This is a genomic window from Enterococcus sp. MSG3299, assembly GCF_050555765.1.
Classification (GTDB): domain Bacteria; phylum Bacillota; class Bacilli; order Lactobacillales; family Enterococcaceae; genus Enterococcus; species Enterococcus faecalis.
This window is the reverse complement of the sequence record NZ_CP187869.1, coordinates 2732501-2786605: the sequence shown is the minus strand read 5'-3', so window position 1 is coordinate 2786605 and position 54105 is coordinate 2732501. Positions and strand designations below refer to the sequence as shown.

The following is a 54105-nucleotide window of genomic DNA, read 5'->3' as shown; positions in this document are numbered from 1 at the left end:
ACAGTGACCTCCTATATGTTTAAATTTTGGTTATCTAAAAAATGTGGATAACTTAAAAGAATGAGCATAGTCGATTTTAGCATTTTTTTAAAACTTTTTCCACAAGCAATTGTTCAATGTGGAAAAAAAGTACACAAGGGTGAAAAAAGTTTTCCACAGGGTGTCGACACTTGCGGAAGAAAGTGGTTGTTGAATGAGTTATCCACAAAAAGTTGAGAATAATTAAGCTTGACACAATCATGTTTCAAGAACTTATCAACAGCTGAAAAAACACCTGTGCAAAACTTTTTAACAGGCTGTTTTTTTGTGTAAAACTAGTGGAAAAATGGCTGTGAACAGAAAAAAATGTGGAAAACTATCCACAAGCTACTCACAGGAAAATTTAATTTGTGGATAATTGAAACGAATCTTTCTCAGGAAATATTTCTTAAATTTTATTGACAAAAGACCCTATTACTCGTTATACTATCAAAGTATGTCTATATATTGATGGATAGTTACAATTTCAGGAGGTGTAATTGCATGAAAAGAACGTATCAACCAAACAAACGTAAACGCCAAAAAGTTCACGGATTCCGTAAACGTATGAGCACTAAAAATGGCCGTCGCGTATTAGCAAGCCGTCGTCGTAAAGGTAGAAAAGTTATTTCTGCTTAATGATGGTCTGGTCTTTTAAACAGTCAATTTCTAAGAACCCTTAGTTATCTCCATAATTTTTTGGAAGATGTGAAGATAACTAAGGGTTCTTTTTCTGTTTTCAATAAAAGAAAGCAGGATTCTATAGAAAAGGCTACTAAAAAAGAGCGGAAATATGCTATTATTATTAAGAAGTAAAAAAATATAGAAACAAAGGGATGCCGATGAAAAAGTCCTACCGTGTCAAGAAAGAAAAAGAATTTCAACAGGTGTTTAATAAAAAACAATCTTGTGCAAATCGTCGTTTCGTGGTGTACGTTTTAGAGAAACCACAACAAGCCCATTTTCGAGTGGGGATTTCTGTTGGGAAGAAAATTGGAAACGCGGTCACAAGAAATGCTGTGAAGCGGAAAATCCGCGCGAGTTTATTTCAATTAAAAGACCGTATCTCTCCAGAAATTGATTTTATCGTGATTGCACGTCCAGGATTGGAAAAATTATCGTCTGAAGAAGTGAAAGCTAATTTAACACATGTGTTAAATTTAGCTAAAATATTAGATGTAAGAGAGGGAATTGAGTAGTGAAGAAGTATAAGCGCTTATTATTAATGGCTGGGTTAGTGACCTTAGTCTTTGTTTTATCCGCCTGCGGAACCGCGCCCGTAAGTGAAAGTAGTACAGGAATTTGGGATCGATACATTGTTTATTATTTTGCCCAAGCGATTAAGTTCCTATCATTAGGCGGCAGTGTCGGAATTGGGATTATCCTATTTACGTTAGTCATCCGGATTATTTTATTGCCGTTGATGCATTTCCAAACGAAGAGTATGCGTAAAACACAAGAGTTGCAACCGCAATTAAAGGCCTTGCAACAAAAATATTCTTCAAAAGATCCTGAAACACAACGCTTATTCCGAGAAGAACAGCAACGTTTGTATGCAGAGAATAATGTGAATCCTTACATTGGCTGTTTACCACTGTTGGTTCAACTACCAATCATGATGGCTTTGTATCAAGCCATTTCACGCGTGCCTGAGTTAAAAGAAGGAACGTTCTTGTGGTTAAGCCTCGATAAGCCGGATCCGTATTTAATTTTACCGATTTTAGCGGCTGTCTTTACGTTTGCTAGTACGTATCTTTCAAGTATGAGCCAACTAGAAACAAATGCCTCACTGAAAATTATGAATTACGTTATGCCAGCGATGATCTTCTTTATGGGGATTTCATTAGCCAGCAGTTTATCTCTTTACTGGGTGGTCTCAAATGCCTTCCAAACAGGGCAAACATTGTTATTAAACAATCCATTCAAAATCCGTAAAGAGCGGGAGGAAGCAGCACGTCAAGCCAAAGCACGGGAGCGAGCGCTTGAACGAGCAAAAAGTCCTAAGAAAAAAGGGAAGAAAAAATAAAGGAGGTCGTTCAGATGCCGATTTATGAAGGAAATACAATCGAAGAAGCAACGCAGAAAGGCTTAGAAGCACTTGGTTTAACCAAAGAGGATGTTACAATTGATGTGTTAGACGAAGGAAAAAAAGGATTTTTAGGTCTAGGAAAAAAACTTGCCCAAATTTCAATGGAACCAACGATTAGTGAGCAAGTCACAGAAGCGGTCGAAGAAACAGTGGAAGATATTGTTGTTGCCGATGAAGCAACAGCAGTGGAAGAAGCAGTTGAGGAATTAACCGAAGCAATTCCTAGTCTCTCAGAGGAATCAACACATTCTTTAGAAAATCTGGAAGACGAAGCTGCTATTACTGAATTAGCGATGTATTTAACGAATATTTCAAATGAACTGAACGCCCCTGCCATGGTTCGCATAGCGCGCGAGAATGGCAATATTATCTTCCATTTAGAAACAGAAAAACAAGGTATCTTAATTGGAAAACACGGAAAAGTGTTAAATGCGTTACAGTATTTAGCGCAAGTCTTTATTCACCGCATTGCAAGCAATAAGCTATCGATTGTTGTGAATGTCGGAAATTATCGTGAAAAACGTCATGAAATTTTGGAACGTTTAGCGAAACGCACCGCGGAAAAAGCCAAACGCACTGGGCGGCCAGTCTTCTTGGAACCAATGCCGGCTTTTGAAAGAAAACAAATCCATCACACGCTAAGTAAAGATGAGCAAATCAAAACCCATTCTGAAGGGGATGAACCTTATCGGTATTTAGTGGTTGAACCAGTTAAGAAGTATTTTTAAACAAACAAAGAAACGTTGGCAACTCTCAGCAGGGACTGAATAGTTGCCAACGTTTCTTTGTTAAATGATTTTTTAGCCGTCTCCGTTTCTTTTTTTATGTTATGATAATCAGTAATTACTCCAGTAGTAAATTCAAATGAAAAAGTTTTGTAAAGAGACGTAGGGGGAGCAACAGGTATGCGTACGGAGAAAATACTGGTTGTAGATGATGATGCAGCAGTTCGTCGCTTGATTTGGAAAGCATTACAATCAACAGGTATTCTTATTTACCAAAGTGAATCAATTGAAAAAACAAAAGATATCGTGTCCAGAGTTACCTTTGATTTGTTCATTTTAGATGATAACTTGGAACATGACAGCGATGGTTACTACTTAGTCCAAATGATTAGAGAGAAATATCCACTAGTGCCAATTATCTTTTTTAGTAGCAAAAAAGAAGAAGAGGATATCATTGCAGCCTTGGAAATGGGCGTGGATAGTTATATAACGAAACCTTTTTCCTTGAATGTTTTTAAGGCTCAGGTGATTGCTTCGTTGAATCGAGCTCGAATGATTCGAAAACAATTGAATGTTTATAAAAAAGAAGAGCTACAGGTAGGCGATTTCCGTTTTGATTATGGTCGTTATCAACTATTTAAAAAGGATTTACCTATTTCATTGTCTTCGAAAGAAGTTCAATTAATTCAATTTTTTCTGGAGAATCCCGAGCAAGTATTCTCTAAAGAACAAATTTACAGCAGTGTTTGGGGTACTGGGGATGTCGATGCGAATACGATTATGGTTTTTATTAATCGTTTACGAAGTAAATTAGAAGAAAACCCGAAAGAACCTTGTTACCTTCGGACCGTTTGGGGCATTGGTTATACCTTTACGCCAGATGGTTGCGTACAAAAAAAATGAAAAAAGGCCCGCAGTTGCACGAGCGACTGCGGGTCTTTTTTGCTTATTCAATTTGCCGACGTTCCATTTCTTTCAAAATAAATTGAAGCGAACGATTTAGATGTTCATGGGTTAAAAGTGTGATCTGGTCAATATTCTTTGTTTTCATTCCGCGGAAAATTAACCAATGTTCTTCTAGGGCAATACTACGACGTTCTGAGGCACGAATCGCAATATCTCTGAAATAGATTAAGTAAGCATGGAGATCAGTCACAATTTTTTTTAAACGTAGCATCTGACTCTTAGTATAAATAAAGGAATTAAAATCTGAAAAGTTCTGTAGTAAGTCATCTACTTGGTTATTTTTATTGTATTGTTCTCCTTCGAGAAGTAAGGCTTCCAATTCATCAAAATCTTCTGGTGTCATGAGTTCCATGGCTTTAATGGTTGCTAAAGTATCCAAAGATTTACGAATATCATAAATTTCATAAGCATCTTTCATACTAATCCCTTTAACCACGATACCCACCATAGGTATATGTTCCACCAATTGTTCTTTGACCAATTCTTGTAAAGCAAAGCGAATGGGCGTCCGACTAATGTTTAATTGCTCGGAAAATTCTTTTTCGTTAATCCGTTCACCCGCAGGAATATCCCCTAAAATAATGGTTTTTTTAAAGGCTTCATAGGTACAAATTTTTAGAGGTTTACTGCTGGTTAAATCTAAGTTCCGTTTTACTGCTTCAACCGTTGGATTCATATGAGGCACCTCCCTATAGGTTATTTTTATAGATAATAAATATAATATTAAAAATGAAAATATAACGCAAGAAAAGACAAAATGAAAAGAAAACCGAGGAGAAAAGGCACTCCTACGGTTTCAGCGACGACGTTTAATTTTGTGGAATAAATAAAGGCATGTGACCTAAAGCAACAATTGTAACAACGAAAATAACGAAAATTCCTAAGGCATATTTTGCCGATTCTTTTTGCCATTGGCCCATATCTAAACCAGTTAAACGTAATAGCAAGTAAATAAATGCCACTAATGGACTTAATAAGTGGAACGCTTGCCCCATTAAGGAAGCTAAAGCCATAGACATATTGTCAAATCCATAAGAACGTCCAGCTTCTGCTAGGACTGGTAAGACACCGAAATAGAAACCATCGTTTGAAATAAAGAATGTTCCTGGTGCTGAAATGAACGCAATCACTAAGCCCCAAGCGCCGGCTAATTGTTTTGGAATAATATTAACAAAGCTATTTGCTAAGGCATTGGCCATACCAGAACCTTGGAATAAGCCCATGAAGACGCCAGCAGCAAAAACTAAGATAACTACTTGCACAGCATCACCAGCATTTGCACTGATACGGCTGCTTTGATCTTTTAATTTTGGATAGTTAATCATTAAAGCGATACAAGTACCAACTAGGAATAATAATAACGGTGGCATTTCAATCCACGAAGGCAAACCTAATTGACCAACGAATGAACTTAGGACTAACCAACCGATTAAGACAATCGTTAAAATACCATTGAACGCAAAATTCTTTGGACGACGAATTTCTAATAACTCAGGATCGTTAACAATAGTCATTTCTTCCAATTCTTTATCAGTAAGCGTTGTCACGCCTAAGCGAGCACGTTCTTTTTTCCCCATGCGATAAGCAACAAAGAAGATAACATACAATACAGATAAAATCATACCAGGTGCTAAATAAGAAAGAATGTCGGCATCAACTTCTAGTACGGCCATGGCACGAGCTGTTGGACCGCCCCAAGGTAATAAGTTCATAATGGTGTTTTGTAAGATAACAAGCACACCTAAATTCATCAATTTCATATTAAGTTTTTTGTAGATGGGAATAAACGCAGAACAGCAAATCAAGGTCGTGGTTGTTCCATCTCCGTTTAAGGAAACAGCAGCAGCAACTACCGCAGTAGCCATCAAGACTTTCATTGGATCGCCTTTAGCAAAGTAAATCATTTTTTTAGTGATTGGGTCAAACAAACCAGCATCCAACATAATAGAGAAGTAAAGAATGGCAAATAATAACATAATACCAGTTTTTGAAGTAGTTGAAATCCCATCTAAGACGAAATTCCCAATGTTGACTTCAGGGACAACACCGTCAGCACCAGGTGGCGGACTCGCTACTCCAGTTGCAATTGCAATCAAAGTAAAAATAAGAGGAATAATTACTAAAGATGTAAACGGTGACAATTTCTTTTTCATGATTACATACATAAAGATGATAATCATACCATAAGCTAAAATAGTGAGTAACATGTTTTTCTTCCTTTCTTTTTTAGAACTTTTTTGTAAGCGTTAACAACCGGTGTTAATAAAAAAGAATAGCCATGAGAAATGTTTCACAGTATTCTGGTTTACAACAAAAAATATTTTTTGTGTTTGTCTATAGTGTGAGAATATACAAACTTTCGCAGAGAATAAATAGCCTAAAACAAAAAGAACATCAAAAAAACAATTCAACAATCAATTTCTTATTAATAACTTAATATAATATTAATAGAATCTTAACGGCTGATAAATGCTTATATATCAATGTTTACAGAGTTTTTTTCACAAAATAAACAATAAAAGAACAATCTGAGCTAGTGTTTTCACTAGGTTTTTTAACGGTTTTTTCTATAATGAACGTATACCAAGAATTAGTGAAAGGAGAGACAATATGGGCCTATTTAAGTCCTTATTCAAGAAAGAGCAACACACACAGGATACCGAGATTAATGAAAGCGTTATCCAACGTGAAGCGGATAACTTGGAAAAGCGATGGATAGATATACCAGCATATATTCCTGCTGAGCCAAAAGAATATCAATTGGTAAGTATTGTGGCCACTGCCATCGCAGCAGGAGAGTTTCCAGAAAGTCGTTTTGTTATCAAAAAAATCGCAAAACGCAATCCAGAAGCAAAAGAAGTTGCCATTATTGCAGCCAGTATAGCTGCAGAGCTTTCAGAAGAGTCTCAGCTAGTTGTCAAAAGAATTTCAAAACAAAACCTTGAGGAGGATCATTATGTTACGCAAATTTAAAATTTCAATTGATGGGAAAGAATATTTAGTCGAGATGGAAGAAATCGGTGGCGTCCCACAACCAGCCCCTGTTGCGCCACAACCAACAGCGCCAGTTGCTACGACAGAAACACCAGCCCCTGCTGTTGAAGAAACCCCAGCGCCAGCAGCACAGCCAGCCGCCCCAGCAGGAGCAGATGCAATGCCTGCGCCAATGCCAGGAACTGTGTTAAAAGTATTAGTCAATGTTGGTGATACGGTGTCTGAGAACCAACCATTGTTAATTTTAGAAGCAATGAAGATGGAAAATGAAATCGTTGCAGGAAAAGCAGGTACGGTAACAGGAATTCATGTTACCCAAGGCCAAATTGTGAATCCAGGGGAACCATTGATAACAATTAACTAGAATTAATTTAAGAAGAGGAAGTGATTTGTGTGGAGACACTGATTCAAGGTGTTATAGGAATGGGGCAAGAACCAGGACGCATTGTGATGATGCTGATTGGTGGACTATTAATGTATTTAGGAATAAAAAAAGAGTATGAACCAACACTTTTAGTGCCGATGGGTTTAGGAACGATTTTAGTGAACTTTCCCAATTCCGGCGTATTGAGCGCTGGCGGCGAGCCAGGTCCGTTTAATGTTCTTTTTGATTTTGGAATAAAAACAGAATTATTCCCGTTATTATTATTTATTGGGATTGGGGCAATGATTGATTTCGGGCCATTGTTACAAAATCCGTTTATGTTGATGTTTGGTGCCGCTGCACAGTTTGGGATTTTCTTTACAGTTATTATGGCTGTTTTATTAGGTTTTGATTTAAACGATGCTGCTTCGATTGGGATTATTGGTGCCGCTGATGGTCCAACGTCTATTTTCGTAGCAAATACCTTACATTCAAAATACATGGGGGCCATAATGGTTGCCGCTTACTCCTACATGGCGTTAGTTCCGATTATTCAACCAGTAGCGATTAAAGCAGTGACGACGAAAGCCGAACGTCGGATCCGTATGACTTATCGGGCCGGTGAAGTTTCTCAAACAGCGAAAATTCTTTTCCCGGTTGTTATTACGATTGTCGCAGGGTTAATTGCGCCGGTGTCATTACCATTAGTTGGTTTCTTAATGTTTGGGAACTTATTAAGAGAATGTGGCGTTTTGGATCGTTTATCCATTACAGCTCAAAATGAATTGGTGAATATTATTAGTATCTTGCTAGGACTATCTATTTCCGTTAGCATGAACTATGCAGAGTTCTTAAAAGTCGATACGTTGATGGTTATTGGCTTAGGGTTAGTCGCCTTTATTATGGACTCAGTCGGCGGCGTGCTTTTTGCTAAATTCTTGAATTTATTTAGAAAAGAAAAAATCAATCCCATGATTGGTGCTGCGGGTATTTCCGCTTTCCCAATGTCTAGTCGGGTCATTCAAAAAATGGCTACAGATGAAGACCCACAAAACTTTATTTTAATGCATGCTGCTGGTGCCAACGTTTCAGGACAAATCGCTTCTGTAATTGCTGGTGGCTTACTATTAGCCTTTTTAACATAGGACGGAAAGGAGAACGAATACATGTCTGTTAACATGGAAGATTTAAAAATTGCTTTTGAACTGTTAGGTTTTGGTTGGGGCGGCGTTTTCGTTGTTTTATTTATCATTTATCTAGCATCTAAATTACTAACAAAATTATTTCCAATTAAAAAATAAAGGAGGTTATTGCTGTGAGCAGCGTATATACAATGAAAAGAATCTGGTTGCAAAAAGATAAAAAAGCTTATCAAGCTTGGCGCGAATTAATGGAAAAAGCCGAATTGCAAACGACAGAAGCACTTGATTACACCGTTGGCATATATGATGACACAGCATTAATCGCCTCGGGCTCGCTTTCAGGCAAAACGATTAAGTGCGTGGCCGTTTGTAAAAAATATCAATCTGAAAATTTGTTAACCCAATTGGTGGTTCATCTACTTGAAAAACTGAGAGAAGAAAACCAATTACACAGTTTTTTGTATACAAAACCAAAAAATGAACAAATTTTTCAGTCGCTAGGCTTTCAAAAAGTGGTTGCGAATCAAGAGGTGCTATTTATGGAGCAAGGCAAACCAGATTTTGCCGATTATCTTGGTTACCTGACACAGCATAAAAAAGCAGGGCCAGCCAGTAGCATTGTCATGAATGCAAATCCTTTTACGAAAGGCCATCAGTACTTAGTCGAAAAAGCAGCCAAAGAAAGTCCGCACGTTTATGTGTTTGTTTTATCTGAAGATAAATCGCTGTTTTCAAAAGAAGCACGTTTCGCAATGGTGCAAAAAGGGGTAGCCCATTTACCCAATGTGACAGTCCTATCTACAGAAGATTACTTAGTTTCGTCTGCGACTTTTCCTACCTATTTTTTGAAAGAAAAAGCGCCATTAGAGGTAGCTGCAATTCAAGCAACCCTTGATGCAACGTTATTTAAAGAAAGAATTGCGCCAATACTTGAAATTCAGCAACGTTATGTGGGAGAAGAGCCTTATTCAGAAGTGACCGATGTCTACAATCAAGCAATGCAACAAGTTTTCGGACAAACGATAACGCTAACCATTGTCTCGCGATTAGCGATTGGTGGAGAGCTGATTAGTGCGACGAAAGTTCGCAAAGCGATGGCTGAAGGCGACAAAGAGACACTCAAGAAGTTTTTACCAGCAACAAGTTATCAATACTTAGTAGAACACAAGAAACTAATGAGGTGAAGAAAGTGAAGATTATCAAAAATGCTACTGCAGGGACAGTAGAATCAAGTGATATTATGATTACCGTCCAACCCATTGAATCAACAGAAAATACCATTGAATTAGAAAGTAGTGTCGAAAAACAATTTGGCAATCAAATTCGTCAGGTGATTACGACAACTTTGGAACATTTAGATGTCCAAGGCGTTGCGGTCAAGGCGATTGATAAAGGGGCATTAGATTGTACAATCAAAGCTCGGATGATTACAGTTTTACATCGAGGCGCTGAAAAAGAAACGTATGATTGGAAGGAGTTGGACTCATGGAACGTTTAAGAAGAACAATGATGTTTGTCCCTGGAGCGAACGCAGCAATGCTAAGAGATGCACCTTTGTATGGGGCAGATTCAATCATGTTTGATTTAGAAGATGCAGTTTCATTAAAAGAAAAAGACTCTGCCCGTGTTTTAGTCCATTCTGCTTTGAAAACTTTCGATTATGGCAATATTGAAATTGTTGTTCGGATCAATGCTTTAGATGCCGGTGGCGCAGAAGATATTGAAGCAATGGTCTTAGCTGGTGTCGATGTGATTCGTTTACCAAAAACAGAAACAGCCCAAGATATCATTGATGTCGAGGCAGTCATTACAGAAGTAGAACAGCAAAATGACATTCCCGTAGGAACAACGAAAATGATGGCTGCTATCGAATCGGCTGAAGGTGTTCTAAATGCGCCCGCGATTGCCAAAAGTTCAACTCGCTTGATTGGCATCGCGTTAGGCGCCGAAGACTATGTTACCAATATGAAAACACGGCGCCATCCAGATGGCCAAGAACTATTCTTTGCTCGTAGCATGATTTTACATGCCGCTCGAGCAGCTGGGATTGCAGCTATTGATACGGTCTATTCAGATGTAGACAATACGGAAGGCTTTGAAGCCGAAGTTCGTTTGATTAAACAGCTAGGTTTCGATGGAAAATCGGTGATTAACCCTCGTCAAATCCCATTAGTTAATACTATTTATGCGCCAACAGAAAAAGAAATCCAGAATGCTAAGGAAGTAATCTGGGGCATTCGGGAAGCCGAAGCAAAAGGTTCCGGTGTTATCTCCGTAAATGGAAAAATGGTTGATAAACCAATTGTTGAACGAGCTGAACGGGTCATTGCGTTAGCATTGGCGGCTAAATTAATTACCGAGGAGGAAATATAGACATGGTAGTAAATAAAGTAGGCAAAGACATTCCTCAATCTTATGCAGAGCAATACGGCATTTATGAAGGAGAATTAGCACACATTGATGCGTATCAAGAAGCGAGCCGAGCAATTAAACCAGTGAAACCTCGGGAGACAAAACTTTTAGGAAGTATTCGTGAAGCAATTGAAAAAACAGGTTTAAAAGATGGCATGACCATCTCTTTCCATCACCATTTCCGTGAAGGAGACTATGTGATGAATTTAGTTTTAGCCGAGATTGCCGCCATGGGGCTGAAAAACATTTCGATTGCACCTAGTTCAATTGCAAATGTTCATGAACCTTTGATCGAACACATTAAAAATGGAGTAGTCACCAACATTACTTCTTCAGGTTTGAGAGATAAAGTAGGCGCCGCTATTTCAGCAGGTATCATGGAAAATCCTGTGGTGATTCGTTCACATGGTGGCCGGGCACGGGCAGTAGCAGCAGGTGATATCCATATTGATGTAGCTTTCTTAGGTGCACCAAGTTCAGACGCTTATGGAAATGCGAATGGAACCAAAGGAAAAGCCACCTGTGGTTCTCTTGGATATGCGATGGTCGATGCAAAATATGCGGATCAAGTGGTCATCATTACTGACACATTAGTACCATATCCTAATACCCCTATTAGTATTCCACAAACAGATGTTGATTATGTGGTAGAAATTGATGCAATTGGTGATCCAGATGGAATTGCCAAAGGCGCGACACGTTTTACAAAGAATCCTAAAGAATTATTGATTGCTGAATATGCCGCAAAAATAATTACACATTCTCCTTACTACAAAGAAGGCTTCTCATTCCAAACAGGAACAGGTGGCTCTTCACTAGCAGTTACGCGGTTCATGAGAGAACAAATGCTTAAAGATGGCATTAAAGCAAGTTTCGCTTTAGGCGGAATTACGAATGCAATGGTGGAACTTTTGGAAGAAGGCTTAGTAGAAAAAATTATTGACGTCCAAGACTTTGATCATCCATCAGCTATTTCTTTAGGGGAAAATGCCAATCATTATGAAATTGATGCCAATATGTATGCTTCACCGCTTAGCAAAGGGGCGGTTATTAATCAATTAGACACAGCTATTTTATCTGCTTTAGAAGTGGACACAGATTTTAATGTAAATGTCATTACTGGTTCAGATGGTGTCATCCGTGGTGCTTCTGGCGGACATTCCGATACAAGTATGGCTTGTAAAATGAGTCTAGTGATTGCACCACTTGTTCGTGGACGGATTCCAACAATCGTTGAGCAAGTAAATACAGTCGTTACACCAGGTACGAGTGTCGATGTCGTAGTAACGGAAGTCGGCATTGCAATCAATCCAAAAAGAACAGACTTAATTGATTGTTTTAAAACCTTAGATGTTCCTCAGTTTACGTTAGAAGAGTTGAAAGACAAAGCCTACAACATTGTTGGCACCCCGGAACCAATTAAATATGGAGACAAAGTTGTTGCGTTAATTGAATACCGAGATGGTAGTCTAATTGATGTGGTACGCAATGTTTAATGGGGAAAAAGTAACACTTTTAGAGATGTTGGATGCTCGCGAACAAAGAGCTGCCACACAGAAGGAGTTGTTAGAAACAGCACCAGAAGCTAGTCTCTTATCTGCCACAATGAATATTCCTGGAGAAGTAAAAAATTCGCCCACCTTAACGGCTGTTTTTTTAGAAGTAATTGACGAAGTCGAGCAACAATTGCTGGATCAAGTACCGATTGTTAATTTTTACCGGAATGAAAAAACAGGTCCTGAATATTATTTGGCGGTTTCGTTAGCCCCACAAGAATTAAAACAAAGAATGGTCAAAATTGAAGAAACACATCCTTATGGTCGTTTAGTGGACCTAGATGTTTTATGGGGAAATGAAGAACTAAAAAGCCTTCATCGAGGAGATTTAGGCTTGCCACCACGGCGCTGTTTTATTTGCCAAGAAGAGGCGAAAGTCTGTGGACGAAATCGACGTCACAGTCTTGAAGCAATGCAAGAAAAAATAACAGAAATAATTTTGACACGAAAGGAGCAGCCAAGTGAGTAAAAAAATTCGTTTTACAGAAACGGTGCTACGGGATGGACAACAAAGTTTAATTGCAACACGGATGCCAACCTCAGATATGCTGCCGATTATTAAAACAATGGACGAGGCAGGATTTCATGCATTAGAAATGTGGGGCGGGGCAACGTTTGATTCCTGTGTCCGCTATTTAAACGAGGATCCTTGGGAACGTCTTCGCCAAATTCGCAAAGAAGTTAAAAATACCAAACTTCAAATGTTATTACGAGGACAAAATTTACTAGGATATCGTCATTACGCTGATGATGTGGTGCGGGCCTTTGTCGAAAAATCAGTTGAAAATGGGATTGATATTATTCGTATTTTCGATGCCTTGAATGATGTCCGTAATTTACAAACAGCAATTCAAACAACAAAAGAAGCTGGCGGACACTGTCAAGCAGCGATCTCTTATACCACGAGTGAAATTCATACCATCGATTACTTTGTAAAATTAGCCAAAGAATTAAGTCAAACAGGAGCGGATTCCATTTGTATTAAGGATATGGCAGGCGTTTTGACGCCACAAACGGGTTTTGAATTAGTGAGCAAAATGAAAGATGCCATTGATTTACCTTTAGAGGTGCATACGCATGCGACTAGTGGTATTTCTGAGATGACCTATTTAAAAGTCGCTGAAGCAGGTGCGGATATCATCGATACAGCTATTTCTTCTTTCGCTGGCGGTACGAGTCAACCAGCCACAGAATCTGTAGCCATTGCGTTAGAAGATTTAGGCTTTGAAACAGGTTTAAATATGGAAAAAGTAACAGAGATTGCTGACTATTTCAATCCGATTCGTGATCGCTTTAGAAGTGAAGGCATTTTAAACCCTAAAGTTAAAGATACGGAACCGAAAACCTTGATTTATCAAGTACCTGGTGGTATGTTATCAAACTTATTAAGTCAATTAACGGAGCAAGGCTTACAAGACAAATATGAAGAAGTTTTAGCTGAAGTACCTAAAGTAAGAGCAGATTTAGGGTATCCACCACTAGTTACGCCGCTTTCACAAATGGTTGGAACACAAGCCTTAATGAATGTGATTTCTGGGGAAAGATATTCCTTAATACCGAATGAAATCAAAGATTATGTGCGCGGAGAATATGGCAAATCACCAGCACCTATCGCAGAAGAGATTAAGCAAAAAATCATTGGGGATGAAGAAGTAATTACTTGTCGACCAGCGGATTTATTGAAACCAGAGTTGCATAGTTTAGAAAAGGAAATCCAACAATATGCAAAATCTGAAGAGGATGTCCTATTATATGCGATGTTCCCACAACAAGGAAAAGACTTTTTAGGACGTCGTGAAGATCCTTTTTACGATGTACCGTTACAGAAAGTGACAGTCAAACTTGACTTGCCAGAATAGAACGGGCAAGTGCTCCGCAAATGTATAAAGAAGCAAGGGTTTGAGCGACGATAACGGTTGTTCAAACCCTTGCTTCATCAAATAGAAAAAAGGCAGCCCGTGAAAGGAAGTGACAATGTGTTAGAAGAAGTTCTAGCAATTCATCAAAAAAATATTGGTGTACTAAGTCTTGAAGCAACAGAAGCGGTGTTAAACCATCATGATTTAGCCAAAATGTATACACCTGGTGTCGCAGAATTGAGTTTAATGATTGCCCAAAATCATGAATTAGCGCGCGAGTGGACCATTAGTGGTAAGTTAATTGCGGTTATTACAGATGGGTCAGCTGTTCTGGGTCTCGGCAATATGGGCACGCAAGCGGGCTTGCCAATTGTTGAAGGCAAAGCTTTACTTTATAAAAATTTGGCGGGGGTCGATGCTATTCCTTTAGCACTGGAACAAAAATCAGTGGACGAGATGGTTCAAACAATTGAAAATTTACAAAATAGTTTTGCAGGAATCCACTTAGAAGATATTTCTGCACCAAAATGTTTTGAAATTGAAGAAAAACTTCAACAACGTTTGAACATTCCTGTGTATCATGATGACCAAGAAGGAACAGCCATCGTCGTTTTAGCTGGACTAATTAACGCAGCTAAAATTAAAGGAAAACCTTTAAATGAATTACGTGTGGTGATTAACGGAGTTGGTGCTTCTGGTGTAGCGACCGCTAAGTTATGTATTCAAGCGGGGATTACGCATCTCACCTTAGTAGATCGCCAAGGTGTTTTAAGAGAAGAAGACCCGACATTGAATCCTTACCAACGTGCTTTGCTTCGACAGGTAATAAAACCATCAGTAGAAAACAAAGATTTAGCCACCGCTGTCGTCAATCAGGATGTTTTTTTAGGCTTATCAGAAGCGGATGTGCTAACGCCAGCCCTGATTAAATCAATGAACCAAGACCCAATTATCTTTGCTTTAGCAAATCCTAAACCAGAAATTGAACCAGCCCTCGCCCAAGCCAATGGCGTCCGTTTATTAGCAACTGGTTCTTCCAAATATCCGAATCAAGTGAACAACATTTTAGCTTTTCCAGGTCTTTTTAAAGGGTTATTGGCAGCGAAAGGCAGAAAAGTCGATGTCGGTTTGCAAATGACAGTAGCACGAAGCTTGGCCGCTATGATTTCAGAACCCACAGCAGAAAAATTCATACCTAATGTATTTGATGGCGGCGTAGTTGACACGGTTTTTAATGCTGTACTAGACTATATAAAACAAGAAAAGACCACGGCAGAAGAAGGGACGTAAAAGGCAATGACAAAGCAAGCAAGGAGTAAATTAGCGCAGCAAGCACAATTGGCACTACTCTATGAAGTGACCTGTTTAAATAAACCAGGCTTGGTGGATCCAGTCGATGCAGGCGCCCATCAAGATATGGATGTTTTCACTTTTTTAGAAAGTAGTGTGGTTTTGACTCCTTATTTTGAAACCTTCGTTCAAGCTGGGACAGAGCTACGTCATTTGCCGATTGAGGCAACATTTCGCGCGATTCGACAAGTTGGTTTAGAAGCAGAACGAGCAATGTTTGAGGCAACAGAAGGTATCAATACACATAAAGGAGCGATTTTTTCTCTAGGTATTTTTTTAGCTATCTGTGGTCGTTTAATGATTTGGGAGACCCCTTGCACCTTACAATTGTTTCAACAAACGCTTCAAACAATGACGCAAGACTTATTGGCTGACTTTGAAAACCTCGCTACGAATGAGCTAGAAAAACTAACTTGGGGTGAACGACTATTTGTTCAGCATGGCTTGACTGGAATCCGTGGAGAGGCGCAACAAGGTTATCCCGCTGTCTTTGAACAGGGAGTGCCTTATTATCAAAAACATCAAGGCACACAACAACAAAAACTCATTGATACGCTCCTTTATTTATCGCTCTATGTTGAGGATACGAATTTGATTAAACGAAGTCAAAATGTCCAAATTTTTGAAATATATCAACCGTTAATCCAGGAATATTTTGCTTTAGGGGGGACACAAACGTTACGGGGAACCCTTTGTTTAGAAAGATTGAATCACTTATTCAAAGAAAAAAATTGGAGTATTGGTGGCAGTGCAGATGCTTTAATTTTGGTGGTATTTTTAGATAAACTAATGAAATTAAATTGGCTGACCCCTTAATTAAAAAGATAGTTACAACGCTGATTTGGTCAGTTATTTTGACCTTATATGCTTATGGAAAGGTCTCAAGAGAATTCAAGAAAGCGATTGACAAATACCACGAAACACAGTATATTTTATTACGAAATCATTCTTATCAGAGTATACAAATACGATGATAAACAGTTGAAGCGAATCTTGATTTGCTTTTCCTAAACCTGATTCTTTTAGAATCAGGTTTTTGTTTATCTAAAAGGCGGCATTCGTTCAAAAACGGCTGTCGCCTTTTTTTATGAAATTTTTTTAATATAAAAAAATTCATAAAAAAATCTTAAAAACAGAAAAAATTGTTATAGATTAGAGTCATTTTTTTGATGTAAAGTTTTTATGACTTACAGCCATAAAATTGATAAAAACAGTCAAAGAAGCAGAAAAAATAATAGTGGAATTTCTCAAAAAAATAAAAAAATTTTCCGTTATTTAATTATCGATTTATCAAACGATAAGTTATAATAAAATAATTTATTTATCTTTAATGATTGGGGAGAAATGTATAAACTTCCTCATTTTCCTCTCATTGTATAATAACTCACTAATGAATTAGTGAGTTATTTAACATATCCAGGATGCTTGTTATCAAATGAATTTTTATATAAAAATTCACAGCATTATATTTTGAAAAGCTGAGGAAATGTACTAAACTGCAGGTGTTAAATCCATTTAAATCGCTAAAGGGGGAGATGAACAACTAGGGGAAGCTAATGATCTTGGTATTTATCGTTTATTTTAAAGAAAAGAGGGACGATCAGATGAAAAAGAAAATTGTTGAGGATTTTAATCGGAAAAGTCAGCATAAAAAATGGACAAAACGCAAGATGCTTAATTTAGCAATATCAAGTGGTTTATTATTTACGTCATTAGCAATCCCTGTAAGTATAGCTGTTACCTCTGGCACAATCAGTGCATCAGCAGCGGTCTTGGATATCGAACTATTATCAAATGTTACGTCAAATAATGACAGTGGCACTTCAACGAGTAATCGTTGGACAGCCGCAAACCAAAATCAACCAGTTAATTTCACGGTTTCTGGTGGCGCTTTAGCAGATGCTTCCGCTGTGTTTAGTGGACAAAAACAAGCGGTGTTAGTGGTTCCTCCTGAGTTAAGAGGAAATGTAGCTGCAGCAGGCAGCGCAGCAATCAATACCAATGTCACGATTGATCTTTCAAAAGTTACTTTTTTGACCGCCGTTTTGAATGCAGCCAATGATTTAACCAATGTGATTACTCAAATTACCAGTGGGGCTTTAGGGAATTTAACTGGTGTTGATATTGATTTGACGGAAGTGAATCGTCAGTTGGAATTAGTGAATAACATTGAAAACTTAGGTGCTGCTTCATTTACAGCTCCGGAAACATTAGCAGCTGACGGCTCATACATTAGCGCACCAATTAGTGATGGTTTAGGGTTAGTTTTAGCCCAAAATGTTTCAAACATCTTACAAGATTTGAATGCGGCAGTTCAAGCTTTGGAGGCAAAAGGAACCAGTATCCCAAGTAATCTTGTCGCCACAGCCATAAATGCAGCCTTGCTTCCTGTCAAAGGCACGGTAAACGTGGCTGTTTCAGGTGCTTTGCCTTTATTAGCGGTTGGTGGTTCAGGTGTGAATGAGTTAGTGGATGCTTCTTTACTAGGCGCAACTACGGTTACTTTACCAACTACCGTTTCAACACCTCAAAATTTATCCAATAATTTAGATGCTCGTTTTGTAGGAACAGTCGTTCAAACAGATCTTTTAGACGTTAATTTATTAGCAACAGCAGACGGTGTATCCAACATTTATTTTGCTGCAGGTACTACTAGTGAAGTAACCGCACCAACAATCACAGGAGTAACAGGTAATTCAACGGCAGGTTACGAAGTTAAAGGAACTGCCGATGCCAATGCCACGGTTGAAATCCGAAATGCAGGAGGCACCGTAATAGGCACAGGTACCGCTGATGGGACAGGAGCGTTTACAGTTACCATTCCCGCAGGTGAAGCAGGTGCCAATGAAACATTAACGGCTGTAGCGAAAAACGCCAGCGGCACAGAAAGTACGCCAACAACGTTCCAAACGCCAGCGGATCCTAATACGCCCGTGGCGACGCCAATTGTTGAGACTGTAACAGGTAGTACAACAAAAGGCTATGAGGTCAAAGGGACTGCTGAAGTTGGCACCACCATTGAGGTTCGCGATGCAGCTGGCACGGTCCTTGGTACTGCAACAACTGGAACTGACGGAAAATATACAGTGACTTTAGATCCAGGAAAAGCAACAGCCAATCAAACGCTGAGCGTTGTAGCGAAAAACGCTAGTGGCACGGAAAGTCAACCAGCAACGGCGACAACACCAGCTGATGTCACTGCACCAACAGTTGATAACATCACAGGCAACTCTGGTTCGGGTTATGAAATTACAGGAACAGCAGACCCTAACACAACAATCGAAGTTCGTGATCCATCTGGGGCAGTCATTGGTACAGGTACCTCTGATGCGAATGGTGATTTTACTGTAACGCTACCAACGGGAACGACCAATCCTGGGGATACGTTAACAGTGATTGGAAAGGATAACGCGGGAAATGAAAGTCAACCGACTGAAGTCCTTGTTCCTGCTGATGCCACGGTTACAGCACCAACTGTAACAGGAGTAACAGGTAATTCAGTTGCTGGTTATCAGGTGACAGGCACCGCTGATCCGAATGCTACCATCGAAATTCGTGATGCAGATGGGAACGTGATTGCAACAGGGACTGCCGATGGGACTGGTTCCTTTGCTGTGAACCTTCCAGCTGGGACGGCAAATGCGAATGAAACATTGACAGCGTTAGCCAAAGATCCTGCTGGCAATACAAGTACACCGACAACCTTCCAAACACCAGCAGATGAAGTAGTGGCACCGCCAAGTGTCGACAAAGTAACTGGGAATACAACACAAGGATATCAAGTGACAGGTACCGCTGAACTTGGCACCACCATTGAAGTTCGTGCAACAGACGGAACAGTTTTAGGCACCGCAACAACTGGACCGACTGGCCAATATACTGTGACGTTAGCTTCAGGAAAAGCAACAGCTAAACAAACAGTGAATGTAGTTGCTAAAAATGATACTGGACTTGAGAGTCAACCAACTACAGCTATGACACCCGCTGATGTTACCACACCAACAATTGGTGACATTACTGGAGATTCAACAACTGGTTATGAAATCACTGGGACGGCGGACCCTAATACCACCATTGAAGTACGGAACCCAGATGGAACAATTATTGGTACAACGACAACGGATGATCAAGGAAACTTTACTGTGGACCTTCCAGCGGGAGCCGCTAATCCTGGTGATACATTAACAGTTGTTGGAAAAGACGGTGACGGCAATGAAAGTCAACCAACGGAAGTGACGGTCCCTGAAGATGCAACCGTAGCAGCACCAACTGTGACGACTGTTACAGGAACAACTGCCACTGGGTATCAAGTAACCGGCACGGCAGAGCCAAATGTCACCATTGAGATTCACAATGAAGCAGGTTTAGTTATTGCTACGGGAACGACTGATGGTGCTGGCGCCTTTACAATCACTCTTCCGACGGGCACAGCAACAGCTAACGAAGCCTTAACTGCCATTGCGAAAGATGCTGCTGGGAAAGAAAGTAATCCGACTGCTTTCAAAACACCTGCTGATCCAGATGCACCAGTCGCGACACCTACTGTTGACAAAATCACTGGTAGCACGACAAACGGCTATCAAGTAGTAGGAGCAGCAGAAGTTGGTACAACAGTTGAGGTGCGTGACGCCGATGGCACAGTCCTTGGCATGGCAACTACTAGAACTGATGGCAAATACACAGTGACTTTAGAGCCAGGGAAGGCCTCAGCTAACGAAACAATAACTGTCGTAGCGAAAAATGCAACAGGAAAAGAAAGTCAGCCAGCTACAGCAACTACACCAGCCGACTTAGCCACACCAACCATTGATTCTATTACCGGAAATTCTGGTAAAGGTTACGAAATCACTGGAACGGCGGAGCCCAAAACCACTATTGATGTCCGTGACGCAGACGGAACCATCATTGCTGCTACCACTGCTAACGAAACCGGCCAATATACGGTGACTCTACCAGCTGGCGTAGTGACACCAGGAGAAACGATTACGATTATTAGCAAAGATGGCGCTGGCAATGAAAGTCAACCAGCTACAGCCGTTATTCCAGCGGATGTTGTTTTAGCGGCGCCAACTATTACGAAGGTTGAAGGAAACAAAGCCAATGGCTATACAGTCACTGGAACTGCTGATCCAAATGTCACGGTTCAATTTTACAATAGCAGTGAACAATTATTGGCAAGTGGCAATACAACTACTGGAGGCACCTTCTCCGTTCATATTGCAGCAGGGTTAGCAACAGAAAAAGAAACGTTAACCGCACTAACCACAGATACACAAGGAAATGTGAGTCCTAAAACCACATTTATGACGCCAGCCGATATTACGGGAGAACCAGAAATTAAAATTGCGGCACCAACTGTTTCTTCAGTTTTAGGAACGTCTAAAGCCGGCTACCTTATCAAAGGAACAGCTGAACCAAACCGAATCATTCAAATTAGTAACCGACTATTAAGAAGTGTGATTGCTGTAGGTGCCACCGATGCTGAAGGCAACTTCGCTATCCAATTAACAGCGGGACAAGCGACTGCTCAACAAAGTTTACTTGCGACAGCTACCGATGGCGCAGGACATTACAGTACGGCTACAACCTTCATGACACCAGCCGACCCAACGAATCCTGGAGGAGGCAATGGTAACACTGGCGGAAATAACGGCAATACAGGCGGCAATACAGGAAACAATGGCGCAACTGGCGGGAATAATGGGAATGGTTCAAACACAGGTTCAAATCCAAATGGAGGTTCTGGTTTAGGCACAACAGGTTCTGGCTTAGATTCACTAGGCAATGGCCTCGGTACAAATGGTAGTGGCTACCACCCTAAACTAAGCACCATCAGTTATGGCACTGGAAATCACGGGAAAACAGGCTTCTTACCTAGCACAGGTGAAAAAGAGTCTTCAGCCGTGACAACAAGTTTGTTTGGCGCCTTTGTCGCACTCCTTGCGAGCATGGGAATCATCAAACGCAAACGTAAAAACTAGCTCTCTCCTTTAATTCCTATAGATGAGAAAACGTATTGTTGAGAATTCCCCACTCAATGATACGTTTTCTCGTTCCATTTAATGAAGAAAAATTGCCAAATAGAATAAAATGTGCTATTCTATTTTCAGAAAATCGAAGGAACAAGCAGTGAAAGTGCTAAATCCAACCTGAATTTTTTAATGCAGGAGGAGTGGGCGCTTTTTTTGTTGTTATGAAGAAAGGAAGCTAATTATGCAATCAGCTACAATGGAATTTGATACAATTGCGGCGATTTCTACGCCGCCAGGTGAAGGTGCGATTAGTATTGTTCGTTTAAGTGGCGAGCAAGCAGTTGCTATTGCAAACAAAGTTTATCGGTCAGGCACTAAAGATTTAGCTAAAGTCCCCACGCACACGATTCACTATGGTCATATTGTTGATCCGCAAAACGATCAATTGATTGATGAAGTCATGCTTTCTGTGATGCGGGCACCGAAAACATTTACACGAGAAGACGTGGTAGAAATTAACTGTCATGGCGGCATTGTCGTGGTGAACCAATTATTGCAATTACTGTTACGTGAAGGCGCACGAATGGCCGAACCTGGGGAATTTACAAAACGTGCTTTTCTAAATGGCCGAATGGATCTTTCACAAGCAGAAGCAGTGATGGACTTAATCCGTGCTAAAACGGATAAAGCGATGAATGTTGCATTGAACCAATTGGATGGTAACTTGTCGGCGTTAATTCGTTCATTAAGACAAGAAATTTTAAATACTTTAGCACAAGTAGAAGTTAATATCGATTATCCAGAGTATGATGATGTCGAAGAATTAACCACAAAATTACTTTTAGAAAAAGCCGAATTTGTGAAAGCGCAGATTCAACAATTATTAACGACCGCTAAACAAGGAAAAATTTTGCGAGAAGGTCTAAGTACAGCAATTATTGGCCGACCAAATGTCGGGAAATCCAGTTTGTTAAACCATCTGTTACGAGAAGAAAAAGCTATCGTTACAGATATTGCTGGAACGACACGTGATGTCATTGAAGAATACGTTAACGTTCGCGGCGTTCCTTTAAAATTAATTGATACAGCGGGGATTCGCGAAACAGAAGACATTGTGGAACGAATTGGTGTCGAACGTAGCCGCAAAGCGTTAGCAGATTCGGATTTAATTTTGTTAGTCTTAAATCAAAGCGAAGAATTGACAGAGGAAGATCGTCAACTGTTGGAAGCAACGAAAGGCTTAAAACGCGTTATTCTTTTAAATAAAATGGACTTACCGACAAAACTAGATCCTAACGAATTACAAGGATTAGTCCCTGCAGAAGAAATTTTATCCGTTTCGGTGTTGTCAAACACAGGCTTAGACCAGTTAGAAGCGAAAATTGCTGATCTTTTCTTTGGCGGCCAAACAGGCGAAAAAGATGCTACCTATATTTCTAATACACGTCATATTGCTTTGCTAGATCAAGCAGCGCTTTCGTTACAAGAAGTGATTAACGGCATCGAAGCAGGTATGCCAGTCGATTTAGTTCAAATTGATATGACCCGTTGTTGGGATTATTTAGGGGAAATCGTCGGCGATAGTGTCCAAGATGAATTAATTACACAGTTATTTAGTCAATTTTGTTTAGGAAAATAAGACAAGAGAGGAATTTTTTATGAATCAATATCAAGCAGAATCATATGATGTTATTGTCGTCGGTGCTGGACATGCTGGCTCTGAAGCAGCCTTAGCAGCCGCACGAATGGGCGTTAAAACGTTACTTTTAACAATTAATTTAGATATGGTTGCTTTTATGCCATGTAACCCTTCTGTTGGTGGACCTGCCAAAGGAGTCGTTGTCCGAGAAATCGATGCATTAGGCGGCGAAATGGGTAAAAACATTGATAAAACCTACATCCAAATGCGGATGCTAAATACTGGTAAAGGTCCAGCAGTGCGTGCGTTGCGCGCGCAAGCTGACAAACATGCCTATGCGACAGAAATGAAACATACCATTGAAAAAGAAGAAAATTTAACCCTTCGTCAAGGGATTGTTGAAGAATTAATCGTGGAAGATGGCGTTTGTCGTGGTGTTGTAACTTCAACAGGTGCCGCATACCGTAGTCAAGCAGTGGTGATTACTGCCGGTACTGCCTTGCGTGGCGAAATTATTATTGGTGAATTAAAATATTCATCAGGACCAAACAATTCGCAACCTTCCGTTGGTTTAGCCAATCATTTAAAAGAATTAGGTTTAGAAATCGATCGCTTTAAAACAGGAACGCCGCCGCGAGTAAAATCAAGTACGATTGATTATTCTGTGACAGAGGAACAACCAGGCGATAAAGAACCCAACCACTTTAGTTACAGCACGCCAGATAGTGCCTACAATCAAAACCAAGAACCTTGTTGGTTAACTTATACGAATGAAACAACGCATGAAATTATTCAAAAAAATCTACACCGCGCCCCAATGTTTACTGGGATTGTTGAAGGTGTGGGCGCTCGGTATTGTCCATCCATCGAGGACAAAATTGTTCGTTTTGCAGACAAACCAAGACACCAATTGTTCTTGGAACCAGAAGGGTTGAATACCGAAGAAGTTTACGTCCAAGGCTTATCTACTTCTTTACCAGAAGATGTCCAAACAGAAATGCTTCATTCTATTGAAGGATTAGAAAAAGTAGAAATGATGCGTACAGGTTACGCCATTGAATACGATGTGGTAGTCCCTCACCAATTACGCCCAACATTAGAAACAAAGGTCATTGAAAATCTTTATACAGCAGGTCAAACGAACGGAACTAGTGGCTACGAAGAAGCTGCTGGTCAAGGCTTGATGGCAGGAATTAATGCTGCATTGAAAATTCAAGGCAAAGAGCCTCTTGTTTTAAAACGTAGTGATGGCTATATTGGCGTCATGATTGACGATTTAGTTACAAAAGGCACTAACGAACCTTATCGCTTATTAACGTCACGTGCGGAGTATCGTTTGATTTTAAGACATGACAATGCGGACTTACGTTTAACAGAAATGGGTCATGAAATTGGCTTAGTCAAAGAAGAACAATATGCCGCCTATCTAGTCAAAAAAGCGGCTGTTGAAGCGGAAATTGCCCGCTTAGGCAAACATCGGATTAAACCAACCAAAGAAGTGCAAGCATTTTTGGAAACCAAAGGCGCAGCTGGCTTAAAAGATGGTATTTTAGCTAGAGATTTTCTGAAACGCCCAGAAATCAGTTATCAAGAAGTCGCTCAATTTATTCCCGCACCTGAAGAGGCGCTCGATCCAAAAGTGATTGAACAAGTAGAAATTCAAATCAAGTACGAAGGCTACATTAAAAAAGCCATGGAAAAAGTTGAGAAACTAAAACGCATGGAAGCAAAACGCATTCCAGAAAACATTGATTACCAAGCGATTAACGGCTTGGCTACAGAAGCAAAACAAAAACTACAAAAAATCCAACCAGAAACGATTGCCCAAGCAAGCCGTATCAGCGGTGTGAACCCCGCTGACATTAGCATTTTGATGGTCTACATCGAACAAGGGAAAATCGCGAAAGTTAAGAATTAAAATACTGATGTACCAGAGTTTACAGGCTAGTTAAGATTATATTTTTATTTGTTGAATGCTATATTGAATGCCATAAGTTTAAAAAGCCATGTAGTTAGCAAACTGTTCAGCTGTTTCGTTCTGTTTTGCTTCAGTAACCATGATGTAAATGTCTGTGGTTACTTTGGTTGACTTGTGTCCCAGGCGTTGTGATACGTCCTTGATACTAGCGCCACTTTCAAAGAGAAGTGATGCATTGGTCTTTCTAAAATCATGAACTTTAATAATTTTCATGTCTGGAAAGTGCTTGTGTATCTTTTTTAAAACATTATTTGGATAAGATTTATACAAATAAGCATTATCTCGATATAAAACAGAGTTGCAAAAAACCACATTTTTATGGAAGTCTTTTTCTCTTTCACCGAGTCGGAGTTTTTCCTGTAAAATGTGGTTTTTCCATTCTTTGAGAATATTCATAGTTTGATTATCCACTTTGACTATCCGATTGGAAGATTCTGTTTTTGTATCCTGTACAAGCAAGTCTCCGTTTTGAAGTTCGACTAAAGTTTTATTTATTGTCATAGTGTTATTTGAAAAATCTATATCTTTCCAAGTTAAAGCTATTGCTTCACCTTTTCTTAATCCTACGAAAGCTAGAACTCGAAAGAACGTATAAGCTCGTCTATCTTTTAAACGCAATAGACATGTAAAAAAATGTTTTAGTTCACTTTTAGTGTAATAATTATCAGTCGTCTTTTTTGCTATCTGTTTTTCTTAGGTGTAATTGTTCGTTCCATAGGATTATCAGTAATGGCATTAATTTAAAAACGGTATTTAAAAACCATATTTACATAGATACGAAGATGTTTATAAATTGGTAAAGATTCTGCCCAACTATTTAGTCTTTTTTGGCAGTACAAAGGCGTTATATTACTGATTTTAAGCAATCCAAAATATTCTAAGATATGGGTTTCAAAATAAGTTTTAATTCTTTGTTGTGTAGTTATTTAAATATCTTTCAAATGTTGTTCCAACCACAAAATATATAATTGATTACAATTCATATTTTTATAGTTAGATAAATTATTTTTTTCAAAGTCCGTTTGTAAATGAGATAAAGCCTTTATTGCTATCTTTTTCTATAACTTTTGATTGTTACCAATGTTATTTAGTCTTGTACTGCTGGAGGTAAGTGGCAGGTGTTAGTCCCATCAATGTCTTTATTTACTCGCTCGTACTTTTAGGACAATCTATTTGTGAAAGTAAGTCACAAGAAAAATATTTATTATTTATAATTGATGATTTTATTTCTACTGGAAAAATAGAAATTAGCTTTTTGTTTATAGTATCTAGTGAAATAAGAATAAGGCCACTTTTAAATTAGAAACTTTATTTGATATAGAATCATTAATTAATTTATAAACTCGATGTCAAGAGTCTAATAGGGAGTCTCAATAAATATTTAGTACAGGAGAATAATATTTTACCTGAAAGCCACCAGGCTCATTAATAGAGTTGTACAAATATAAGTAGAATCTTTATTAGATGAAATTGGAAATCCAATCTTTAAAGAATCTGAAAATAATGATTTTTTATTTGAACTATTTAGTTGAAGTATCAAATCAGATTGATGAAAGGGGTCGATCTATTAACTCCTGTATAGTATTTTGGAGATTTCTCCTATTTTCATATTCAAGATGTTTTAGAAATTAGTGAGGTAGAGAGGTTAAACGAATTGTTTACAAATGAAAATAAGATTGGTGTTTTTATCTATTAAATTATGGACGGGAAATTAATATTTGTTTCCTTTGACGCTGCAATGCTAAAAGGAAATAAAAAACAATTTTTATTAATCCTGCAGAATATTTTTAATTCCTCTCTGAAATTAACTTAAAAATTTTTTCATGGAGGTAGGATAAGAGAGCCCTCTTTAGATACTTCATTTTCAAAAAAAGAAAAAGGGTGGGAAATAGCTGTACATAAAAGTAAAAAATTCTTGATAAAGCCTTTCAACATAAGTAATTCGAGCGGAAGTATTTCATAGAGATATTAAAATCATTAGGAAAGTTCACGACTGTTTTGAACCTCTTGATTGAAATGTATTTTTATACGTGTGAAGTCTATCATATCAAATATATGGAGTGGAAAGACAGTGGTTTTAAATCCACAAAAGTTCAAACGAATAAAAACGGGTCAAGAAGTGAAATTAAGTATTATTAGAAACAAAAAAAGAGAGATTACTCCGAGTGTAATCAAGGTTTCTGACAAGAATATTACATCATGAAGGAGAAAATTTGGAAAAGTTACTTATTGATGCAAAGAAATATGAAATACCAAACGTAAAAGGTGTGGATATAAAATACAGTATGATATTTTAACTCTGTACTTGATTGTACAGGGTTTTTACATTAATTTAATAATTAGAAAACAAAAACCTCACTGAAAAATATAGAATTCTGTAGATATAGGTAACTAGAAAATTGTTTTCCAGAAATATCATAAAGAAGTAGATGTATGAATTAAGAAATTTGTGAAATTTTCAAGTATTAAAGGTATGAGCTGCCTTAGAAATTGTAACCTATTTCATAGATATTTATTGGAAAGAGAATAATAGGAGAATATTTAGAAGCTAATTTTCTAATTCTTGATACTTATGCTATTATCTCTAAATTTGAATATGGAGGACGTAATTAAACTTACCAAATATAAATCTAGATGATTTTAAAAGAAGTACTAGCTCGAGAAAAACGAGGGTACAAATGTTTGAATTACCAAGGTATTGAACAATTTAAAATATAGAAAAACATTAGATGTAAATAAAAATGGTTTTGTCCATTATCCAACAGATAGGTGTGATATATATTTCAACAAAGAAAAATACTTGAGTTTCTAGATAGAAATTTTGCAGACATCTTAGGAAAGAAATAATAAGTGTGTAAAATATTGAGAAAAAAAGATAAAATTTTGTAGTAATATAATAAACAACAATATATGATTTTGATGTTATTATAAAAATTGAATTTAATTTTAGGTACATAGTATTAAAAAATTCAATAGTTAAAAAAAGTGTTGCTTGTGATCAATTTATTTGAGAAAATAGTAAGAGGCATATGATTTAACAATGTTTTATATCAATGATAGTATTAAGTGTGTAGATTGGAGGGAGAATGTCATGGAAAATAGACTAAAAAGATTAAGAGAGCAGCAATCATTAAGTGTTAAGTTCATTACTAGAATTTTGAACATAAGTCCAGAAGAATACTATGGTTACGAAGCAGCAACTGATATAGGACCAGATTTATTAGAAAAATTAACAAGACTTTTTGGTGTTGAGAGAACGGATATATTAAATTCTAATAGTAATGAATGTTCACTTAATATGAATTCTTTGGGGTTTGCTAGGACTGATTTTGATATTACTCCCAAAGATAAAAAAGAAATTGAGAGACTTATAAAGTTACAAAATAAATTTAATGATATGTGAGAATGAATTCATGAAAGAGTGTTTGAAATTTAATGGTTATGATTTATATACAGTTGGTGATTCACCAAAAGAATTAGCCGATAAAGTATTAAATAGACATTTTAATAGAGCGATAGAGGTTGCTGATTTACCTATAGATCCTTTTTGCTTATTAAGAGACAGTGGAGTTATTTACTCTTTTCTAGATTTTGATAAGTTTGAAGGATTTTATCTTTTGCCTAAAAATTTAAGTAATCCTAAAGAAAAAACAATGGTTGGCATAAATAAGAATAGACCAATAGCTAGACAAAGATTTACAGCAGCCCATGAACTAGCTCATCATATAAAAGACGAGCAAACAATTTATTGCATGTTGTCTGATAATGGAAGTGAGGTTGAAAAGTACGCTAATGAGTTTGCTTCTAATCTATTAATGCCACAGTATTTATTGAATGAGCTTATCCAGACTCATTCAATAAATAAGGAAATGTCACAAGTACAATTTTTAAAAAGTGTTTTAAAAATTTCTGTTTTATTTGGTGTAAGTTTCCAATCAACCTTATACAGAGTAAATAATATTATAAGAAAAATAGAGTATAAAAATTTAAAAAAAGAATATAGAAAATTTAAGCCTGATGCAAAGAAAAAAGAATTGGGAATAGATAATGATTATATTCTTTATTCTCAAGTTGTTAAAAGTTATGCATTTTCTGAGTGGAATCCGACTACTAAAGTCAAAAATGATTTTATAAGATTGCTAATAAGTAACGACCATAGAATGGAAAATGGTACATTGGAAGTTGAAGAAATTAGTGAATTAATTGCAGAAATTCGATATTGTGGATTGGATAATGTACAAAAAAGTAGAAAAAATGCAGGTTTAGAACTTGTTGATGCTGATTTTGAAGTGTTGGGACAATGGGAGATGTATAATAGAGTTTTTTCAGATTATTCTTTAACCAGTATATGTGAAATCTTGTTGCTTCATCAAAATTTTTACAAGTATGCTCCATATCCAGAAGTAGGCGGGGCTTTTAGAACAGCTTCGGCAAGGATTGCTGGAAAACAGGTGTCTACGGAAAGACCTGAAAATATCTCTTCTAAAATAAACTATATTTTAAATGATTTTGATACTAAAAGAAAAAATCAGTATTTCACTGATAAGTATCTTATATTGGATTATTTAATTAAGTTACATCATGAAATAACAGTGATACACCCATTCTATGATGGGAATGGAAGAACTAGTCGTGCATTACTTAATAAACAACTATTATTATTTGGTATACCAGCCTTTTATATAGAAACTGAGAAAAAAAAAGGTTATGAAAAAGGGCTAGAAGAGTGCGATACAAATCAAAATTATGAATCTTTATTTATATTTATAGTAAAGTCAATTATAGAAGTATATGATAAGATAATATAGAATGCTATTAAACCTATCATCGCTGTGAAAAGGTCTGTATCTTTAGTCAAAACTATATGTGTTTAAGTGAAAATCATCTATTGTAAAGTTATTATATCAAGTAAGATATATCTTTTTTACTGAAAAAGGTGATTTGCTTTCGTAGATTAATAAAATATTTTCAAGTCATTATGTATAGAAGGTAAGTATGAATTATAACGATGAATTGTTTTTAGTAGAGCATTTACCATCAAACATAGATACAAAATTATACCTTATTAAAAGAAAAAAAGGTGGAGTACAACTAAAGTTACATGTTGCAGGAATTGTGTATCAAGTTATTGATTTAAACAGTGATATTCAGAAATTGTTAAAACAACAAATAGAGTATGGAAAAAGGTTGATAAATGTTTTGAACGAAGATGTAGAAGTTTATTAAAATCAGTTGATGTTGAAAAGAATATGTACAAATCATTAATTGATAATCAGCTTAAAGCTATCATAAATAAATGTAAGTAAAGTGGACTATCGATATAGTCATACCTTATTCAAAGTGCAAATACGTTTAAAAACTTTTAACATAGCACGTCCATTATGGACGTGTTTTTTGGTATAATAGATTAGATGATTTAGCGAGGAGAATTATTATGAACTTCATGTTTGATACAAATGCTTTTGATAAAGTAATAGAGAATTTAGCTGAATTTGAGCGTATAAAAAACAATAACAATTTTTATATGACTTATGTGCAAGAACAAGAATTAATGGATATTCCAGAAATTAAGCGAGCTAAAATGTTAAGTATATTTAGTATGATTAAGGAAGAAAACATTAAAAAAATACCTACAACTACATTTATTTTAAATCATACGCCGATAGGAAGTGGTGGACTGGGGAATGGCAAGGTGTATGAGAAATTACTAAACGAAGGAAAAACAAATGTAAATGATGCGCTGATTGGAGAAACTGCAGTAACAAAAGGATATACTTTGGTAACTAATGATAAGCAATTATATAATAAATTGTTGAAGTACGATATAAGAGTAATGACTTTTGAAGAGTTTTTGTCACAAATATAAATTAATGCTTGTAGTTAATGAAGATTGAATACGGAATACACACAATAATACGTGCTAAAATTTATGAACAAAATCTTATATAAATAAATACCTATAAATCAACATTTGTGAATACTAGGTATTTAACTATTCGAGTACATCGAACAAGGAAAAATCGCGAAAGTGCAAGGATAATAAAAATTTGAAGCAGTTGCTTCTTCACGGATGATTGATTGTGAAGAAGCAACTGCTTTTTTGTTTTGAATTAGTCTACTTTTTTTTCTAAACTGCAAAAAAAGACTGTCTTAAATAATTTCACAAACTGACCTATACTGAAAGCGCAAACAAATGATAGGAGTGGAACAAATGACAGATTGGTTAGGAATTAAAGGAAAAGTAGTGATTGTTACAGGAGGCTCATCTGGTATTGGTCGCAGCATTGTTGAAAGCTTGTTAGCACAAGAGGTCTATGTCGCTAATTTTGATATTTCAGCATCAGAAACGCAACATGAGCATTTACTCTTTGTGAAAGTCGATGTAACTTCTCGAGCAGAAGTAGAAGCGGGTGTCGCTCAAGTGGTGGAAAAATTTGGAACCGTAGATGGCCTAGTAAATAATGCCGGAATCAATATTCCTCGTCTATTGGTGGATAAAAATCATCCTCATGGGCCTTATGAATTATCGGATGAGGTATTCGACAAAATTGTAGCCATCAATCAAAAAGGGCTCTACCTAATGAGCCAAGCAGTGGGCCGGATTCTTGTACAAAAACAAGCAGGTGTCATTATTAATATGTCTTCAGAAGCTGGATTAGAAGGCTCCGAAGGGCAAAGCGCCTACGCTGCAACGAAAGCAGCGGTCAGCAGTTATACACGTTCATGGGCTAAAGAGTTAGGAAAATCAAACGTCCGTGTCGTGGGGATTGCGCCAGGCATTATGGAAGAAACGGGCTTGCGCACTTTAGCATACGAAGAAGCATTGGCTTATACACGAAACATTTCTGTGGAGCAATTGCGAGCAGGTTATTCAAAAACAAGTACGATTCCATTAGGTCGTAGCGGAAAACTCCATGAAGTCGCTGACTTAGTATGCTATTATTTATCAGACCGTTCAAGCTATATTACAGGCATCACCACAAACGTAGCTGGAGGTAAAACAAGAGGATAGAGGTGGGAAAACTAAATGACGCTAGTAAATAGATGGTACCAAGTAATAAAATTACTAGTTGATCACAAAGGAATGAGCTTACAGGAATTGCAAGAAAAATTAGCCGCAAGTCCTCAAACAGTTCGTAAAAACATTGATACATTGAATGATGAATTAATCGGTATCGCCCAAATTATTCAGAAGGAAAATCTCTTTCAGTTAGAAATCAATAACTTTGAAGGTTTTGAAGAGGTTTTGTCTGGACGGCTAAAAAGGGAATCTGATTTTAATTCTTCAAGCAAGCGTGTTTCCTACATTATCAAACGATTAATAGAAGAAGATCAATTTATTTCAACTTATGATTTATCCGAAGAACTCGCCGTTAGTCGCGGCACAGTTAATAAAGACATTAAGCGCATGAAAGAGCTGATTGCTCCTTGGCAGGTTGCGGTTGTAGGCACGCCAAACCGTGGCATTCATTTAGAAGGAAAAGAGTTTGATTTACGCTTACTTCATGTGAATTACGTCCAAGAATATTTTGAAGAACAGTTTCTTCATGAAACTACCAAACAAATGATACAAAAAATAATCAAAGAAACAAGACTAGCAAAACAAGATAGTTTTCTTTTACGAAGAGTGGTTTCAATTGTTTTGCAGCGTGTTTTAGCTGGAAAACTCATTACGGAACTACCACCAGAATATGTTGATTATGTTCGTCATAACGAGCAGATTGAAGAACTGATGTATCATTTGGAAATAACCTATAATGTAACGTTAAGCCAATGGGAACGTTCCTTTATCAGCTTTCCTTTTAACATCAACACAAACCATATTCGTAATTCTTTATTGGCTGATGAAGGACTCTTAGCTGACTATTTTCAAAAAATGATGAAAAAAATTCATCATTCAGTTGTTGTTGAATTTGATGAGGACTTCTTGTTTTCAGAAATGAAAGATCATTTAAGAAACGTGATGAATCGACTCGTTTTTCATGTGGAATGTCACGATTTATTTTATGGAGAAATTGAACGTCAATATCCTTTGGCCTATGAATTAGCCAAAATTGGCTTGCAAGAATTGGGCCGTTTGTTAAATCGTTGTGTGCCGACGGTTGAATTTGGGTATCTCGCTTTGTATTTTGAACTAGCATTGAGAGGGAACTATGAAGCGGGAGCCAAAAAAGAAATCGCTGTAATCTGCAGTACAGGTCATGGAACGGCCTTGATCATTCAGCGGCAATTGGAAAAAGTTTTGGGTCCAGACGTCCAGATTGCCCATTTTTCTGAAGAAGAGGCAGAGAGAAGAGAATTGAATCAATATTTTGCTATTTTTACAACCATTCCCTTAAAAAATATTCGACCACAAACACCGATGATCCATTTAACTAATTTATTTAACGATACTTGGCTCAGAAATGAGTGGCAGAGAGCAAAAGAAATTCGTTCCGTGGAATCTCAAAATATTCATATGACCTATCAATTATTAGAGAATACTCAAGGTTACCGAGCGAATATCCAGAAAATGGTTGCTGATTTAGAAGCAGAAAAATTAGTAGATCCTCAATTTATCGAACGAATTTTTACTAGAGAAGATCAACAAACAACTATTTTTGAATCGGGGATTGCCTTTCCCCATACAATTAATCAAGCCTTACCAACGATTATTTTATCGATTGGGGTTTTTGAAGAATCACTGGTTACATCAGAAGGTAAAGTTGATGTTATTTTGCTGTTGGGTATTCCAGAAGAGCTGACGGCCACTGTTGAAGCAGAGTTACTACAACTATATGACCGCTTGTTTACAATCGCAGGAGACGAACGTTTACGTAATGAGTTACGGAAGCAACGAGATGTTTTAGCGGTTAAAGAGTGGATGCAAAGGAAGGGGATTATCATATGAGCTTTATCTACGTATTCGGAGCGCTTTTTTTAACAGCTTACTTTGTTCAGATAGCTATGGGAATGAAACAGATTAAACACTTTAATCAAAACTACCAAGAATTGCGACAATTAGGGAAAGTCGCGATTGGTCGACGTGCAGGGAAGTTAAAAGCTGGCACGATTATCTTATTTGCTGTGGATTCGCAAGGGAAAATCTTAGCCGCTAGAAAGATGCAAGGTGTCACCGTTCTAGCTAAATTTCATCCCTTACCTCAGTATGTGAACGAGGATATTCATTATATGGATCATTACCATCCACTCGTACAAAAGGAAAATAAATTAACCCAACAAGCGATGGAAAATGCACGAGAAATTTACTTACGTGTTGAGTTTGGCAATTATCAAGAAACACAACCATTAACGCCGCTTAATGGAGCCAAAATTCAATGGCAATTATGGAAAAATAAAGTACAAACAAAATTGAAAGGAAGTGTCGAGTAATGTCTTATATTACAAAATTTGCGGAAGGATTTATGCACCTTTTCCAAACAGGAGCAGAAACATTTATTTCTTGGATGACAGGCATCGTACCTGTTGTTTTGATGTTAATGGTAGCTATGAATACTTTAATTGCTTTTCTAGGAGAAGAAAGAGTAACCAAGGTAGCCAAACTTTCTGCCAAAAATCCTGTTACGCGATATTTAGTGCTGCCTTTTTTATCCGCTTTTATGTTAGGCAATCCAATGTCCTTTACGATGGCTCGATTTTTACCAGAATACTATAAACCTAGCTATTATGCTGCACAAGCGCAATTTTGTCATACCAGTAATGGAGTTTTTCCTCATATTAATCCTGGTGAATTGTTCGTTTGGTTAGGGATTGCGCAAGGGATTGATACGTTAGGACTAAATTCGATGGACCTAGCGATTCGCTATATGTTTGTAGGGATATTAATGAATTTTATTGGCGGTTGGGTTACCGATTTCACTACCGCCTATGTTTGCAAACAACAAGGAATTACCCTTAGTAAAACAGTAGAGATTGCTGTGGATTAGAAAGGAGCAAGGTGAGATGACGTACAATAGTATTAAGGTAGTTAAAGGAAATGGCGGTTATGGTGGGCCCTTAGTGATTACACCGACAGAAGAAAAACATAAATTTATTTACATTACAGGTGGCGGCGAGAAACCCGCAATTGTTGATAAAATCGTAGAATTGACAGGAATGGAAGCGGTCAATGGTTTTAAGACATCGATTCCAGATGATGAAATCGCATTAGCCATTATTGATTGTGGAGGCACTCTTCGTTGCGGAATTTATCCTAAAAAAGGAATTCCTACTATTAACGTTGTTCCAACTGGCAAAAGTGGTCCCTTAGCACAATACATTAATGAGACAATTTATGTTTCCGCTGTAGGCCCGAAACAGATTACATTGACATCAGAAGAAGCTGCTGCTGATACAGAAAAGCCCACCTCGAAAAAAACAGAATTTAAATATGATACAAGTAAAAAAATTACTGAACAAAAAGCGGAACAACAAAGTTTTGTTGCGAAAATTGGTATGGGTGCAGGAAAAGTTGTAGCGACATTCAACCAATCAGCCCGTGAAGGCGTACAAACGATGATCAACACAGTGATTCCGTTTATGGCATTTGTTTCTTTATTAATTGGTGTGATTCAAGGTTCAGGAATTGGTGAATTTTTTGCCAATATCATGGCGCCATTGGCAGGAAACATTGTGGGTTTAACAATTATTGGTTTTATTTGTTCTCTGCCGTTTCTTTCTCCTTTATTAGGTCCTGGAGCAGTAATCAGCCAAGTAATTGGTACGTTAATTGGTGTGGAAATTGGGAAAGGCAACATTCCGCCACAACTAGCCTTACCAGCATTGTTTGCTATTAATACACAAAACGCGTGCGACTTTATTCCCGTGGGCTTAGGCTTGGAAGAAGCTGAAGCTGAAACCGTTGAAGTCGGGGTCCCTTCTGTTTTATATTCTCGTTTCTTAAATGGTGCCCCTCGAGTACTAGTTGCTTGGTTAGCAAGTTTTGGATTGTATAGTTAAAAAATTTTTTTGGAGGATGGGAAATGTCAGTATTTACAACAAAGGTTCAGTCTATTGGGCCAGAAGCCGAATTATTTAAAGAAGAAAAAATGGTCATCTTATTTGGAAAAGATGCACCAGATGCTTTAGCAGATTATTGTTATAACATTGAGGTTCAGCCAGTCACAGAAGCGATTACGGACAAGCAAACGTTAGTGATTGATGAACAAACTTACCAGATTACCGCTGTAGGCGAGGTAGTATTAACTAATTTAGACACATTGGGTCACATTACTATTAAATTTGATGGCGCAACAACACCTGAATTACCAGGTACATTATATGTTGAAGAAAAAGCTATTCCTGAAATAACTGTTGGTACAACAATCACTATTCTATAATTATCGTTTAAGGGAGGAACGTAAAAGATGGAATTTATGCTAGATACAATTAATCTTGAGGCTATTCGAAAGTATCAGAAAATTTTACCACTGGCAGGCGTAACGTCTAATCCCAGTATTGTTAAACAAGCAGGAAAAATTGACTTCTTTGCGCAGATGAAAGAAATCAAAAAAACGATTGGACAAGCGAGTTTGCACGTCCAAGTGGTCGGTCAAACGACAGAAGAGATGCTAGAAGATGCCCAAACCATTGTACAACAATTAGGCCAAGAAACATTCATTAAAATCCCAGTCAATGAAGCAGGCTTGGCAGCCATCAAACAACTAAAGCAGGCAAATTATCGGATAACAGCAACCGCTATTTATACAGAATTTCAAGGCTACCTAGCGATTGCGGCAGGTGCAGATTATTTAGCGCCGTATTATAATAGGATGGAGAATTTAACAATTGATTCTCAAAAGGTTATTGAGCATTTAGCTGCAGAAATTAAACGGACGAACGCAAAGAGTAAGATCTTAGCTGCTAGTTTTAAAAACGTGGCACAAATTAATCAAGCCTGTCAAATGGGGGCGCAAGCGGTCACTATCGCACCAGAACTCGTGACACAAGGCTTGGCAATGCCCGCCATTCAAAAAGCAGTAACTGATTTTCAGGAAGATTGGGTTACTGTTTTTGGAGTAGAAACGGTAAAAGAATTAACATAAAAAGAACGAGAAGAAAAAGCGGCCATTTTTCTTCTCGTTCTTTTTTTGTTTCACATGAAACATCTACGATTATTCACTTGCTTAAAAATTAGACAATTTTCTTTATTTGTCAAAGAATTTCTTAAAAAAAAGGGTTATCTTTTGGGTATTTTTTTTGGTAGCAGTATGATGAGGGTATCAAATGATAGGAGGAAACGAGAATGAGATACACAAATGGAAATTATGAAGCATTTGCTCGACCAAGAAAACCAAAAGGTGTAGATGACAAGAGTGCCTATATTGTTGGTGGTGGCCTAGCAGGTTTAGCAACGGCTGTTTTCTTAATTCGTGACGGTCAAATGAAGGGCGAAAATATTCACATTTTTGAAGAACTCACGCTGTCTGGCGGTTCTTTAGATGGTAAATTTATTCCCCATGATGGCTTTGTCACTCGCGGCGGACGCGAAATGGAAAACCATTTCGAGTGTTTGTGGGATCTATTTCGTTCGGTACCATCATTAGAAGTAGAAGATGCCTCTGTCCTAGATGAGTTTTACCGTTTAGATTTAGATGATCCGAATTCTTCAAATTGCCGCATTATTCATAACCGTGGCGAACGTGTCCCAGATGATGGACAATTTACTTTATCCAAAAAAGCACAAAAAGAAATCGTTGATTTATTTATGACTTCTGAAGATCAATTAATTGGCAAAAAAATTGAAGATGTTTTCGGCGAAGAATTTTTTGAATCCAACTTTTGGATCTATTGGTGTTCAATGTTTGCTTTTGAAAAATGGCACTCTGCCATTGAAATGCGCCGTTACATCATGCGCTTTATCCACCACATCAAAGGTTTGCCTGACTTTACAGCCTTGAAGTTTACCAAATACAATCAATACGAATCGTTAGTGAAACCATTATTAAGCTTTTTAACCAATCAAGGGGTAGACTTTCAATATGAAACAACGATCAATGATATCCAAGTCGACATCAAAGGAGCTACTAAAGTTGCTCGGCGATTATTGTTGACACAAGCGGGCAAAACCAAAGAAATTCCTTTAACTGAAAATGATTTAGTCTTCGTAACGAATGGCTCAATTACTGAAAGTTCGACGCAAGGAGATCATCATACACCAGCACCAATTACTCATGAACTAGGGGGAAGTTGGAATCTCTGGAAAAACTTAGCAAAACAATCCCCAGAATTTGGGCACCCAGAAGTTTTCTGTGAAAATTTACCAGATGAAAGTTGGTTTGTCTCAGCAACGATTACGTGGGAAAATTTCGATATTGAACCGTATCTTTCTCGGTTAACACATCGTAAATTACGCACAGGAAAAATTGTCACAGGTGGTATTATTACTATCAAAGACTCTAATTGGATGATGAGTTTCGCTATGCATAGACAACCGCATTTTAAAGAACAAAATGATCAACAATCTATAACTTGGGTATATGGATTACTTTCTAATAAACCAGGAAATTATATTAAAAAACCAATCGAACAATGTACAGGCCAAGAAATTACGCAAGAGTTACTTTATCATTTAGGGGTCCCAGAAGGGGAAATTGAACGTATTTCAGAAGAATCGGCTACCACTATTCCGGTTTATATGCCGTTTATCACTTCTTACTTTATGTTAAGAGAACCAGGCGATCGACCATTAGTTGTACCAAACGGCTCTAAAAATCTTGCTTTCATTGGGAACTTCGCAGATACTGAACGAGATACGGTGTTTACAACAGAGTATTCTGTACGGACAGCGATGGAAGCTGTTTATCAATTGCTAGAGGTTGAACGCGGAGTACCAGAAGTGTTTGCTTCTGCATACGACTTGCGCGTCTTAGCAAACTCTGTTTATTATTTATCTGACAAGAAAAAATTAACAGAAATGGATATGCCGTTCGTGGAACGCAAAATGGTTGAACACTTTGTGAAGAAATTTGAGGATACGTATATTGGTGATATTTTAAGAGAAAATCATTTAATTTAGTTGAAAGAGGTCGGGATAGAAGTGTTTAACTCCGAGAAATAAGAAGGAATTTCCGAAAATTGTTCTATAATTTTTGGAGAATTTCGGCTTATTTCCGAAGGAGTTGCTTCTGTTCCCGCCGTTTATCAGTTTTTGAGCGTGGAGCAAAAGTCCAAAGTGATTTTTGTCCCATGCTCTTTTTTGTTGGATTATCAACCGTTGAATAAATATTCATTATTGTGTATATTTCTTTTGTGATTTTATAGATATTAAATATATAATATGTTGAATGGGAGTAGCCAGTGGGCAACTTCGCAAAAAAATCTTAATTTCTGAAGAGACTTTTTCAAAATTTTGTTGAAAAGAAGGCGCATTTTTACCATAGTTTCTTCACATTTAACGGCTATTATTTAAACATACCCGATAAACAAAACCCTAACAAAACACTTTTTCATTTTTTAACTCCTCCGCCCGCCCTTCCCCAAAGGGCGGGTTGTTTTTTTGCGTTAAAGCAGTTGGCATTTTGCGGGGAAAGGATTATCATTATAGAAGAAGTATATAGAAAAAGGCGGCGAGAAGATGGGACGTTGGCAAGAATTACAACAAGCAATGAGTGCTGGTGTAGAGGCGGCGATTGACGCTGGCTGGGACCGCCAAGCTGTTTATGGATTAGTGGAAAGCGCCATAAAAGACACGCGTTTCTTGCCACTTGAGCAAGCGAAAACAGCAGTCACGGAACTGTTTTCTGAAGTGGAAGAAGTGGGCTCTTCAGCGTATGAGCGATTATTTCGCTTTTCGGCTTATCGTCCGCAAGAAAAGCTCTCGTTACTGTTATGGCAATTAGGTGCAGTGTTGGATCAGCATGGCATGTTGCAATTAGTAGGACCTTATCGTTTCTCGAAGACGGTTGCACCGCATGCGACGTTTTGGGATTTGTTGGCAAAAACAGTTCAAAAAGCCTATCCGTTAGGTCTTCTTGGGAGCTTTAACCAAGAGAAAGCGAAAAAGATACATCAATTAAGAATGTATATTGATCGTCAAAATATCACGTATATCCGCGATTTTTTTAAACAAGAAGGGGACACCGATGAACAGGCATTAAAACGCTATGTTTTTGCGGCCAAGCCGCAAGGAATGGGCGGGCGGAAGCTGAAAAAAAGCTCTGCTCGTTTACACAACAAATACCCTGAGGGGGCATCTTATTCTTTAATTAATAAGAAACGATTGACGCCTAATTTTCACAGTGAGTTTATTTTGAATGAAGAAGGGACCTTTGTAACCCAGTGGGATGTGTTAGTTGAAGACTGGCGAGGCAGATTAATTAGTAATCCAGCTTATTATCAAGCGGCCAAAAACAATGAATACCAGGAAAAAGTCTTGAATGGTGAATCGTTTAATTATGCAAATCGGAATAATCGTACCCATGAATTACTAGATAGTTCACCACCAGGGAGATTTGATCATCAATTACGAAAAACAGCCAAAAAAGGTTGGTTAAGTCCCCGTATCCAAGAATACGACTACCGCAGAGAACGACAAATAAAGTGCGATGATTATAGTAAGTAAAACAAGCCAATGTTTCACATGAAACATTGGCTTGTTTTACTCTTAGAGAAAGGCGGTTTTCGTTGCCGCCAATTGAACATTTTGGCCCGTGGGCTAGAGCCTTTTTACTACACAAAAAGGCGGATTTTTCTTTTATCATTCAGGCAAAAATCTTCCGAAAAGCATTGCAAGAAATTGCTATTTGCGTTAAAGTAGGAAAAGATGATTGTGAAACATTTTTCTGTTTCACAAAAAAGGAAGGAGTCTTTATGCTACCCGAAGAATTTAGACAACTATTAGCCGCAAAAGGCATTGAATTGACAGACCAACAGATGACACAATTTGACCAATATTTCCATTTACTAGTAGAATGGAATGAAAAAATGAATTTAACAGCCATTACAGAAGAAAAAGAAGTTTATTTGAAACATTTCTATGATTCTGTTTCGTTGGCATTCTTTGAAGACTTTGCCAGTGACAAAGCCATTTGTGATGTTGGCGCAGGCGCAGGATTTCCAAGTATTCCTTTGAAAATTGTTTTTCCTTCATTAAATGTCACAATTGTTGACTCTTTAAATAAACGAATTACTTTCCTAACAGAGTTGGTGAATCAACTAGGTTTGGCTAATGTTTCTTTGTATCATGATCGTGCAGAAACATTTGGTCAAAAAGCAGAATTTCGTGGCGCGTTTGATTACGTTACAGCGCGAGCAGTTGCACGATTAAATGTTTTAAGTGAACTGTGTTTACCCTTAGTTAAAAAAGAAGGCTATTTTTTAGCCTTAAAAGCATCGAAAAGTGAAGAAGAAATTAATGAAGCAAAACCTGCAATCGCTACATTAGGCGGTCAATTTCAAAAAGAAGTTGGTTTTACTTTGCCGATTACGGCAGACGAACGCCACATTGTCGTGATTCAAAAGAAAAAAGAAACCCCTAAAAAATATCCCAGAAAACCTGGATTACCAAATAAACAACCGATTAAATAAGATGGAGGCACACACATGACACGAATTATTTCTGTAGCGAACCAAAAAGGCGGTGTTGGTAAAACAACGACCACTGTAAATTTAGGCGCATGTTTAGCAAACTTAGGCAAAAAAGTCTTACTGATCGACATTGATGCACAAGGAAATGCTACCAGTGGCATGGGTGTTCCTAAACCAGATGTCGCACACGATGTGTATGATGTCCTTGTAAATGAAGAACCAATCACTAGCGTGGTTCAACATACCAGCCGTGAAAATTTAGATATTGTCCCTGCAACTATTCAATTAGCAGGCGCCGAAATTGAATTAACTTCAATGATGGCTCGAGAATCGCGCTTGAAATTAGCAATTGATGAAGTAAGAGACATGTATGATTTCGTTTTAATTGATTGCCCGCCTTCTCTAGGGCATTTAACAATCAATGCTTTTACAGCAAGTGATTCGATTCTAATTCCTGTTCAATGTGAATATTACGCATTAGAAGGCTTGAGTCAATTGCTAAATACGATTCGCTTGGTTCAAAAACATTTTAACCCTGAATTGAAAATTGAAGGGGTCTTGTTAACCATGTACGATGCTCGGACCAATTTAGGTGCCGAAGTCGTTGAAGAAGTCCGTAAATATTTCCGTGAAAAAGTCTATGACACGATTATTCCAAGAAATGTCCGTTTATCCGAAGCACCAAGTCATGGTTTACCAATCATTGACTATGATATTCGCTCAAAAGGTGCCGAAGTGTATCAAGCACTAGCAAAGGAAGTGTTGGAGAATGAATAAAGGCAAAGGTTTAGGCAGAGGCATCGATGCCTTGTTTCAAGATATCGCAAAGCTAGAAGATGTCGACGTTAAGAACGAACAAGTGACAGAAATTCTATTAAACGAACTTCGTCCCAATCCTTACCAACCGCGGAAAACATTTGATGAAACCTCTTTACAAGAACTTGCAAACTCGATTCTACATTCCGGTGTGTTTCAACCGATTATTGTTCGTAAATCGGCAGTTAAAGGCTATGAAATTATTGCAGGTGAGCGTCGGTTCCGGGCTTCTAAATTAGCCGGCAAAGAAAAAATTCCCGCAATTATTCGCGAATTTGATGAAGAATCCATGATGCAAGTTGCTGTTTTGGAAAACTTACAAAGGGAAGATTTAAATCCGCTAGAAGAAGCAGAAGCCTATGAAATGCTAATGAAAAATTTGAAATTAACACAAGCGGAAGTCGCAGAACGTTTGGGAAAAAGTCGCCCGTATATTGCCAATTATTTACGGTTGCTAACTTTACCAGATGCGGTCAAAGCAATGGTTCAAAAACAAAGCATGTCAATGGGTCAAGCACGGACGTTATTAGGCTTGAAGAACAAAGAACAGCTATTGCCATTAGCTAATCGTTGTATTAAAGACAATTTAACGGTTCGACAATTAGAACAACTTGTCGCTGAATTAAACGAAACACAAGGCAAAAAGGGCAAAAAAGCGAAAAAAGCCATCAAAGAAAAACCCATTTATATTCGAGAAAGTGAAGACCGCTTAATGGATAAATTTGGGACAACCGTAGCGATTCAAGAAAAAGAAGGCAAAGGAAAAATTGAAATTGAGTACTTGTCCTCTTCGGATTTGGCTAGAATTTTAGATATTTTAGATATTCATTTTGACGAGGAATAAAAAGCAAAGTGAGAAAGTAAGACAGAAAGTCACAAATCCTTTTGCTAGTTTCGTTAAAAAATGGTATTGTAATCATGGTATTTTTATATAAGTAAGAGAAGAAAGAAGGCTTGGAACATGTATGATTTAGGCGATATTGTCGAAATGAAAAAGCCGCATGCTTGCCAAGCAAATCGTTGGCAAATCATTCGCATGGGCGCTGATATCAAAATCAAGTGCACGAATTGCGGGCATATTGTCATGATGCCGCGTCGTGATTTTACTAAAAAATTAAAAAAAGTAATCGAGAAAAAAGCAGACTAATGCTTTGATGCCTCTAATAGAAAAGAGAATAGACTGAGAGAAAGAGTGGAAAACAAATGGCACTAACAGCTGGAATTGTCGGCTTACCAAACGTTGGTAAATCGACCCTATTTAACGCAATTACAAAAGCAGGAGCAGAAGCTGCAAATTATCCCTTTGCAACGATTGATCCGAACGTCGGCATGGTTGAAGTACCAGATGCCCGTTTACAACGCTTGACAGAACTAGTAAAACCGAAAAAAACAGTTCCCACAACGTTTGAATTTACAGACATCGCCGGAATTGTTAAAGGTGCCAGCAAAGGAGAAGGACTGGGAAATCAGTTTTTAAGTCACATTCGTCAAGTAGATGCAATCTGTCACGTGGTTCGTTGTTTTGATGACGAAAATATCATGCGTGAACAAAATCGAGATGCGGATTTCGTTGATCCTTTAGCAGACATTGATACAATTAATTTAGAGCTAATTTTAGCAGATTTAGATTCAATCAATAAGCGCTATACTCGCGTGGCTAAAATGGCGAAAGCAAAAGATAAAGAAGCGGTGGAAGAATTAGCTGTTTTAGACAAAATTAAACCAGTTTTAGAAGAAGGTTTATCTGCTCGTACGATTGAATTTACGCCAGAAGAAGAGAAAATTGTTAAATCTCTTTTCTTATTAACCACAAAGCCGGTCCTTTATGTAGCAAATGTTTCAGAAGATGAAGTGGCGGATCCAGACAACAATGAGTATGTACAACAAGTTCGTAATTTTGCAACCAGTGAAAATGCGGAAGTAATCGTAGTTAGTGCGCGAGCAGAAGAAGAAATTGCTGAATTGGATTCTGAAGAAGACAAGGCTGAATTTTTAGAAGCAATGGGCATTGAACAATCTGGCTTAGATCAATTGATTCGTGCGGCGTACGATTTGTTAGGCTTAGCTACCTACTTTACAGCTGGTGAACAAGAAGTTCGTGCGTGGACGTTCCGTAAGGGAATCAAGGCACCTCAAGCAGCTGGGATTATCCACAGTGACTTTGAACGAGGCTTCATTCGTGCGGAAACAGTTTCTTATGAAGACCTAGATAAATATGGCAATATGCAAGCTGCCAAAGAAGCGGGCCGTGTTCGTTTAGAAGGAAAAGACTACGTCGTTCAAGATGGCGATGTTATGTTGTTCCGTTTTAACGTTTAAGAAAAGACCCATGCCATGCCCAACAAGCAATTTGTTTTGGGGTAAGCCCACATATTTAAGGCCATTCAGCCGTTTAGAAAGAGGTTCCCTCTACATGAGGGTGAGGAGGATACAACTATGGAAGCAGAAGCATTACGAGCAATCGTGGCTGAGAATCGTCAATTAGAACAGAATTTGACTAAAAGAAATGAACAATACATTTTTGACTTAAAAAAATCATTAAAAGCGGCTAATTTATCTGAAGAGGAGCTAGCATTGGCTCTACACGGTATTTTACCAGAATTAGTAGCCGGTCAAAAAACAGGCAAAACAGCCCGTCAGTTATTTGGCACTGTTTCAGAACGGACGGAAGCAATTTTAAATAAACCAGCAGAAGTCAAAGAACCAGCGGGCTGGATGATTTGGCTCGACAATACCTTACTATTACTTGGTTTATTAACAATCATGTTAGCGGCGATGTCTCTATTTTCAAAAGGAACCGCACAACCTCTCGGATTAACCACATATATCTTAGGTGCGATGGCTGGGGGTTATGTTTTCTATCTAATGCACAAATATGTTTACCGTTTTGATCGTCAAGGTGGCGACAAAAGCAAACGTCCTGGTTGGTTAAAAACGACTGCCATTCTATTTGGCGGAATGTTCTTGTGGATTGCAGTTTTCGCTGGTTCAGCAATGCTGCCACCAGTGATCAATCCCATTTTAGATCCGATGATTGCTTTAGTAATCGGTGCGTTAGCCTTTGTAGCACGCTATTTCTTCAAGAAAAAATACAATATTCAAGGTAGTTTCATGACACGTCAATAAACGGCGCGCGCTCAATTGTGAATGCGCTCGGCTGACGCAGAAACTGCAACAAGCAAATTCGCTCTCTCAATAGAGCGTTTTAACAGTTAAAGCCTGGGGGATTAGTCGAAAAAACTAGTGTCCCAGGCTTCTGTTTTCAGAAGTTTGCTAAAGAAAGGAGCCTCTTATGGGACAACAAGTGAAGTCTTGGTGCCGTCAACACGAGCGGCTACTCATTTTTATTAGTTTTCTCTTATTAAGTGGACTTTCTCTCTATTTTGTCTATTTTCAAGAGAATTTTTTACGAGCAAGTGATTTCCGCTTTCATCAAAATCGGGTGGAAGGTCTCGCATTAGCAATTAAAAACAACGACTGGTTTCCTAAAATCAATTATTTTTTCTTGGGAGGCTATGGCTATGCCTCTAGTTTGTTTTATCCAGATGCGTATCTTTATTTACCTGCGCTTTTGCGTGTTCTGGGTTTTTCCTTTGTCGCTAGTATGGCGATTTTTGTGTTTGCGGTAAATTTGGCAACATTCAGTCTTACTTATTATGCAGGCCGATTCATGGCGCTCTCTAAAAAAAGAAGCTATCTCTTTGCCATTTTGTATGGCTTATCTATTTACCGCATGCAAGACTTGTTTAATCGCCAAGCGTTAGGAGAATTTTTGGCGCTAAGCTTTTTTCCGTTGGTCTTAGCGAGCCTGTTTTTATTACGAAAGGGAACCACGAAATGTTGGCCGTTGTTAACGCTGGCGATGACTGGCATTGGGTTGGCTCACTTTATTTCTATTGAAATGGTTTCTATTTGGATTGGGTTATACATTCTGTTTTATTGGCAGCAGTTTTTTAAAAAGGAGGTCCTGTGGGCATTAGCGAAGGCTGCAGGTCTGACGCTGCTTTGGCTGGCCTTTTATCTTTTACCAGTTGCTGAACAAATGAAAAATCAAGTGTTTAAAGTTACATCCAATCCACTCACTTATATTTCCGAAAGAAGTTATCCCATTGATTCTCTTTTCATTAATAGTTTAAAGAGCAGTGTTTTTCACGCGAAAACAGCGAATCTAGGAACCCTTTTGTTTGTGGGACTTGTTGTAGCAGTGGTTTCGCTTGCCAGCAAAAAAATTCAGAACAAACGGTTTATTGGTTTGACGCTGGTACTCTTATTGATGGTTACCACGCTTTTTCCTTGGCACTGGCTGAACCACACGCCTTTAAATACGATTCAGTTTCCTTGGCGGTTTTTAGGGATTCTTTCCGTAATGCTCGCTTTTTTCATTGCTCAAGACGAATGGGGCGTTTTCCGTAAATCTTGGACTGTGGCTTTGTTGGTTTTCCTTGCCATCAGCAATTTAGGCATTTATCAATATCAAAGTATTCAGTCACAACAAGGTCGCCTGTTAACAAAAGCTGAGTATGAGCAACCAACGCCTTTTTATATCGGTGCGGGCCATGAATATTTGCCAGATGAAATCAATTATCAGGAATTATTGAAACAGAAAAAACGACCACTTGATTATTCGGCAGAACAAGTAACCATTACAAATGTTAGAATGCCTTATGGGAAAATTTCATTTAACTACCAAGTGGTGAAGCAATCAGCGAAGGTGACCGTTCCTTTTATTTATTACTTAGGCTATCAAGCCACGATTCAAATGAAAAACCAAACGGGCGCTAAAAAAATGAGCCTAACCAATCAAGGAGGTTTAGCCGCTCTTTCTTTATCTGGTACAGGACATGTCGACATCCGTTACCAAAGAACAAAAGTGCAAAAAATAGGGACAATGATGACCTTGCTTTCTGTCGGCGGTTTTGGATTTAGCCGATTTTTACAACAAAAAAAGAAACACAAGATAAAAGAACAACGATGAAAGTAGGACCTTAATTAGGAAGAGTTGAATAAAGGACAAACCGATTTCGGCGTTTTGTCCTTTATTCCTCATTGATTATTTAAACAAATCTAGTTGACTTCCTTAGTATTATCTGTTATTTTCATATATAAAATTAAGTCGAGGAGTGGACAAAAAAATGTCAAATTGGGAAACAAAATTTGCGAAAAAAGGTCTTACATTTGATGATGTGCTATTAATCCCTGCAGAAAGCCATGTCTTACCAAATGATGTAGACATGAGTGTACAATTAGCTAAAAATATCAAGTTAAATATTCCATTGATGAGTGCCAGTATGGATACTGTTACAGATAGTAATATGGCAATTGCGATGGCTCGTCAAGGTGGACTAGGTGTCGTACATAAAAATATGACTGTCGCCCAACAAGCAGACGAAGTACGTAAAGTCAAACGTTCTGAAAGCGGCGTTATCATTGATCCATTCTTTCTAACACCAACAAACTTAGTAGCGGATGCAGAAGAATTAATGAGTCGTTACCGTATTAGCGGTGTGCCAATTGTAGAAACAATGGAAAACCGTAAATTAGTCGGAATTATTACAAACCGTGATATGCGTTTTGTAACCGACTACCAAATCAAAATCGAAGAAGTCATGACAAAAGATCATTTAGTCACTGCGCCAGTTGGCACATCTTTAAAAGATGCAGAAAAAATCTTACAAAAACATAAAATCGAAAAATTACCAATCGTTGATGAAGCAGGTCGCTTAAGTGGCTTAATTACAATTAAAGACATTGAAAAAGTGATTGAATTCCCAAATGCTGCCAAAGACGAACACGGTCGTTTACTTGTGGCGGCAGCAGTCGGTGTTACTAGTGATACGTTCGAACGTGCGGAAGCATTATTAGAAGCAGGTGCCGATGCGATTGTTATCGATACTGCACATGGCCATAGTGCCGGCGTTATTCGCAAAATTAAAGAAATTCGTGAAACGTTCCCTGAAGCAACATTAATTGCTGGTAATGTTGCCACTGCTGAAGCAACCAAAGCATTGTATGATGTCGGCGTTGACGTTGTCAAAGTTGGTATTGGACCTGGTTCAATTTGTACAACACGTGTCGTTGCTGGTGTTGGTGTTCCTCAATTAACAGCGATTTATGATGCTGCTTCTGTAGCTAGAGAATATGGTAAAGCAATTATCGCTGATGGCGGTATTAAATATTCTGGTGATATCGTGAAAGCCTTAGCTGCTGGTGGACATGCTGTAATGCTAGGAAGTATGTTAGCAGGTACAGATGAATCTCCAGGCGAATTTGAAATTTATCAAGGCCGTCGTTTCAAAACTTACCGTGGCATGGGCTCATTAGGTGCAATGGAAAAAGGATCAAGTGATCGTTACTTCCAAGGAAGTGTCAATGAAGCAAACAAATTAGTGCCAGAAGGAATCGAAGGACGTGTTGCTTACAAAGGAAGCGTTTCTGATATTGTCTTCCAATTAATCGGTGGCTTGAAATCAGGGATGGGTTACGTCGGTGCAGCAGACCTGAAAGCGTTGCGTGAAGAAGCACAATTTGTTCAAATGAGTGGTAACGGATTGAAAGAATCACATCCACATGACGTTCAAATCACAAAAGAAGCACCAAACTATTCTGTTCAATAAAATAAAAGCTGATTTTTTTGAAATTTAAAAGAGGCAGACGTCATTTCGACGTCTGCCTCTTTTTCTGTAGAATGAAGGATTTGCTTCTGTTTCCGCCGTTTATCAATTTTTAAGCCTGTAACAAAAATCCAAAGTGATTTTTGTTACAGGCTCCTTTTCCTATAGAATAAAAGCCGTTATCTGATATCAGACAACGACCTTCATCTTCCCTTTATTTAATAACTGTTAGGTTACCCATGTAAGGAACTAGGACTTCTGGTACAGTCACAGAGCCATCTTCGTTTTGGTAGTTTTCTAAAATAGCAGCGACTGTCCGTCCTACGGCTAAACCAGAACCATTGAGTGTATGCGCATATTGGACTTTATCATTTTCATCACGGTAACGAATCATCGCACGGCGCGCTTGGAAATCTTCACAGTTTGAGCATGAACTGATTTCACGGTATGTCTCTTGAGCGGGAATCCAAACTTCCAAGTCATAAGTTTTCGCAGCTGAGAAGCCCATGTCACCTGTTGAAAGAGCCATGACACGGTAAGGTAATCCCAGTTTTTGCAGAATTTCTTCGGCATTATTCGTCATTTTTTCTAATTCCTCATAAGAATGCTCTGCATCACTAAATTTAACCATTTCGACTTTATTAAATTGGTGTAAACGAATTAATCCTCGTGTGTCACGACCAGCGCTACCAGCTTCAGAACGGAAAGAAGGGCTCAAGGCCGTAAAGTAAATCGGTAAATCCTTTCCATCTAAAATTTCATTGTTGTAGTAATTAGTTAACGGGACTTCTGCCGTTGGGATTAACGTTAAATCTGTATCTTGTAATTGGAAGACATCTTCTTTAAATTTAGGAAATTGGCCAGTTCCGAACATGGCGGTGTCATTAACGATATAAGGCGTAATCATTTCTGTATAGCCATGTTCATAAACATGTAAATCTAACATGAAGTTGTATAACGCACGTTCTAAGCGAGCACCTAAGCCTTTGTAATAAACAAAACGGCTACCAGCTACTTTGGCACCACGTTCAAAATCTAGAATGCCTAAGTTTTCAGCGACTTCCCAGTGTGGTTTTGGTTCAAAAGCAAAAGTTCTTGGTTCACTCCAACGACGTACTTCTACATTTTCTTCTTCACCAGCACCAACAGGCACAGAATCATCTGGCAAATTCGGTAAAGTAGTTGTGATCCCACGTAGCTCTTCGTCAATAGCGTTAATTTCTGCATCTAATGCTTTAATATTGCCGCCGACTTCTTTCATTTCCGCGATTTTGGCCGTTGCATCTTCTTTGTTTCGTTTTAATTGAGCAATTTCAGCAGACACATCATTCCGGTATTTTTTCATTTCTTCGACTTTGACTAATAAATCACGGCGACTTTCATCTAAACGCAGAAATTCCACTAAGATTTCTTCTTTCACGCCACGGGTTTGTAGCTTTGCTTTTACTTCGTCAAAATTTTGACGCATCATTTTTACATCTAACATATTTTTTCCTCCTTAAAATTAGTACATAATCAATAATAACTGTTGTAGAAAACAACAAAAAAGCCATCTCACCCCAAAAATAAATATTCTTGGGACGAAATGACTGGAAATCTCGCGGTACCACCCAAGTTCAGTAATGTTACTGCCCTTGATTTGCAGATAACGGCTGCAGACCGTTCCAACTTATTTCGCTGGACACCTGGAAGAGACGGACTTCTTTATAGATGAATGTTTGCTCGCACCCCCGCAAACTCTCTGGAATTCAGTGCCATAAATACTTTTTCTCTTAGTTTTCTCTTTTCTATAGAATACCGAAAAAGTTCAGGGATGTCAATTAACTCTCTGATTTCTTGTTGGTACGCTGTAAGGGTAGATGAATAATAAAGGAAGTCCACTTTTGATCAGACTTCGCATAAATATATCCACCATGTAAAGCGACAATACTTTGTGCAATAGCCAGACCTAAACCAGTACCCCCCGTTTCTTGTGATCGGGATTCTTCGACACGATAGAAGCGGTCAAACAACTGATCTAAAGAATGTTTAGGGATAGCTGGTCCATCATTGCGAACAGCAATAATTGCTTCGGTGCCGACTTTGTCTACTTCCATTACAATATGATGGCCACCTTTGCCATATTTCAAAGCGTTTGAAAGAAGGTTGTTAAAGACTCGGACTAGTTTTTCCGTATCGCCTTCCATCATTAAAGAAGCTGGATTGGCTTTTACTTGGATTTGCATATTAATCTTTTTCGCTTCCAATTCAAAATCGGCAGCAAGCTGTTCAATTAATTGTGCCATATCAAAAGTCGTCGTATGAATCGGTACACTTGGTTGACGGACTTTTGTATATTCAAAAAGATCATCAACTAATAATTTCATTTGTTTCGCTTTGACGTAAGCGGTATGCGTATATTTCAGTAAATCTTCTTGGCTATGAAATTGACGATCTTCAATCAATCCCAGATAACCAATAATAGAAGTTAACGGTGTCCGAATATCATGACTGACATTCGTAATTAATTCATCTTTTGATTTTTCAATTCGCCGTTCATCTTCAATGGCTGCGACAGTACTATCCACCAGACCGTTAATACTCGTCACGACTTTTGCTAAATCACCACTTAATTCAAACGGAATGCGGTGATTGTAATTACCATCAGCGATGTAATGTAACTCACTGATAATATGACGCAATTGCATTTGGTGGTAGCGACGAATTAAGCGCCAATAGAGAACAGCTGCATCTACTAAAAAGAAAATGGGTAAGACAAATTTATTCCAGCTCCAAAACAAATCAGTATTTAATTCTTTAGCGACCGCATCCTTAGTGGCCCAGATGACACCAGCTAAGGGCGAGTTTTCACTAAGTAGTTGTCCTAAAAGGAACATAATTGAGACATTTAATAGTAGTAATAAAACAATTGTCACAATTGCTTCTGCTAATAACTCGCTGATTTCTTTAGAAGTTAAGGTAATTCGTTTTTGTTTTTCAATCTTTTTAGGTTTAACGAGCATCGATCTTATATCCAACTCCCCACACTGTTTGAATGACTTTTTCTCCACCAGTTGCTTCTTCAATCTTATCTCTTAAATGACTGACGTGAACCATCACGGTTTTAGCAGAAACAATACTTTCTTGTTGCCACACACGCTCAAAAATTTCATCCGCACTAAACACACGATTTGGATGACTAGCTAATAGATAGAGGATACCAAACTCAAGAGCGGTTAATTGAATTTCTTTTCCTTCTATTGTTTTGACTTCGTGAGAGTCCTTATTAATCATTAATGGGCCGACTTCTAATTCATCGGGTTCCTCTTTGGTTAATTGCATTTGGCTTCTACGTAAAATAGACTTTACCCGAGCCATTACTTCTAAAGGATTAAAAGGCTTGGTGACATAATCGTCTGCACCAGCAACTAAGCCTTTGATTTTATCCATATCGGTTGTTTTTGCTGTTAACATAATAATTGGAATTTGCGATTCTTTTCGAAGTTCTTTCACTACTTCCATTCCATCCATAATTGGCATCATAATGTCCAAGATTAATAAATCGATATCTGGTGTTGTGTGCAATTTGGATAATGCTTCTTTTCCATCATAAGCTTTCACGACTTCGTATCCTTCATTATGAATATAAATACTCAATAGTTCTACAATTTCTTTATCATCATCTGCAACTAAAATTTTCATAAGCGTTCATTTCCTCCATATATAAAAAATCTCTTTTCCATATTTTAACAAATAATTGCTAAAAAGGACAAAATCCTTGATATATTACGATAAATTTAGAAGATTTTGCTAAAAGTTAATAAACTATAGTCAAAAAAGGATGAAAGGGGGTAAAAAACGAACAAAAATACCTAGACCAATCATAATAATCGGTATTGAAAAAAATTTTAAAAAAAGTGAAAATAATGATTGACCAATGCTTGAAATCTTGGTATATTATTACATGTCGCAAGGCGAGTCACACAGCTGAGCGATTCAGAAATCAATAATTAAATAACAATTCTTGATTTCAAATATCTCGAAAAAAGTTTGAAAAAACAACAAAAAAGTTGTTGACAAATAACAAACGAGATGATAAGATATAGAAGTTGTCACAACAGACAACAACAACCGAGCAAAACAACTTAAAAAACTTTTTTAAAAAAGTTCTTGACATTCAAACGAAAGTTTGTTATGATATAAAAGTTGCTGCGAGGTAACGTAGACCTTTGAAAACTGAACAAAGAATAGACGAACCAAATGTGTAGGGCGTCTTGATTCAATTCAAGACAACAAACATTTTTAACAAGCAAGCAATATGCTAGCAAACAAATTGAGCTTAACAATCGCAAGATTGTTCTAACTTTTATTATGAGAGTTTGATCCTGGCTCAGGACGAACGCTGGCGGCGTGCCTAATACATGCAAGTCGAACGCTTCTTTCCTCCCGAGTGCTTGCACTCAATTGGAAAGAGGAGTGGCGGACGGGTGAGTAACACGTGGGTAACCTACCCATCAGAGGGGGATAACACTTGGAAACAGGTGCTAATACCGCATAACAGTTTATGCCGCATGGCATAAGAGTGAAAGGCGCTTTCGGGTGTCGCTGATGGATGGACCCGCGGTGCATTAGCTAGTTGGTGAGGTAACGGCTCACCAAGGCCACGATGCATAGCCGACCTGAGAGGGTGATCGGCCACACTGGGACTGAGACACGGCCCAGACTCCTACGGGAGGCAGCAGTAGGGAATCTTCGGCAATGGACGAAAGTCTGACCGAGCAACGCCGCGTGAGTGAAGAAGGTTTTCGGATCGTAAAACTCTGTTGTTAGAGAAGAACAAGGACGTTAGTAACTGAACGTCCCCTGACGGTATCTAACCAGAAAGCCACGGCTAACTACGTGCCAGCAGCCGCGGTAATACGTAGGTGGCAAGCGTTGTCCGGATTTATTGGGCGTAAAGCGAGCGCAGGCGGTTTCTTAAGTCTGATGTGAAAGCCCCCGGCTCAACCGGGGAGGGTCATTGGAAACTGGGAGACTTGAGTGCAGAAGAGGAGAGTGGAATTCCATGTGTAGCGGTGAAATGCGTAGATATATGGAGGAACACCAGTGGCGAAGGCGGCTCTCTGGTC

At 38.1% G+C, this 54105-nt stretch carries 49 protein-coding genes, 1 rRNA gene and 1 other annotated feature (1 of these 51 running past the window's edge); of the genes, 43 read left to right on the top strand and 7 right to left on the bottom strand.

What is annotated here, in order from left to right; all coding sequences use genetic code 11:
- The first annotated feature begins 522 nt into the window (after positions 1-522).
- From rpmH to IGL23_RS13605, 5 genes are all read left to right on the top strand, one after another.
- Positions 523-657, top strand: coding sequence for a 50S ribosomal protein L34 (gene rpmH, locus IGL23_RS13625; RefSeq protein WP_002356012.1), 135 nt, complete (start codon positions 523-525; stop codon positions 655-657).
- A gap of 203 nt (positions 658-860) precedes the next feature.
- Entirely contained in the window at positions 861-1217 is a 357-nt protein-coding gene (gene rnpA / locus IGL23_RS13620) for a ribonuclease P protein component (protein ID WP_002356011.1), read from the top strand.
- Positions 1217-2044 (top strand): YidC/Oxa1 family membrane protein insertase, encoded by an 828-nt coding sequence (locus IGL23_RS13615; RefSeq protein ID WP_002356010.1) that lies wholly within the window; start codon positions 1217-1219, stop codon positions 2042-2044. Before rnpA ends, IGL23_RS13615 begins: the two co-directional genes overlap by 1 nt.
- 14 nt (positions 2045-2058) lie before the next feature.
- Positions 2059-2835 (top strand): RNA-binding cell elongation regulator Jag/EloR, encoded by a 777-nt coding sequence (gene jag / locus IGL23_RS13610; protein ID WP_033594380.1) that lies wholly within the window; start codon positions 2059-2061, stop codon positions 2833-2835.
- Between the two features lie 177 nt (positions 2836-3012).
- Entirely contained in the window at positions 3013-3735 is a 723-nt protein-coding gene (locus tag IGL23_RS13605) for a response regulator transcription factor (RefSeq protein WP_002363545.1), read from the top strand.
- Positions 3736-3778: 43 nt separating this feature from the next.
- Here the strand turns inward: IGL23_RS13605 and IGL23_RS13600 are convergent, their stop codons facing one another.
- Together IGL23_RS13600 and IGL23_RS13595 are read right to left on the bottom strand one after the other, a co-directional pair.
- Positions 3779-4474, bottom strand: a complete 696-nt coding sequence (locus IGL23_RS13600; RefSeq protein ID WP_002356006.1) for a GntR family transcriptional regulator — start codon at positions 4472-4474, stop codon at positions 3779-3781.
- A 133-nt stretch (positions 4475-4607) separates the two neighbouring features.
- On the bottom strand, positions 4608-6005 hold the full coding sequence (locus IGL23_RS13595; RefSeq protein ID WP_002356005.1) for a CitMHS family transporter: 1398 nt from the start codon (positions 6003-6005) through the stop codon (positions 4608-4610).
- 403 nt (positions 6006-6408) lie between these two features.
- On the opposite strand from IGL23_RS13595, the gene IGL23_RS13590 reads away from it, so the two are divergent.
- The 15 genes from IGL23_RS13590 to mnmG all read left to right on the top strand — a co-directional run bounded on the left by IGL23_RS13590 (position 6409) and on the right by mnmG (position 25004).
- On the top strand, positions 6409-6771 hold the full coding sequence (locus tag IGL23_RS13590; RefSeq protein WP_002356004.1) for a hypothetical protein: 363 nt from the start codon (positions 6409-6411) through the stop codon (positions 6769-6771).
- Positions 6755-7156, top strand: coding sequence for an acetyl-CoA carboxylase biotin carboxyl carrier protein subunit (locus tag IGL23_RS13585; protein WP_033594381.1), 402 nt, complete (start codon positions 6755-6757; stop codon positions 7154-7156). The genes IGL23_RS13590 and IGL23_RS13585 overlap by 17 nt, the downstream gene beginning before the upstream one ends.
- A 29-nt stretch (positions 7157-7185) precedes the next feature.
- Entirely contained in the window at positions 7186-8301 is a 1116-nt protein-coding gene (locus tag IGL23_RS13580; protein WP_002383526.1) for a sodium ion-translocating decarboxylase subunit beta, read from the top strand.
- Positions 8302-8322: 21 nt separating this feature from the next.
- A complete protein-coding gene (locus IGL23_RS13575; RefSeq protein ID WP_002356001.1) occupies positions 8323-8457 on the top strand; it encodes an OadG-related small transporter subunit in 135 nt (44 codons plus the stop codon).
- Between the two features lie 32 nt (positions 8458-8489).
- On the top strand, positions 8490-9482 hold the full coding sequence (gene citC, locus IGL23_RS13570; RefSeq protein WP_033594382.1) for a [citrate (pro-3S)-lyase] ligase: 993 nt from the start codon (positions 8490-8492) through the stop codon (positions 9480-9482).
- Between the two features lie 5 nt (positions 9483-9487).
- A complete protein-coding gene (citD, locus tag IGL23_RS13565) occupies positions 9488-9796 on the top strand; it encodes a citrate lyase acyl carrier protein (RefSeq protein ID WP_002355999.1) in 309 nt (102 codons plus the stop codon).
- Positions 9784-10671, top strand: coding sequence for a citrate (pro-3S)-lyase subunit beta (citE, locus tag IGL23_RS13560; protein WP_002355998.1), 888 nt, complete (start codon positions 9784-9786; stop codon positions 10669-10671). Before citD ends, citE begins: the two co-directional genes overlap by 13 nt.
- A gap of 2 nt (positions 10672-10673) precedes the next feature.
- Positions 10674-12206, top strand: coding sequence for a citrate lyase subunit alpha (gene citF, locus IGL23_RS13555; RefSeq protein WP_002355996.1), 1533 nt, complete (start codon positions 10674-10676; stop codon positions 12204-12206).
- Positions 12199-12735, top strand: a complete 537-nt coding sequence (gene citX, locus IGL23_RS13550; RefSeq protein ID WP_002390266.1) for a citrate lyase holo-[acyl-carrier protein] synthase — start codon at positions 12199-12201, stop codon at positions 12733-12735. Before citF ends, citX begins: the two co-directional genes overlap by 8 nt.
- Complete coding sequence (locus IGL23_RS13545; protein WP_002355994.1) at positions 12728-14125, top strand: oxaloacetate decarboxylase subunit alpha; 1398 nt, start codon at positions 12728-12730, stop codon at positions 14123-14125. The genes citX and IGL23_RS13545 overlap by 8 nt, the downstream gene beginning before the upstream one ends.
- A 117-nt stretch (positions 14126-14242) precedes the next feature.
- Positions 14243-15415, top strand: coding sequence for an NAD(P)-dependent malic enzyme (locus tag IGL23_RS13540; RefSeq protein ID WP_010710949.1), 1173 nt, complete (start codon positions 14243-14245; stop codon positions 15413-15415).
- 6 nt (positions 15416-15421) lie between these two features.
- Positions 15422-16291 carry a triphosphoribosyl-dephospho-CoA synthase CitG gene (citG, locus tag IGL23_RS13535; RefSeq protein WP_002355991.1) on the top strand — a complete coding sequence of 290 codons (870 nt, stop codon included), beginning with the start codon at positions 15422-15424 and terminating at the stop codon, positions 16289-16291.
- A gap of 740 nt (positions 16292-17031) precedes the next feature.
- Positions 17032-21456 (top strand): Ig-like domain-containing protein, encoded by a 4425-nt coding sequence (locus IGL23_RS13530; protein WP_033594383.1) that lies wholly within the window; start codon positions 17032-17034, stop codon positions 21454-21456.
- A 232-nt stretch (positions 21457-21688) separates the two neighbouring features.
- Positions 21689-23086, top strand: a complete 1398-nt coding sequence (gene mnmE / locus IGL23_RS13525; RefSeq protein WP_033594384.1) for a tRNA uridine-5-carboxymethylaminomethyl(34) synthesis GTPase MnmE — start codon at positions 21689-21691, stop codon at positions 23084-23086.
- 19 nt (positions 23087-23105) lie between these two features.
- Complete coding sequence (gene mnmG / locus IGL23_RS13520; protein WP_033594386.1) at positions 23106-25004, top strand: tRNA uridine-5-carboxymethylaminomethyl(34) synthesis enzyme MnmG; 1899 nt, start codon at positions 23106-23108, stop codon at positions 25002-25004.
- A 78-nt stretch (positions 25005-25082) separates the two neighbouring features.
- On the opposite strand, the gene IGL23_RS13515 is transcribed toward mnmG, so the two are convergent.
- Together IGL23_RS13515 and IGL23_RS13510 are read right to left on the bottom strand one after the other, a co-directional pair.
- Positions 25083-25682, bottom strand: a complete 600-nt coding sequence (locus tag IGL23_RS13515; protein WP_050443314.1) for a site-specific integrase — start codon at positions 25680-25682, stop codon at positions 25083-25085.
- Positions 25683-25804: 122 nt separating this feature from the next.
- Positions 25805-25948 (bottom strand): hypothetical protein, encoded by a 144-nt coding sequence (locus tag IGL23_RS13510; RefSeq protein ID WP_239642616.1) that lies wholly within the window; start codon positions 25946-25948, stop codon positions 25805-25807.
- Positions 25949-27762: 1814 nt separating this feature from the next.
- On the opposite strand from IGL23_RS13510, the gene IGL23_RS13505 reads away from it, so the two are divergent.
- The 22 genes from IGL23_RS13505 (at position 27763) to guaB (ending at position 49000) form a co-directional block, all read left to right on the top strand.
- A complete protein-coding gene (locus IGL23_RS13505) occupies positions 27763-27876 on the top strand; it encodes a hypothetical protein (RefSeq protein WP_373419615.1) in 114 nt (37 codons plus the stop codon).
- Between the two features lie 279 nt (positions 27877-28155).
- On the top strand, positions 28156-28467 hold the full coding sequence (locus tag IGL23_RS13500) for a helix-turn-helix domain-containing protein (protein WP_033594387.1): 312 nt from the start codon (positions 28156-28158) through the stop codon (positions 28465-28467).
- Between the two features lie 10 nt (positions 28468-28477).
- On the top strand, positions 28478-29872 hold the full coding sequence (locus IGL23_RS13495; protein WP_162782904.1) for a Fic family protein: 1395 nt from the start codon (positions 28478-28480) through the stop codon (positions 29870-29872).
- Between the two features lie 187 nt (positions 29873-30059).
- On the top strand, positions 30060-30290 hold the full coding sequence (locus IGL23_RS13490; protein WP_033594390.1) for a hypothetical protein: 231 nt from the start codon (positions 30060-30062) through the stop codon (positions 30288-30290).
- 208 nt (positions 30291-30498) lie between these two features.
- Positions 30499-30930, top strand: coding sequence for a type II toxin-antitoxin system VapC family toxin (locus tag IGL23_RS13485; protein ID WP_033594391.1), 432 nt, complete (start codon positions 30499-30501; stop codon positions 30928-30930).
- Positions 30931-31275: 345 nt separating this feature from the next.
- Complete coding sequence (locus tag IGL23_RS13480; RefSeq protein WP_002355987.1) at positions 31276-32076, top strand: SDR family oxidoreductase; 801 nt, start codon at positions 31276-31278, stop codon at positions 32074-32076.
- A 15-nt stretch (positions 32077-32091) separates the two neighbouring features.
- Positions 32092-33954 (top strand): BglG family transcription antiterminator, encoded by a 1863-nt coding sequence (locus tag IGL23_RS13475; protein WP_033594392.1) that lies wholly within the window; start codon positions 32092-32094, stop codon positions 33952-33954.
- Entirely contained in the window at positions 33951-34436 is a 486-nt protein-coding gene (locus tag IGL23_RS13470) for a transcriptional regulator GutM (protein WP_033594393.1), read from the top strand. Before IGL23_RS13475 ends, IGL23_RS13470 begins: the two co-directional genes overlap by 4 nt.
- Positions 34436-34990 carry a PTS glucitol/sorbitol transporter subunit IIC gene (gene srlA, locus IGL23_RS13465; RefSeq protein ID WP_002355983.1) on the top strand — a complete coding sequence of 185 codons (555 nt, stop codon included), beginning with the start codon at positions 34436-34438 and terminating at the stop codon, positions 34988-34990. Before IGL23_RS13470 ends, srlA begins: the two co-directional genes overlap by 1 nt.
- Before the next feature lie 16 nt (positions 34991-35006).
- Positions 35007-36002 carry a PTS glucitol/sorbitol transporter subunit IIB gene (srlE, locus tag IGL23_RS13460; RefSeq protein ID WP_002355982.1) on the top strand — a complete coding sequence of 332 codons (996 nt, stop codon included), beginning with the start codon at positions 35007-35009 and terminating at the stop codon, positions 36000-36002.
- A gap of 23 nt (positions 36003-36025) precedes the next feature.
- A complete protein-coding gene (locus tag IGL23_RS13455) occupies positions 36026-36382 on the top strand; it encodes a PTS glucitol/sorbitol transporter subunit IIA (RefSeq protein WP_002355981.1) in 357 nt (118 codons plus the stop codon).
- Between the two features lie 27 nt (positions 36383-36409).
- Positions 36410-37087 (top strand): fructose-6-phosphate aldolase, encoded by a 678-nt coding sequence (locus tag IGL23_RS13450; protein WP_033594394.1) that lies wholly within the window; start codon positions 36410-36412, stop codon positions 37085-37087.
- A gap of 200 nt (positions 37088-37287) precedes the next feature.
- Positions 37288-39060: an oleate hydratase gene (locus IGL23_RS13445; protein WP_002361446.1), complete on the top strand. Its 1773-nt coding sequence runs from the start codon at positions 37288-37290 to the stop codon at positions 39058-39060.
- 558 nt (positions 39061-39618) lie between these two features.
- Positions 39619-40605 (top strand): DUF3114 domain-containing protein, encoded by a 987-nt coding sequence (locus tag IGL23_RS13440; RefSeq protein ID WP_002379815.1) that lies wholly within the window; start codon positions 39619-39621, stop codon positions 40603-40605.
- A 248-nt stretch (positions 40606-40853) separates the two neighbouring features.
- Entirely contained in the window at positions 40854-41570 is a 717-nt protein-coding gene (gene rsmG, locus IGL23_RS13435; RefSeq protein ID WP_002355977.1) for a 16S rRNA (guanine(527)-N(7))-methyltransferase RsmG, read from the top strand.
- Positions 41571-41585: 15 nt separating this feature from the next.
- Positions 41586-42347, top strand: a complete 762-nt coding sequence (locus IGL23_RS13430) for a ParA family protein (protein WP_002355976.1) — start codon at positions 41586-41588, stop codon at positions 42345-42347.
- On the top strand, positions 42340-43230 hold the full coding sequence (locus tag IGL23_RS13425; protein ID WP_002355975.1) for a ParB/RepB/Spo0J family partition protein: 891 nt from the start codon (positions 42340-42342) through the stop codon (positions 43228-43230). The genes IGL23_RS13430 and IGL23_RS13425 overlap by 8 nt, the downstream gene beginning before the upstream one ends.
- Positions 43231-43347: 117 nt before the next feature.
- The gene (locus IGL23_RS13420; RefSeq protein ID WP_002355974.1) at positions 43348-43533 is read left to right on the top strand and encodes a DUF951 domain-containing protein; all 186 of its coding nucleotides are present in this window, start codon (positions 43348-43350) and stop codon (positions 43531-43533) included.
- 56 nt (positions 43534-43589) lie between these two features.
- Entirely contained in the window at positions 43590-44705 is a 1116-nt protein-coding gene (ychF, locus tag IGL23_RS13415) for a redox-regulated ATPase YchF (protein ID WP_002355971.1), read from the top strand.
- A gap of 117 nt (positions 44706-44822) precedes the next feature.
- Complete coding sequence (locus IGL23_RS13410; protein ID WP_002363563.1) at positions 44823-45512, top strand: DUF1129 domain-containing protein; 690 nt, start codon at positions 44823-44825, stop codon at positions 45510-45512.
- Between the two features lie 166 nt (positions 45513-45678).
- Entirely contained in the window at positions 45679-47361 is a 1683-nt protein-coding gene (locus IGL23_RS13405) for a 6-pyruvoyl-tetrahydropterin synthase-related protein (RefSeq protein ID WP_033595501.1), read from the top strand.
- Positions 47362-47518: 157 nt separating this feature from the next.
- Positions 47519-49000: an IMP dehydrogenase gene (gene guaB, locus IGL23_RS13400; RefSeq protein ID WP_002355966.1), complete on the top strand. Its 1482-nt coding sequence runs from the start codon at positions 47519-47521 to the stop codon at positions 48998-49000.
- 211 nt (positions 49001-49211) lie between these two features.
- Here guaB and serS read toward each other — a convergent pair whose 3' ends face one another.
- From serS to IGL23_RS13385, 3 genes are all read right to left on the bottom strand, one after another.
- Positions 49212-50483, bottom strand: a complete 1272-nt coding sequence (gene serS, locus IGL23_RS13395) for a serine--tRNA ligase (RefSeq protein WP_002355965.1) — start codon at positions 50481-50483, stop codon at positions 49212-49214.
- 87 nt (positions 50484-50570) lie between these two features.
- Positions 50571-50777: a binding site (T-box leader), on the bottom strand.
- 40 nt (positions 50778-50817) lie between these two features.
- Positions 50818-51999, bottom strand: a complete 1182-nt coding sequence (locus IGL23_RS13390; RefSeq protein WP_002363566.1) for a sensor histidine kinase — start codon at positions 51997-51999, stop codon at positions 50818-50820.
- Positions 51989-52678 carry a response regulator transcription factor gene (locus tag IGL23_RS13385; protein WP_002355963.1) on the bottom strand — a complete coding sequence of 230 codons (690 nt, stop codon included), beginning with the start codon at positions 52676-52678 and terminating at the stop codon, positions 51989-51991. The genes IGL23_RS13390 and IGL23_RS13385 overlap by 11 nt, the downstream gene beginning before the upstream one ends.
- Before the next feature lie 665 nt (positions 52679-53343).
- Here IGL23_RS13385 and IGL23_RS13380 point away from each other — a divergent pair.
- Positions 53344-54105: ribosomal RNA gene (locus tag IGL23_RS13380) — 16S ribosomal RNA — on the top strand; it runs 799 nt beyond the window's last position.

Bases quoted from the DNA above. Each gene is read 5' to 3' on its own strand.
- srlA (WP_002355983.1), top strand. From the start codon at position 34,436: ATGTCTTATATTACAAAATTTGCGGAAGGATTTATGCACCTTTTCCAA.
- IGL23_RS13605 (WP_002363545.1), top strand. From the start codon at position 3,013: ATGCGTACGGAGAAAATACTGGTTGTAGATGATGATGCAGCAGTTCGT.
- IGL23_RS13585 (WP_033594381.1), top strand. From the start codon at position 6,755: ATGTTACGCAAATTTAAAATTTCAATTGATGGGAAAGAATATTTAGTC.
- IGL23_RS13445 (WP_002361446.1), top strand. From the start codon at position 37,288: ATGAGATACACAAATGGAAATTATGAAGCATTTGCTCGACCAAGAAAA.
- rsmG (WP_002355977.1), top strand. From the start codon at position 40,854: ATGCTACCCGAAGAATTTAGACAACTATTAGCCGCAAAAGGCATTGAA.
- IGL23_RS13500 (WP_033594387.1), top strand. From the start codon at position 28,156: ATGGAAAATAGACTAAAAAGATTAAGAGAGCAGCAATCATTAAGTGTT.
- IGL23_RS13590 (WP_002356004.1), top strand. From the start codon at position 6,409: ATGGGCCTATTTAAGTCCTTATTCAAGAAAGAGCAACACACACAGGAT.
- IGL23_RS13575 (WP_002356001.1), top strand. From the start codon at position 8,323: ATGTCTGTTAACATGGAAGATTTAAAAATTGCTTTTGAACTGTTAGGT.
- IGL23_RS13430 (WP_002355976.1), top strand. From the start codon at position 41,586: ATGACACGAATTATTTCTGTAGCGAACCAAAAAGGCGGTGTTGGTAAA.
- mnmG (WP_033594386.1), top strand. From the start codon at position 23,106: ATGAATCAATATCAAGCAGAATCATATGATGTTATTGTCGTCGGTGCT.
- IGL23_RS13390 (WP_002363566.1), bottom strand. From the start codon at position 51,999: ATGCTCGTTAAACCTAAAAAGATTGAAAAACAAAAACGAATTACCTTA.
- guaB (WP_002355966.1), top strand. From the start codon at position 47,519: ATGTCAAATTGGGAAACAAAATTTGCGAAAAAAGGTCTTACATTTGAT.
- citE (WP_002355998.1), top strand. From the start codon at position 9,784: ATGGAACGTTTAAGAAGAACAATGATGTTTGTCCCTGGAGCGAACGCA.
- IGL23_RS13440 (WP_002379815.1), top strand. From the start codon at position 39,619: ATGGGACGTTGGCAAGAATTACAACAAGCAATGAGTGCTGGTGTAGAG.
- jag (WP_033594380.1), top strand. From the start codon at position 2,059: ATGCCGATTTATGAAGGAAATACAATCGAAGAAGCAACGCAGAAAGGC.
- citX (WP_002390266.1), top strand. From the start codon at position 12,199: ATGTTTAATGGGGAAAAAGTAACACTTTTAGAGATGTTGGATGCTCGC.
- citC (WP_033594382.1), top strand. From the start codon at position 8,490: ATGAAAAGAATCTGGTTGCAAAAAGATAAAAAAGCTTATCAAGCTTGG.
- IGL23_RS13595 (WP_002356005.1), bottom strand. From the start codon at position 6,005: ATGTTACTCACTATTTTAGCTTATGGTATGATTATCATCTTTATGTAT.
- rpmH (WP_002356012.1), top strand. From the start codon at position 523: ATGAAAAGAACGTATCAACCAAACAAACGTAAACGCCAAAAAGTTCAC.
- IGL23_RS13420 (WP_002355974.1), top strand. From the start codon at position 43,348: ATGTATGATTTAGGCGATATTGTCGAAATGAAAAAGCCGCATGCTTGC.
- IGL23_RS13385 (WP_002355963.1), bottom strand. From the start codon at position 52,678: ATGAAAATTTTAGTTGCAGATGATGATAAAGAAATTGTAGAACTATTG.
- IGL23_RS13495 (WP_162782904.1), top strand. From the start codon at position 28,478: ATGAAAGAGTGTTTGAAATTTAATGGTTATGATTTATATACAGTTGGT.
- IGL23_RS13455 (WP_002355981.1), top strand. From the start codon at position 36,026: ATGTCAGTATTTACAACAAAGGTTCAGTCTATTGGGCCAGAAGCCGAA.
- IGL23_RS13480 (WP_002355987.1), top strand. From the start codon at position 31,276: ATGACAGATTGGTTAGGAATTAAAGGAAAAGTAGTGATTGTTACAGGA.
- IGL23_RS13450 (WP_033594394.1), top strand. From the start codon at position 36,410: ATGGAATTTATGCTAGATACAATTAATCTTGAGGCTATTCGAAAGTAT.
- IGL23_RS13490 (WP_033594390.1), top strand. From the start codon at position 30,060: ATGAATTATAACGATGAATTGTTTTTAGTAGAGCATTTACCATCAAAC.
- ychF (WP_002355971.1), top strand. From the start codon at position 43,590: ATGGCACTAACAGCTGGAATTGTCGGCTTACCAAACGTTGGTAAATCG.
- IGL23_RS13475 (WP_033594392.1), top strand. From the start codon at position 32,092: ATGACGCTAGTAAATAGATGGTACCAAGTAATAAAATTACTAGTTGAT.
- IGL23_RS13405 (WP_033595501.1), top strand. From the start codon at position 45,679: ATGGGACAACAAGTGAAGTCTTGGTGCCGTCAACACGAGCGGCTACTC.
- IGL23_RS13600 (WP_002356006.1), bottom strand. From the start codon at position 4,474: ATGAATCCAACGGTTGAAGCAGTAAAACGGAACTTAGATTTAACCAGC.
- rnpA (WP_002356011.1), top strand. From the start codon at position 861: ATGAAAAAGTCCTACCGTGTCAAGAAAGAAAAAGAATTTCAACAGGTG.
- srlE (WP_002355982.1), top strand. From the start codon at position 35,007: ATGACGTACAATAGTATTAAGGTAGTTAAAGGAAATGGCGGTTATGGT.
- citG (WP_002355991.1), top strand. From the start codon at position 15,422: ATGACAAAGCAAGCAAGGAGTAAATTAGCGCAGCAAGCACAATTGGCA.
- IGL23_RS13425 (WP_002355975.1), top strand. From the start codon at position 42,340: ATGAATAAAGGCAAAGGTTTAGGCAGAGGCATCGATGCCTTGTTTCAA.
- citF (WP_002355996.1), top strand. From the start codon at position 10,674: ATGGTAGTAAATAAAGTAGGCAAAGACATTCCTCAATCTTATGCAGAG.
- serS (WP_002355965.1), bottom strand. From the start codon at position 50,483: ATGTTAGATGTAAAAATGATGCGTCAAAATTTTGACGAAGTAAAAGCA.
- IGL23_RS13470 (WP_033594393.1), top strand. From the start codon at position 33,951: ATGAGCTTTATCTACGTATTCGGAGCGCTTTTTTTAACAGCTTACTTT.
- IGL23_RS13530 (WP_033594383.1), top strand. From the start codon at position 17,032: ATGATCTTGGTATTTATCGTTTATTTTAAAGAAAAGAGGGACGATCAG.
- IGL23_RS13485 (WP_033594391.1), top strand. From the start codon at position 30,499: ATGAACTTCATGTTTGATACAAATGCTTTTGATAAAGTAATAGAGAAT.
- IGL23_RS13410 (WP_002363563.1), top strand. From the start codon at position 44,823: ATGGAAGCAGAAGCATTACGAGCAATCGTGGCTGAGAATCGTCAATTA.
- mnmE (WP_033594384.1), top strand. From the start codon at position 21,689: ATGCAATCAGCTACAATGGAATTTGATACAATTGCGGCGATTTCTACG.